The sequence below is a fragment of the Amycolatopsis roodepoortensis genome (assembly GCF_024628825.1).
GTDB lineage: Bacteria > Actinomycetota > Actinomycetes > Mycobacteriales > Pseudonocardiaceae > Amycolatopsis > Amycolatopsis roodepoortensis.
In genome coordinates this window covers 7124621-7178678 of sequence record NZ_CP102415.1, presented here as the reverse complement: position 1 = coordinate 7178678, position 54058 = coordinate 7124621, and the positions used below count along the sequence as shown (strand labels likewise).

The following is a 54058-nucleotide window of genomic DNA, read 5'->3' as shown; positions in this document are numbered from 1 at the left end:
CGTTGGTGGCCGGCGTCGGCCACGGGGCAACAGCTCTACTGGCCGGTAGATTAGGGCCATTTCAGCGTCGCGGCCCCCCGAGGTGACCTCATTCACCTGGATGCACGTTTTAATGGGACCATCGTCCAGGTAATTCACCCGTAAGTGAGTGTTACCGGCCGACTAACCCGAACGGCCGTATTCCGGGGTACTCGCGCCGAGGGCGAGGCGATAGCCTGCCCGACCATGCGTTCCATGCCCGGCCCCGTCGCCGTGATCACGGACTCCACCGCCTGCCTTCCCGCCCCGGTCGCCGAACGCTGGGGAATCGGCGTCGTTCAGGTGCAACTGCAGGTCGGAGAGCAGTTCGACGAAGAGAACCGCTACGACCGCGAGGAGATCATCGGCCATCTGCGCGCCGGAACCCCGGTGAAGACGGCGCCGCCCGAGGTCGCCGCGTTCTTCTGGGCGTTCCAGGACGCCGCGAGCAAGGGCGCCTCCGCGATCGTCAGCATCCACATCTCGGGCCGCATGTCGGAGACGGTGAACGCCGCCCGCGAGGCCGCCCAGCAGGTGAACGTCCCGGTGCACGTCCTCGACAGCGGGACCACCGGCATGAGCCTCGGTTTCGCGGCGACCTCGGCGGCCAAGGTCGCCGCCGCCGGCGGGCAGGCCGCCCGGGTGATCGACGCGGCCGAACGCCGGTTCCGCGGCAGCCGGGAGATCCTCTACGTCGACACGCTGGAGTTCCTGCGCCGCGGCGGCCGCATCGGCGCCGCGCAGGCCTTCCTCGGCTCGGCGTTCTCGATCAAACCCCTGCTGACGGTGAAGAACGGCGAGGTCGCCCCGCTGACCCGGGTCCCGGGCCAGCGGCGGGCGCTCAACAAACTCGTCGACCTCGCGGTGGAGTGCGCGGGCGATCAGGACGTGGAGGTCGCCATCACCCGGTTCGGCCCGGACGAACGCGATCTCGAGATCGGCGGACGGCTGCGGGCGCGGCTGCCGCATATGGTCGACAGCACCCTGGCGGACGCCAGCATGATCCTCGGCGCCCACCTCGGCCCCGGCGCCATCGGCATCACGGTTTCGCCGGTGTGACCCGCTTCGACGGGATCAGCGCCAGCACGATCGGGAGCACCGCGCCCAGCGCCGTCGTCACGACGATCAGCACCTGGTCCACCGGCTCGAAATGCGAGACGTGCCCCAGGTGGTAGAGGAAGTGCGGGAGCCCGAAACAGAAGGTGGCGAGCGCGGCGAGCCTGGCCACGGCGGTCGTCCCGATCACGGCGGCGCCGATCAGGATCGCGGAAAGCGCCAGGTTGAGGCCGCCGAAGTCCTGGATCAGGTGTTCGTTGAAGGGGCCGTCCATCGCCACCCAGCCGGTGCGGAACCCCGGGAAGTCCCGGTAGAAGCCCTCCGGGCTGATCAGCGGCCACAGCCCGACGGGCAGTTCGATGAGACCGAAGACGACGAGCAGTACGCGGGTGAATGTCCGTTGCATACCTCCTGGACTGGACAGCGCCGCGAAACGTGACACGCGGGCCGAAGTGACCGGCCGGTAGGGTCGCGGCGTGACCACCCCAGCCACCAGGGCCGAAGCGCTGCACCTCACCGGTGAACGCACCGTGCCGGGCATCGCCGAGGAGAATTACTGGTTCCGGCGCCACGAGGCCGCGTATCAAAAGCTCCTGTCCCTGTGCGAAGGCAAGACCGTCCTGGAGGCCGGGTGCGGCGAGGGCTACGGCGCCGGGCTCATCGCCACGGTCGCCGCGCGGGTGCTCGCGCTCGACTACGACGTCCCCACCACCGAGCACGTCGCCCGCCGCTACCCCGGCGTCGGCGTGGCCAGGGCGAACCTGGTGTTCCTGCCGCTGCGCGACGCCTCGGTCGACGTCGTCGCCAACTTCCAGGTGATCGAGCACCTTTGGGACCAGGCCGCCTTCCTCGCCGAATGCCGCCGCGTGCTCTCCCCCGGCGGACGGCTGATCGTCACCACGCCCAACCGGCTGACCTTCACCCCGGACAGCGACACCCCGCTCAACCCGTTCCACACCAGGGAACTCGCACCGTCCGAATTGGACGGACTGCTGCGTGACGCCGGTTTCGAGGTCGAGACGCTGCACGGCCTCCACCACGGCGAGGGTGTCGCGAAGCTGGACGCCAAGTACGGCGGCTCGATCATCGACGCGCAGCTCGACGTCGTCATGGGGCAGCTGCCCGGGCAGGCGACCTGGCCTGCCGAACTGCTCGCCGACGTCGAAGCCATCCAGGCCACGGACTTCGCGATCCACGGCGAAGACCTCGACGCCAGCCTCGACCTCGTGGCCGTGGCGGTGCGCGCATGAGCGAGTACGAAGGCACGTTCTGCCTCGTCGTGCACAGCCACCTGCCGTGGCTGCCGCACCACGGGTCCTGGCCGGTCGGCGAAGAATGGCTTTACCAGGCGTGGGCGCACTCCTACCTGCCGATGGTCGACCTCCTGCGCCGCTTCGCCGACGAGGGCCGCGACGACGTCCTCACCCTCGGGATGACGCCGATCCTCGCCGCCCAGCTCGACGACCCGTACTGCATCGACGCCTTCCACGACTGGCTCGGGCATTGGCAGCTGCGCTCCTGGCACGCGTCCACGCTGTGGCGCGGCGACCCGCTGCTGCGCGAGCTCGCGGCCAGTGAGTACCGGACGGCGCTCGAGGCATCGGAAGAACTCGAAACCCACTGGCGGCACGGTTTCTCGCCGATCCTTCGGTCCTTTGTGGACAACGGGACGATCGAACTGCTCGGCGGCCCCCTGGCGCATCCGTTCCAGCCGCTGCTCGATCCGGCGGTCCGCGACTTCATGCTGCGCGGCGGGCTGGCCGACACCGCGCTGCGGATCGGACGGCGTCCCGAGGGCATTTGGGCACCTGAATGCGGTTACGCGCCCGGAATGGAAGCCGGATACGCCGCCGCGGGCGTCCGGCGGTTCATGGTCGACGGGCCGTCCCTGCACGGCGACACCTCGGCGGCGCGGACCGTCGGTGATTCCGACGTCGTCTGCTTCGGCCGCGACCTCGAAGTCACGTACCGCGTCTGGTCGCCGAAGGCCGGCTACCCCGGCCACGCCGCGTACCGCGACTTCCACACCTGGGCGCACGAAGTCGGCCTCAAACCGTCCAGGGTGACCGGCAAGACCGTCGAGCCGCCGGACAAGGCGCCGTACGACCCGGCGATGGCGACGGCCACCCTCGGCGGCCACGTCCAGGACTTCGTCGACACCGTCGTCGCCCGGCTGCGCTCGCTCAAGGCCGAGCACGGCCGCGAATCGCTCGTCGTCGCCGCGTACGACACCGAACTCTTCGGACACTGGTGGCACGAGGGCCCGGCCTGGCTCGAAGGTGTCCTGCGCGCGCTGCCCAAGGCGGGCGTCCGCGTCACCACGCTCAAGGGCGCGCTCGAAGCGGGCCACCTCGGCGGGAAGGTCGATCTCCCGGCGTCGTCGTGGGGCTCGGGCAAGGACTGGCGGGTCTGGGACGGCGAGCAGGTCGCCGACATGGTGCGGGACAACGCCGCGCTGCAGCACCGGATGCTGGACCTGGTCACCGGGATGGACACGACGACCCGCGACGCCGTCCGCGACCAGGCCGTCGCCGAGGCGATGCTGGCGCTGTCGAGCGACTGGGCGTTCATGGTCACCAAGGATTCCGCCGCCGACTACGCGCGGCGGCGGGCGAAGGTGCACACCGAACGGTTCGACACGCTCGCCGGGCTGCTCCGCGACGGTGCGCTCGACCGCGCGCGGGAGACCGCGGCCGCGTTCCGGCGCGACGACGGACCGTTCGGCCACGTCGACGCGCGTGATCTGCTGAGGAAATGACGAAAGGGAGAGCATGGGGATCCACGACATTCCGCTGAAGACGCTCGCGGGCGAGGACACGACGCTCGGCGCGCTCGAGGGCAAGACGCTGCTGGTGGTGAACGTGGCGTCGAAATGCGGGCTGACGCCGCAGTACACCGGGCTGGAGAAGCTGCAGGAACGCTACGCGGACAAGGGTTTCTCCGTCGTCGGGTTCCCGTGCAACCAGTTCGCCGGCCAGGAGCCGGGCACCGCCGAGGAGATCCAGACCTTCTGCTCGACGACGTACGGCGTTTCGTTCCCGCTGTTCGAAAAGCTGGACGTGAACGGCGAAACCCGGCACCCGCTCTACACCGAGCTGACCAAGGCGGCCGACGCGGAAGGCGCCGCCGGGGACGTGCAGTGGAATTTCGAGAAGTTCCTCGTCGCCCCGTCCGGTGAAGTGGTGGGACGATTCCGCCCGCGCACCGAACCCGAGGACGAAGTGATCACCAAGGCGATCGACGCCACGATCGGCTGACCCGCGCTTTCCACCGAACAGGCCGGCTCTCCGGAGCCGGCCTGTTTCCTTTTCCGGCGATCCGGTGACCAAAGTCCTCGAACACCCCCGGCACTCGCGCGATGGCCGGTTGCTCGATCACAAACCCTTGCCACACAAGGGAAATAATGACATTCGTCGGTGAAGCGCCGTACCCGATTGCACTATGGCGCCGCCCTGCGAACAGGGGAACACTCTTTCGTCGGGAGTCCCGCACTTCGTCAACGCCGACAACCAGAAAAGTGTGGCCGAAATGATCGAGAACAATATGATCCCGGACGATTTCCTCTCCCTCGCGAGCGTGCAGGCGGCCGAAGAGGACTCGTTGCTGAACCGGCAGAACGTGGTGGGTGTCGCGCTCGGTACCAAATGGTCCGGGGGCAGGGACACCGGTGAGAAGGCGATCACCGTCCTCGTCGACACGAAGATGCCGCACGAGATGCTGCGTGACGACGACCTCGTCCCCGCGACGCTGGCGGGTGTGCCCACCGACGTCCAGGAGGTCGGCGTGCTGCAGGCGGGCCGCAGTATCGCGCCACCGAAGGCGAACGGCTCCTCCACCGTGCTCGACGACGTCCCGGCGCCGGCCCTGAGCCGCCCCGACGAACTCGCCCGTGAGCAGGTCGGTCCGTTCACCCTCGCCAAGAAGTTCCGCCCGGCGTTCGGCGGGCTCAGCGTCGGGCACTTCAAGATCACCGCCGGCACCTACGGCACCGCGGTCTACGACGCGACGGCGCTGCCCGGCAAACCGCCGCGGTACTACATCCTGAGCAACAACCACGTGCTGGCGAACTCCAACGCGGCCGCCATCGGCGACCCGATCCTGCAGCCCGGCCCGTTCGACGGCGGCGTCGTCCCCACCGACGTCATCGCCAGGCTGAGCCGGTTCGTGCCGATCAAGTTCATCCAGCCGGGGCAGCCGGTGCCGTTGAACTTCGTCGACGCCGCGATCGCCGAAGGCCAGTTCCACGACCTCGACCGGCGGATCTTCTGGGTCGGCGAACTCAAGGGCACCAACGTGGCGCCCGCGGTCGGCACGCTCGTGCAGAAGACCGGCCGGACCACGAACTGGACGACCGGGCGGATCACGAACATCAACGCCACCGTCGACGTGAACTACGGCGGCGGCCGGGTGGCCCGGTTCGCGCAGCAGCTGCTGACCACCGACATGTCGGCCGGTGGCGACTCGGGCAGCCTCGTGGCGGACCTGAGCGAGAACGCCGTCGGCCTGCTGTTCGCCGGCTCGCCGGTGGTCACCGTGATCAACCGGATCTCGCTGGTCGAAGCGTCGCTCGGGATCCGGGTGCACCCGTAGTGGCCGACGAAGTCTCCGACATCGACGCCGCGCTGGTGGCGGCGTCCCGGTGGCTCGACGACGTCCCGGGAGTGGTCGGCGTCGGGCAGGGCGAGGCCGAGGGGGCACCCACGGTCGACGTGTGGATGAACCCCGGTCACGACCCCGGGCAGCTGCCTTCTCAGCTGCTCGGGGTGCCCGTCCGGGTCCGGGATTCGGGTGGGCCGGTGGAGGCTCAGCCGGACTGACCCGCTTCGATGACCGCGCGATTGCGGGCCGCGACGGTCGCCGCGTCCGCCTTCACCACCCGCCGGTCGTAGGTGAGCAGGCCGTTGACCTCGTTCTCGACGTCGGTGGTCTGGGTGTAGATCGCGCCGGAAAGGCCGGTTCCGGCGATGATCCGTTCGAGGTGTTCGCTGACCTCGGCATAGCGCTTCGTCAGCTGTGCCGAGGTCAGCGTCATCTCGTAGGCCTGCGGCTCTCCCGGCCAGCGGTGCTCGTCGAGGACCAGGCCGAGGCCGCCGTACTCACCGTCGACTATCACCCTGCCGTCCTTCACCGCGGGTTTCCCCGGCCCGACGTAGGTGTGGTCGTCGTAGACGTCGCCCGCGCCGGTGTCCGGCCGCGAGAAGCAGCAGTTCACCCCGCTGTTCGCGACGACGAGCCTGGTCGGGTCGAGATCCTTCACCAGCTTCGCGATCCGCGCGGTGTCGAATTCGCCCCAGCCCTCGTTGAACGGCACCCAGCCGACGATCGAGGTCACCCCGCGCAGCTGCTCGATCATCTCGGTCAGTTCGGCTTCGAACCGTGCCTGGGCCTCCGGGACCGGGTCCGGCGCGGTGCCGGGCGGACCGTCGAAGGAGACGGTGAGCGACGGCATGTCCTGCCAGACGAGCAGGCCCAGCCGATCCGCCCAGTGATACCAGCGCTCCGGCTCGACCTTGACGTGTTTGCGGACGAAGTTGAAGCCGAGTTCCTTGGTCTTCTCCAGGTCGAACCGCAACGCCTCGTCGGTGGGGGCGGTGTGGATCCCGTCCGGCCAATAGCCCTGGTCGAGCGGGCCGTGGAGGAAGGTGATCCGGCCGTTGAGCGCGATCCGCGGCCTGCCCTGGACGTCGGTGACCGTCCCGATCGTGCGGAGCCCGGTGTAGGACTCGACGACGTCGAGCGGGTTGCCGCTTTCATCGAGTAGGCGGACCTGAAGGTCGTAGAGATACGGATCGTCGGGTGTCCAGAGGCGCGGCGAAGGGACCTCCGCGCGCAACTGCTGTCCTGCCTCTCCCTCGACGCGTGCCACTTCCGGGCCGTCGGGCTCGCTCACGATCAGCTCCACCCGGGCGCCGCCTGTGACCTTCGGCACAACCGTCACCCCTTCGAGATCCGGCGTCGTCTGGAGATCCCGGACGTGCGCGGACGGCACGGGCTCCAGCCAGACGGTCTGCCAGATACCCGACGCGGCGGTGTAGAAGATCCCTTCCGAGTCGTTCCGCTGCTTGCCGACGGGGTGGGTCGATGCGTCGGTGCGGTCCGTCGCGCGGACGGTCAGTTCCTGCGATCCCGACGGGCGCAGCACGCCGGTGATGTCCGCGCTGAAGGCCGTGTATCCGCCTTCGTGGACGGCCACTTTCTGGTTGTTGACCCAGACCTCGGCGGACTGGTCGACGGCGCCGAAGTGGAGCAGCACGCGCTGACCGTCCCAACCGGACGGGACCTCGAAAACCCTGCGATACCAGAGGGTTTCGTCCCGCCGTCCGATACCGGAGAGCGCCGACTCCGGCGGGAACGGCACCAGGATCCGCTCGCCGTACCCGTTCCGGCCGGGCGCGCCGCTGCCCGCGTACTCCCAGACGCCGTTGAGGTTCAGCCAGCGTTCGCGGACCAGCCGCGGACGCGGGTACTCCGGCAGCGCGCCGCCGGGCCCGACGTGCGCGGACCACGGCGTCGAGAGCACCGGTTCGACGGACTTGAAGGCCGGTCCGGCCGCGTTCACCGAAGACGTCATCGACCCGATGGTGGCAAAGATCGTCGCTCCTGTCGCGCTCGATCGGGTTCACCGGGAGGGGTGATCGCCCCGTCCCGGTGACGACCGACTCACGAGTAACCTCCACCCATGCGCGTGCTGATGTTGTCGTGGGAGTACCCACCCGTGGTCGTCGGCGGACTCGCACGGCACGTCCACGCCCTGGCCAGGCATCTCGCCCGGCAGGGGCACGACGTGGTCGTCCTGTGCCGTCACACGGCGGGCACCGACGCCGAGACCCACCCGAGGACCGATCGCGTGGTCGAAGGCGTCCGGATCATCCGGGTCGCCGAGGATCCGATGCACGTGACCTTCGAACGGGACCTCGTCGCGTGGACGCTGGCCATGGGGCACGCGATGGTCCGCGCCGCCACCGACCTGCTGCGCACCTGGCAGCCGGACGTGGTGCACGCCCACGACTGGCTGGTCACCCATCCCGCGATCGCGATCGCGGAGGCCGCGCGGGTGCCGCTGGTCGGCACGATCCACGCCACCGAGGCCGGGCGGCACTCCGGCTGGCTCTCGCATCCGCTGAACCAGCAGGTTCACTCCGTCGAATGGTGGCTCGCGAACCGCTCGGACGCGCTGATCACCTGTTCGCAGGCCATGCGCCGCGAGGTGGCGCACCTGTTCGAGGTCGACGGCGACGCGGTCACCGTGATCCACAACGGCATCGAGGAACGCACCTGGCAGGTGCCCGCGGAGGAGGTCGCGCACGCGCGCGAGGTCTACAGCCCCTCCGGCGCGCCACTGCTGCTCTACTTCGGACGGCTGGAGTGGGAGAAGGGCGTGCAGGACCTGCTCGCCGCGCTCCCCCGGATCCGCCGCGCCAAACCGGGGACGCGGCTGGTCGTCGCCGGCAAGGGACGGCATCTGGAGGAACTGGTCGACCAGGCACGCAAGCTGCGCGTGCGCCGCGCGGTGGACTTCGTCGGGCACCTGTCCGACCGCGAACTGCGCGCCGTGCTGGCCGCGGCCGACGCCGTCGTGCTGCCCAGCCGGTACGAGCCGTTCGGCATCGTCGCGCTGGAGGCGGCCGCCGCGAAGGCACCGCTGGTCGCTTCGACCGCGGGCGGGCTCGGCGAGGTCGTCGTCGACGGCGAGACCGGCCTGGCGTTCAGCCCTGGCGACGTCGAAGCCCTCGGGGACGCCGTCGAGGCGGTGCTGGACGACGAGGTCGCCGCCGCCCGGCGGGCGCTGACCGCTCAGTCGCGCCTGGCGGCGGACTTCGACTGGGGGCGGATCGCCGAGGCGACCGTCGCGGTCTACCGGCGGGCTCGCGTCGCGGAGCCGGTGGAACTGGGGCGGCCGAAGATCGCGACCGGGAACGCCTTCGAGCCCTGATCCCGCCTGGTGTTTCGTGGTGCGAAAGCCACTTTCGCAACGTTGAAGGTTGCGAAAGTGGCTTTCGCAACGTCGGCGGGGTGAGCGGCCGGCCGTGTCGAGGCATGTCGCGAAAGCCACTTTCGGGACGTCTGATGTCCCGAAAGTGGCTTTCGCGACATGCGCGCCGCCGCGGGAAGGCGGGGGCGGAGGGGAATCCGGGACGTCGGGGGACCCGGATCCCCTCCACGAGCGTCGCGGGTCGCGAGGGGCGCGACCCCCGGGGCTGCTCTAGGTGACGCCGGTCAGAAGTGGCACGGCCGGACACAGTCCGGCTGCGCCGAGACCCCGGCCGAAGCGGACACCGCCGGGGCGGCGAGGGCGACGGCGAGGACGGCGAAGGTCGCGGCCAAGAGGGTTCTCAACTGCTTCTTCATGGTGGCTCCTCGGGAAACGGGCGGAATCCCCACCCGGCGCAGAGCATCCGCGCGACCCGCCGCCGAAACAACGGGGGTATCACTACGTACCCCTACCTAATCGCGGTCCGTGACCGTTTCGTCCGGTCCCGTGAGTGTGATCGGAGCCGTAACTCGCGTGATCAGAGCCGTAACTCGCGTGCTTGGAGCCGGATCATCGTGTTACGCCTCCAAGCACGCGAGTTACGCCTTCGATCACGCATGTTCGGCATGAAAAAGCCGCGAAGGCCCCGTCCACGGTGGTGTGGTGAGGACGGGGCCTCCGCGACGGGCGCACGCCCGACAGGCGCTACCGGAGGGGCGCGCGCGTGAAGCGGGTCCGGTGGCGGGGAGCCGCCGCCACCGGACCCGTTGGGCCACACCGTCCCAAACCGGTGTGGAACCCGGCCGCCCCGCGTCAGGTAGAGGCGGCCGGAGCCTGGATCAGTGAGAGGTCAGGTATCGCGCGTACGCGCCGGTGGTGAGGAAGCTCGGCAGCTTCTCGCCCAGCGCGGTCTCGGTGAAGATCTCGTAGGCGTCGCCGAGCCGGTTGCCCTCGCCCAGTTCGGCCCGCACCGAGGCCAGCTCTTCGTCCAAATAGGACACGGCAAGCTCGCGGGTGAGCGCGGTGCCGTCTTCGAGCTTCGTGCCGTTGCGGATCCACTGCCACACCTGGCAGCGGGCGATCTCGGCGGTGGCGGCGTCCTCCATCAGGTTGTGGATCGCCGCCGCGCCGGTGCCGCGCAGCCACGCGTCGATGTAGCGCAGCGCGACGTTGATGTTGGCGCGGACACCCGCTTCGGTGACCTCGCCGCCCGCGCTGGCGACGTCGAGCAGATCCTCGGCGGTGACGACGACGTCCTCACGGAGCTTGCCGAGCTGGTTGGGCCAGCCGCCGAGCACCTCGTCGAACACCTCGCGGCAGACCGGGACGAGGCCGGGGTGCGCGACCCACGAGCCGTCGAAACCGTCGTTCGCCTCGCGTTCCTTGTCCTGGCGGACCTTCTCCAGCGCGGTCGCGTTGATCTCCGGGTCCTTGCTCGGGATGAACGCGGCCATGCCGCCGATGGCGTGCGCCCCGCGCTTGTGGCAGGTCCGCACCAGCAGTTCGGTGTAGGCGCGCATGAACGGGACGGTCATCGTCACCTGCGCGCGGTCCGGGAGCACGAAGTCCGCGCCGTGCGACGAGAAGTTCTTGATGACGCTGAAGATGTAGTCCCAGCGGCCGGCGTTCAGCCCGGCGACGTGCTCGCGCAGTTCGTAGAGGATCTCCTCCATCTCGAACGCGGCGGTGATCGTCTCGATCAGCACGGTGGCCCGGATGGTGCCGCGCGGGATGCCGAGTTCCCGTTGCGCCAGCAGGAAGACGTCGTTCCACAGCCGCGCTTCGAGGTGGTTCTCGAGCTTCGGCAGGTAGAAGTACGGGCCGCTGCCGCGGGCCAGCAGCTGGCGCGCGTTGTGGAAGAAGTAGAGGCCGAAGTCGACCAGGCTCGCCGAGACCGGGCGGCCGTCGATGCGGATGTGCTTCTCCACCAGGTGCCAGCCGCGGGGGCGGGCGACGATCGTCGCGGGCTCGTCGCCGATCGTGTAGCGCTTGCCGGCCTCGGTGGTGAAGTCGATGTTGCGGCGGATCGCGTCGTACAGGTTGAGCTGGCCGTCGATGACGTTGTGCCAGGTCGGCGAGGTCGCGTCCTCGAAGTCGGCGAGCCAGACCTTCGCGCCGGAGTTCAGCGCGTTGACCGTCATCTTGCGGTCGGTCGGGCCGGTGATCTCGACGCGGCGGTCTTCGAGACCGGGCGCGGCCGGGGCGACCGACCAGCTGCTGTCGTCGCGGATCGAGCGCGTTTCGGGCAGGAAGCCCAGCGGCTCCTCCCCGGACTGCAGCTTCTCGCGGCGCAGACGGCGCGCGTCGAGCAGCTCGCGGCGGCGGCCGGCGAACGCGTTGTCCAGTTTGGCCACGAAGTCCAGCGCGGCCGGGGTGAGGATCTCGTCGAACCGGTCACCGGCAGGTCCGCAGACGTCGATCCGGTAGTTCAGCTTCTCAACCATGGTGTGCCTCCGCTGGGCTTCGCGAGAGATAGAAGGGAAGGGAGGTGGCGGTCTCCCGGGGGTCGAAAGACCGCCACCCGTCACCTAATTGCGAGGGATCAGAACTGCTCGGCCTCGGTGGAACCGGCGAGCGCGGTGGTCGAGCTCTCCGGGTTCAGCGCGGTCGCGACGTTGTCGAACCAGCCGGTGCCGACCTCGCGCTGGTGCTTCGTGGCGGTGTAACCGCGGTCCTCCGAAGCGAACTCGCGCTCCTGCAGGTCGACGTAGGCGGTCATGCCCTCGCGGGCGTAACCGTGCGCCAGGTCGAACATCGAGTAGTTCAGGGCGTGGAAGCCTGCCAGGGTGATGAACTGGAACTTGTAGCCCATGTGGCCGAGCTCGCGCTGGAACTTCGCGATCGTCGCGTCGTCCAGGTGCTTCTTCCAGTTGAACGACGGCGAGCAGTTGTAGGCCAGCATCTGGTCCGGGTACTTGGCCTTGATCGCCTCGGCGAACTGGCGGGCGACCTCGAGGTCCGGCTTGGAGGTCTCCATCCACAGCAGGTCGGCGTACTCGGCGTAGGCCAGACCGCGGTCGATGCAGGGCTCGATGCCGTTGGTGACGTTGTAGAAGCCCTCGGCGGTGCGCTCGCCGGTGACGTACTTGCGGTCACGCTCGTCGACGTCGCTGGTGATCAGCGTGGCGGCCTGCGCGTCGGTGCGGGCGACGATCAGCGACGGCACGTTCAGCACGTCCGCGGCGAGACGGGCGGCGTTCAGCGTGCGCTCGTGCTGCTTGGTCGGGATCAGCACCTTGCCGCCGAGGTGACCACACTTCTTCTCGGACGCGAGCTGGTCCTCCCAGTGCACACCCGCGGCACCGGCGGCGATCATGCCCTTCATCAGCTCGAAGGCGTTGAGCGGGCCACCGAAACCGGCCTCGGCGTCGGCGACGATCGGGGCGTACCAGTCGATGTCGGTGTTGCCCTCCGCCCAGTTGATCTGGTCGGCGCGGCCCAGCGCGTTGTTGATGCGGCGGACGACGGCCGGCACCGAGTTGGCCGGGTAGAGGCTCTGGTCCGGGTAGGTCTGGCCGGAGAGGTTGGCGTCGGCGGCGACCTGCCAGCCCGACAGGTAGATGGCCTTGAGGCCGGCGCGCACCTGCTGCACGGCCTGGTTACCGGTCAGTGCGCCCAGCGAGTGGACGTAGTCCTCGGTGTGCAGGAGGTCCCACAGCTTCTCGGCGCCGCGGCGAGCGAGCGTGTGCTCCTCGACCACGCTGCCGCGCAGCTTGACCACGTCAGCCGCGGAGTACGAACGCTTCACGCCCGCCCAGCGGGGGTCGGTCTCCCACTGCTTGGCCAGTTCGGCGGCCGCCTGCTCCAGCTGCTGCGCGTGCTGAGTCATCGGATTCTCCCGGTGTTGCGAAGTTTGCGAGTGATCGCCTTTCCTGCCAAGACCCTGACATGACAGGGGAAATCCGATCCAGGCCTCCAATTTGCCAATTTCTGCGAAGCTTCCGTAGCATCTTGCAAAGGTTGCGAATCGCCGATTCGCAACCAGAGGCAAAATCCACGGGCTTGACCGTTCACTGAATCGTTCAGGCCCGGAAACCTTGCGGACAGAGAGGCCTCAGTGGACAAAACCTTCGCCGGAGCGAAGCTGCGGCATCTGCGCGAAAGCCGGTCGATGAGCCAGGCGGATCTCGCTCGTGTGCTGGAGATCTCACCCAGTTACCTCAATCAGATCGAGCACAACTCGCGTCCGCTGACCGTTCCGGTGCTCCTTCGCATCACGCAGGCGTTCGGAGTGGACACCGAGTTCTTCGCGAACAACGACACCGCCCGGCTGGTGGCCGATGTGAAGGAGGCGCTGCTCGACGAGGTCCTCGGCGTGGACGTCACGAACAGCGAGCTCAACGACCTCGCCACGAACCTGCCGACGATCGCCCAGGCCCTGGTCAAACTGCATCGCAGCTACCGCAACGCAGTCGAGAACACCGCCGCGCTGACCACGGAAAACGGGCTGGGCATGCACGGCAGCGCGGCAGGCTCGCTGCCGCACGAAGAGGTCCGCGACTTCTTCTACGAGCGGGAGAACTACGTCGCCGAGCTGGACGAACGCGCCGAACGGATGGCGCACGACATCCCGCTGCAACGCGGTCAGGTGCTCGCGGCGCTGAAGGAGACGCTGATCCAGCGCTACGGCGTCGACGTCACGAGCGAGGGCATCGACGAGACCAACGGCGAACAGCACCGCTACGAACCGGGGCCGCGAGTGCTGCGGCTGGCGCCGAGCCTGCGCGTCGGGCAGCAGGCGTTCCGGATGGCCTCACAGATCGCGCTGCTGGAATACGACGACCTGATCACCGAACTCGCCGACTCGTGGGCGTTCTCCGGACCCGCCGCGCGTTCGCTTGCCCGGGTCGGGCTCGCGAACTACTTCGCGGGCGCGCTGATCCTCCCCTATGGACCGTTCCTGGCGAGCGCCGAACGCTTCCGCTACGACATCGAGCGGCTCTGCGACCACTTCGGCGTCGGGTTCGAGACGGTCTGCCACCGGCTCTCGACGTTGCAGCGTCCGAAGAACCGCGGCGTGCCGTTCTCGTTCGTGCGGGTCGACCGGGCGGGGAACATGTCGAAACGCCAGTCCGCCGCGGGTTTCCACTTCTCCCGCGTCGGCGGCGCCTGTCCTCTGTGGAACATCTACGAGGCGTTCGCCCAGCCCGGCAAGATCCTCACCCAGATCGCGACCCTGCCCGACGGCAAGAGCTACTTCTGGGTCGCGCGGACGGTGTCCCGCAACATCGGCGGCTACGGCAGCCCCGGAAAGACGTTCACCGTCGGCCTCGGCTGCGAACTGCGGCACGCGAAACGGCTCATCTATTCGACCGGGCTCGATCTCGACGACCGCGCCGCGGCCACCCCGATCGGCATGGGTTGCAAAGTCTGCGAACGCCCGGCCTGTTCGCAGCGCGCGTTCCCGACGATCGGCAAGCAGCTGACCGTCGACGAGAACACCAGCACGTTCGTCCCGTACCCGGCGGTGCCCAAGGCGCCTTGAGCCGCCCTTATCTCCCTGGCAGGGTGACCGGCGACGGCCGCGGCCTGTGACGGCGGCCACCGCACTGGGGAGAAACGCATGATCTTGGTGACCGGGGCAGGCGGCAACGTCGGCTCGGAACTGACCGAAATCCTGGCGCGCGGCGGGCATCCCGTCCGGGCGCTGGTCCGCACGCCGCGGCCGCTGCCGGACGGCGTCGAGGGAGTGACAGGAGATCTCAACGAGCCGACGAGCCTGAAGCCCGCGCTGGAGGGTGTCCGGGCGGTCTTCCTGCTCGGCGGCTACGAGGACATGCCGGGCGCGCTCGCGGTGATGCGCGACGCGGGCGTCGAGCAGGTCACGCTGCTGTCGTCCCGTTCGGTCGTCGGCGGGCACGCGGACAACGCCGTCGCGGGGATGCACATGGCGGCCGAGGCGGCGGTGCGCGCATCGAAGCTGGCGTGGACCTTCCTGCGGCCGAGCGGGTTCATGTCGAATTCGCTGCAGTGGATCCCGCAGCTTCGCGCCGGGGACGTCGTCCGCGAGCCGTTCGCGAACGTCCCGGTGGCGACGATCGACCCGTACGACATCGCCGCCGTCGCCGCGGAGTCGCTGACCACACCGGGACACGAAGGGCTCGCGTACGCCATCACCGGCCCGGGTTCGCTCCGGCCCGCCGACCGGCTGCGTGTCCTGAGTGAACTGCTCGGGCGGGAGCTACGGCTGGAACCGCTTTCGGACGCCGAGGCCCGCGTGACGATGAGCGCGGAGATGCCGGAGAAGTACGTCGACGCCTTCTTCCGCTTCTTCGCCGAGGGCGAGTTCGACGACTCGGCGGTCACGGGCGCCGTCCAGGACCTCACCGGCCGGGCGCCGCGGCCGTTCGCGACCTGGGCGCGGACGCATCTGGCCGCGTTCCGCTAGCCGGCGACCGGGTCGCCGATCCGCCCGAGGAACAGCGGCGACCCGGTGGCCGTGTCGGTGATGACGAAGAGGAACGGGCGGTCGGCGGTCACGGTGCGCGGCAGCTCGGCCGACACGGCGCGGGCGTCGACCCCCGTGGCCGCCGCGGCCTCGGTGCCCTCCTCGTCGACCTGGACGAAGGTCTTGTGCTGCACCGAAGCGATCTCTAGCCGGGCTTCGTCGGTGATGCCGCTGAAGTCGGCGGCGGGCCCGAACGCCACCGGCATGCCCGCTTCCTTGAGTGGCGCCGACAGGTCCAGCGCGGACCTGACGGTGAACCTGGGCATGGCCAGTTCCACGGTGGCGGGCCGGATCTCGCCGAGCAGGCCGGCGATTCCCTTGCCGCGCAAGGCGTCGATCGCGGCCGGGACGATCACGGTGAAGGCCAGCCGCCCGCCGCGGTAAGGCAACGTGACCGCCTGATACCCCGGCCCTTCGGCGTAACCCAGTTGGATCTCCGGGGCCGTGCGCATCATCGGGACGGTCACCGCCGACCCGTCGGCCCGGGTGAACGGCGCGTCCACGGTGAGGTCGCGGGGGAACTCCCGCGCCCAGGGCACTTTCAGGTACAGCGCGTTGGCGAGGACCAGCCGGGTGTCCTCGGTGATCGACTTCTCCGGGAACAGGTCTTCGATCCTCCCCTGGGTCTGGTCCGCCACCGTCCGGTTGATCCGCTCGCGGGCGCCGCCGGGGTCGGTGACGAAGTCCTCGTCGCTCGTCGCCGCACCGAACCGATCACGCAACGCGTCCCGGTACCCGGGCTTGATCCGGAGGCCCCGCTGGATCCAGGCGGTGTTCGACACCTTCAGGTCTTCGTGGCCGGCGACCGGCGGGACGAGAGGTCCGTCTCCGGGAAGACGCAGCACCTTCCGGATCTGCGCGGCGGTGTCGCCCATCGCGCCCGCGCCGACCATCTGCAGCGCCGTGGAGACACTCGCCGGTGACAGCACCAGGTTCTTCTCGCTCGCCAACGCCGGCGCGGTGAGCAGGTCGAGCCCGAAGGCGTCGGCGGCGGTGACCGCCGCGGCCGTGCCGGAGTCCACCTGCTGGGTGACGGGCAGCGGCGCCGGTGGTTCTTCGCGGGCAGGTTCCGCTCCGCAGGCCGTGAGCAGCACGACGAGGCCGAGCACGAAGCACCGAGTCATGACCGGGAGACGGTCTCCGTGCCCGGTTCGGTTGCACCGTGCCCGGCGGAAAGCGGACGTCTCTCCGTCGTGGCCGGGGCCGGTCAGTACATTCAGCATTCGTGCAAGGGATCGAAACGGTGAGCGCCCGAACGGTCGAAGAGGCCGCCAAGCGATTGGCCGGGGTGGTGACCCGCACGCCGCTCGAACCGAACGAGCGGCTCTCGGCGCGGGTCGACGCCCGGGTCTGGCTCAAACGCGAAGACCTGCAGACCGTGCGCTCGTACAAGATCCGCGGCGCGTACAACTTCATCGTCCAGCTCGACGCGGAGCACCGGGAGCGCGGCGTCGTCTGCGCGAGCGCGGGCAACCACGCGCAGGGTGTCGCGTACGCGTGCCGACGGCTCGGCGCGAACGGCCGCGTCTACGTTCCCGGCACGACTCCCCGGCAGAAGCGCGAGCGGATCGCGACGCTGGGCGGCTCGCATATCGAAGTCATCGTCGTCGGTGAGACCTACGAAGACGCCTTCAGCGCCGCGAAGCACGACGCGGAGACGACCGGCGCGACGCTGGTCCCCGCGTTCGACGCGCCGGAGACGGTCGCCGGTCAGGGCACGGTCGCGATGGAGGTCGTCGCGCAGCTCGGGTTCATCCCGGACGTGATGGTGGTGCCGGTCGGCGGGGGCGGACTGCTCGCGGGGATCGCCGCGTGGGCCGCGGAACGGGCGCCGGAGATGCGGATCGTCGGCGTCGAACCGGCGGGCGCGACCTGTATGGCGGCCGCGCTGGCGGCCGGTGAGCCGGTGCGGCTCGAAAACGTCGACACCTTCGTCGACGGCGCGGCGGTCGCGCAGGCCGGATCGGTGACCTATCCGCTGGTCCGCGACGGCGGTGTCGAGCTCACCGACGTCGCCGAGGGCGCGATCTGCACGGAAATGCTCGCGATGTACCAGTCCGACGGCGTGATCGCCGAACCCGCGGGCGCGCTCGCGACCGCCGCGCTGGGCACGGCGGTGAAGATCGACCCCGGGCAGATCGTGGTGTGCGTCGTCTCCGGCGGCAACAACGACGTCAGCCGCTACGGCGAAGTGCTCGAACGGTCCCTGATCCACGAAGGACTGAAGCACTACTTCCTGGTGGGTTTCCCGCAGGAGCCCGGCGCGCTGCGGCGGTTCCTCGACGAGGTCCTCGGGCCGGACGACGACATCACGCGGTTCGAGTACGTGAAGCGCAACAGCCGGGAGACCGGTCCGGCGCTGATCGGCGTCGAACTCGCGCGGCCCGGTGACCTGGAAGGCCTGCTGCACCGGCTGGAGGCGAGCCCGCTGCAGGTGGAGCGGGTGGAACCGGGAAGCCCGCTGTTCCACTTCCTGGTCTGAACCGCCGCGGTGGGCCACTGAGGGACTTGTCGGTGGCCTGTGGTCCACTGGTCGCCATGGTGAGCAAGGTCGACGGAGTCCGGAGTCTCGATGCGTTGCGCGAGCTGGTCCACAGCGGCGCGGAGCCCGAGTACCAGCTCTTCTACGGCCACACCCCGCTCAAGAGCGGCCGGATCAACGCGGCCTGCCTGAGCCAGTGGTGGCACGCGCCGTTCGTCGCGGGCGGCGAGCGGTACCCGACCGCCGAGCACTACATGATGGCGAGCAAGGCGGAGCTGTTCGGCGATCACGAGGCCGCGGCCAACATCCGTCAGGCGACGGACCCCAAGACCGCCAAGATCCTCGGCCGCGAGGTCACCGGATTCGACGCCGAGGTCTGGGAGCGGCACCGCTTCGACATCGTCATCGACGGCAACCTCGAGAAGTTCCGCCAGCACGCCGAGGAGCGCGGGTTCCTGCTGAGCACGGGCGACAAGGTGATCGTCGAGGCGTCCAGGATGGACCTGGTCTGGGGCAGCGGCCTCGCCCGCGAGGACAAGAACGCCACCCGCCCCGACTACTGGCGCGGCCAGAACCTCCTGGGCTTCGCGCTCATGGAGGTCCGGGAGCAGCTGCGCGGCTAGCTTTCGCGTAACTCGCGTGATCAGGAACGTAACTCGCGTGATCAGAGGCGTAACTCATGAGTTACGCCTCTGATCACGCGAGTTACGCCTTCGATCACGCGAGTTACGAGTCGACGCCCAGGGTCTTCTGCAGTGCCTTGTTCGCCTTGCGCGCCATATCCGCGACGGCCTCGCGGCGGGCGGCGTCGGCGGCGTAGTCGTCCTGCCGGTTCCGGACGACGCGCGCCGGCGAACCGACGGCGATCGAGTAGTCCGGGATCTCGCCCCGCACCACGGCGTGCGCGCCGAGGACGCAGCCGCGGCCGACCCGGGTGCCCTTGAGCACGGAGACCTTGGTGCCGATCCAGGTGTCCGGCCCGATCCGTACCGGCGACTTCACGATGCCCTGGTCCTTGATCGGGACGGTGATGTCGGTGGTGACGTGGTCGAAGTCGCAGATGTACACCCAGTCCGCGACGAGCGTGGCCGCGCCGAGCTCGATGTCGAGGTAGCCGTTGAGGACGTTCTGCCGCCCGAACACCGCCTTGTCGCCGATGCGCAGCGAACCCTCGTGGCAGCGGATCGCGTTGCCGTCGCCGATGTGCACCCAGCGGCCGATCTCCAGCCGCCCGTAGCCGGGCCGGCAGTGGATCTCCACGTCCTTGCCGAGGAACACCATCCCGCGCAGGATGATGTGCGGGTTCGCGATCCGGAACTTCAGCAGCCGCCAGTAGCGGACCAGGTACCAAGGCGTGTACGCGCGGTTTCGCAGCACCCAGCGCAGCGAGTCCCTGGTCAGGAACTTCGCCTGACGCGGATCACGACGGGCCTGGCCCCAAGCGCGGAGCCGCGACAGCGCGGGCGCACCCCACATGGACGTCATACCGGTGACCGTAACCTGTGTTCAGGCCGCCGACCGCAAAGGGGATCACGCGCATGGGCACCAAGCTGATCATCGACACCGACCCGGGGGTCGACGACGCCTTCGCGCTGGCGCTGGCCGCGCAGTCCGAGGACGTCGAACTCCTCGGCGTGACCACGGTGTTCGGCAACGTCCCGCTGAGCCACACCACCTCCAACGCCCGCCGCCTGCTGGAGCTCTTCGGCCGCGACGACGTGCCGGTCGCCGCCGGCGCCGCGCGGCCGCTGGTGTACGACAACGCCAAACCCGCCGGGTTCGTCCACGGCCAGGACGGCCTGTCCGGCCACGCCGGGACGCTGCCGGAGGCGAAGCGCCCGCTCGACGAACGCGGCGCCGTCCGCCTGCTGGTGGATCTGCTGGAGGCCGCCGACGAGCCGGTGACCATCGCCCCGATCGGCCCACTGACGAATATCGCGCTGCTGCTGGCGGCCCATCCGGACGTCCGCGAGAAGATCGGGCGGATCGTCATCATGGGCGGAGGCGTGACCAAGGGGAACTCCACCACGGCGGCCGAGTTCAACATCTGGAGCGACCCCGAGGCCGCGCGCCGGGTGCTGGTCGACGAGGACATCCCGACGGTGTTGGTGCCGCTGGACATCACGCACCAGTGTTCGGTCGACACGGACTGGCTCGGCAAACTCGCCGCCTCCGGCCCGCTCGGCGCGGCGCTCGAAGCCTTGACCCCGACGTATGTGAAGCACTACACCCCGATCCTCGGCATGCCGGGGATGGTCATGCACGACGCGGTCGCGGTGGCCGAAGCGATCCGGCCGGGCATCCTCGACGTCGAGGCGTACCCCGTGGACGTCGAGTGCGGCTTCGGCCCCGCCCGCGGCGCGACGCTGGTAGACCGGCGAAGGCTGCGAAGCACCGACCCGCAGGCCGTGCCCGGCCGCACCATCGACGTCGCGCTGACCACCGACGTCGACGCCTTCCGCGACTTCGTCCTCGGCCGGATCACCGGGGGCCGGTGATGGAGCAGGAAACCTCGCGCCGCCGCAGACTTCCGGTGATCGGCGCGGCCGTGGTCGTCGCGGCCGCGGCCCTGGTCGCCGCCATCACCTTCGCGCCGAAGGACGAGCCGAAGACCGAAGCCGCCGCCGTCCAGTCCTCGGCTCCGCCCGAGCCGCCGCCGTCGTCGTCGTCCGCCCCGGCGGAGATGCCGAAGGAACAGCCGAAGGTCCCGCAGCAGATGGGGCAGGAGTTCGACGCCTGGGTGTCGAAGACCAGCGGCTGGCTCGACATCCCGCTGCGCGCGATGACCGGCTACGCGAAGACCACCGTCACACTGAGCAAGGAAACGCCGGGCTGCCGCCTTTCCTGGGTGACGCTGGCCGCGCTCGGCAAGATCGCCTCCGACCACGGCCGCGCCGCCGGTTCGGGCCTGAACGCCGACGGCGTGCTGACCAAACCGCTCGGCGCGGTCGAGGTCCGCGACTTCTACAACAAGGTCGTCTCGTCCGCGAACGCCAGCGGCCCGCTGCAGCTGACGCCGCCGGTATGGAACCAGTTCCAGGCCTCGGCCACCGGTGGGAAGCCGGATCCGCAGAACATCGACGACGCCACCCTCACCGCCGGCCGGGCCCTGTGCGCGGGCGGCCGTGACCTCGGCCAGGGCCAGACGTGGTGGAACGCGGTGAGCACCCTGCAGCCCGCGCCGCTGCTGATGCACCGCACGCTCGCGACGGTGAACGTCTACGGCACGGTCGGCCAGAGCCCGCAGCCGCCGAACGCGGCGGCCCTGAGCGCGGTCAACTTCGCCATCGACAAGATCGGGCTGCCCTACGTCTGGGGCGGCAACGGCACCGGCGGCGGCGACCCCGGTTTCGACTGCTCCGGCCTGACGACGGCCGCGTACGCGAGCGCCGGGGTGAAGCTCATGCGCACCGCCCACACGCAGTACCACAGCGTGAACAAGGTGACCGATCCCCAGCTGGGCGACTTGATCTTCTACGGCGAGCCGAACACGAAGATCCACCACGTCGGGCTGTACATCGGGAACCAGCAGATGATCGACGCCCCGCAGACCGGGCAGGCGGTGCAGGTGCACACCTACCGGAAGCAGGGCGACGATTACGCCGGAGCGGGCCGCCCGACGGCTTAGCCCGAGGGGCCGTGTTCAGCCGCGGTAGTACTCGGCGAGCGCCGCGAACGCGGCCTTGGGTTCCCACGGCATGCCCGGATAGGTTTCGCCGTCGCCGTTTTCCAGGACTTTGACGATGCCGAGGCTGGCCAAGTCCAGGTCACGGCGAGGGTCGTCGGGACGGTGCGGGTAGTTGGAGAGCGCGAAAAGGTAGACGAAGGCGGCGTCGACACCTTCGGCGTCGAAGATCTCCAGCAGCTCGCGCAGGTACTCGGCCTGCCCGGCCTCGTCGCGGTCGTACTCCCCGTTCAGCCGGACCGGGCGGCCGATCTCGTCGTGTTCGACGATCTCCATACTGCGCGGGGCCAGCTCGCCCGCGCCGCGCCAGGTGGCCGTGCCGAAGCCGGTGATCGCGAGCGGCTTTCCTTGCGCCACAAGGGCGCGCACCCCTTCCTGGAACCGGTCGGCCACCTCCGCGGACCGGATGAGTTCGACCGCCATGATGTCGAAGAGGGTCCAGTCGACCCGCTCGAACGGGATGCAGGCGTAGGTGATCTTCCCGAGGAAGCGCTCACGGACCGTTGCCACGGCCTCCTCGAGGAAGTCGTTGAGCCGCGCGCTCGCCTCGGCGACTCGCTCACCCAGGCTCTGCGGCCTGCCGAAGAGTCGTTCGAGCCGCTCGGCGATGTCGTCACCGGGCAGGAATCCGTGGTCCATGAGGCTCAGCTCGACGCCGGTGACGAACACGACTTCGGCTCCCGTCCGCCGGACCCGCTCCGCCCGCCGCGCGCCGTCGGCGAACAACGCCAGCATCTCCTCGGGCGTCAGCTCCAGCGGGTAGGGCGAGAACCACACCTCCAGCCCGAGCTCGGCGGCGAGGTGGGCGGCCTGTTCCAGCCGTTCCGGGTCGCCGCCGACGAGATGCACGGCGTTGCAGTGCAGGTCGTCGCGGATGATGGCCAGCTCCCGTTTCACCAGGTCGAGATCGAAGTTCTCGCGGGAGTTCTCGCCGCCCCTGACGAAGCCGGTGTCGTAGGCGATGCCTTTGGCACGCATGGGTTCGGTCCTCTCGTGTCGGAATGTGGTGCCCGAGACTAGGCAGAAACTTGCGTGCACGCAAATTTGCGTCCGCGCAAGTTTGGTGGGACACTCGTCCGGTGACCGGATTGCGCGACCAGAAGAAGCAGGCGACCAGAAAGACCTTGCGCGAGGCGGCACTGCGGCTGGCCCTGGAGCGTGGCCCCGAAAACGTGCGCGTCGACGACATCGCCGAGGCCGCCGGAGTCTCGCCCCGGACCTACAACAACTACTTCTCCAGCCGCGAGCAGGCCATCGTCGCCGCCGTCACCGCCGAACGGGAAGCACGCATCGCGGCGGCGGTGGCGGCCCGGCCCGCTGAAGCGGGCCTCGCCGACGCCGTGATCGAAGCGATCGTCGAGCTCTACACCGACCCGGGCGAGCACCATCGCGACGCGCTGCTGCTGATCACCACCCGTCCGGCGTTGCGTGCCGCCTTCACCGACACCACCAGCGCGATCGAACTCCCCCTCGCCGACGCGATCACCGAACGCCTCGTCGACATCCCGCCACACGTCGCCCATGTGCTCGCGGCGAGCGTGACCGCCGCGGTGCGCATCGCACTCGAGCGATGGCTACAGCCGCTCACGACCGGCGGGCTCGTCGTACCTTCCGGCTCCCTGCCCGACCTGCTCCGCACCGCGCTCGCCCCCCTCGTTCCCGCACTCGACGCCGCCGAAGCCCGTGGCGGCATAAGGTGATCGCGTGTACTCCCCGATTCCGGTCCTGAACGAGCTGAAGGACCTCCACGACTCGACCGGCGACTACCTGGCCGACGGTTTCGAGCTGTCCGACTACGACGACAAAAGCCGCTTCCCCCAGGAGCTGGACGACCCCGAGTTCCTCTCGCGCTTGATCCCGTTCGCCCAGGCGAACGGGAGCGGCTCGACATACGCGATCTGGCGGGCCGACGACGCGACAGAGCCGATCGTGGTCTTCGGCGACGAGGGCGGCGAGCACGTCATCGCCCGCGACTTCACGGATTTCCTGCGGCTGCTGGGTTTCGACGCCGAGATCATGGTCGACCACGATTCGGCCTACTACTACCGCGCGGAAGACGACGACCACAGCGGCTCGCACGAGCTGTTCGTCGAGTGGCTCCGAGGGCGGGGCCTGACGCCGTCCGAGGATCCGGACGCCGTCGTGGCCGCCGCCCAGGAAGCCCACGGCGATCGGTTCCGGGCGTGGATCACGCCGTTCTACGAGCGGATCGGCTGGGCCTGAAAAGACGGCGCGTTGTCGCGCGCCCAGTCCGCGAACGTGAGCGCGGGCCGTCCGAGGAGCTCTTCCACCGTGGTGGTCGTGGGGCCCGGACGCTCGCTGTAGTCGGCCAGGGAACCGAGCAGGCGGGCGGGGACCTCCTCGGGCAGTCCCTGCGCGAGCATCCCCTGCCGGACCCGCTCGGGCGGGAGCTCCTGAAAGGACAGTGCCCGGCCGATGGCCGCGCCGATGAGCCGCACCTTCTCGTGCTGGTCCACCGATCCCGGACCGGTCAGTGTGTACACCGACCCCGCCGGGAGCTCGCCGAGAAGGCCTCGCACGGCCACCGCGGCGATGTCGGTTTCGTGGATCGGGGAGGTGGCGGCGCGTCCGTACGCGCCGCGCACCACGTCACCCGCCTGGATCTGAGGCACTCAGGCCAGCGCGTTGGCGGCGAAATCCGCGAGGCGCAGGACCGTCCACTCCAGACCGGAGCTCGTGACGAGCTCTTCGGCTTTCTTGAACTGGTCGGCGAACCGCGCCTCCCCGGCCGGGTACTCGACTGTGGTGGCCGACAACAGCACCACCCGCCGCACCCCTCGTCCGGCCGCCAGCTTCAGCAGTTCTTCGAGGCCGGGGCCGGTCGCCCGCGGGCTGATCTGGATCGCTTCGACACCTTCCAGCGCCGGTTCGATCCAGGCAGGACTGAACAGGTCCCCGTCGCCGCGGGTGACCGCGGTGACGTCGACACCTCGGCGCACCAGGACACTCTTCACCTGACATCCCACGACGCCGTTCGCTCCGGTGAGCAGGATCATGATCGTTCCTTCGTTCGGCGGGGCGGGTGGTCACACGTTGACGGGCTGCGCGGTCTCGACGATCCGGCGGCGGCGCACGGGGAGCATCGACGTCGGGTGCGAGACGCTCCAGGCCGCGGCCTTGCAGATGATCTCCTTGAGCCGGGCGGCCGTCTTGCCGGTGAGCGCCGAGTCCTTCGGCCGGTCGTCCGGGGTCACCCACTGCACGACGGCGTCGCGGCGGCCGAGGCTGACGCACTGGCCGGTGTAGCCGATCTTGTTCTCGGGGAGTGTGCCGCCGGTCAGACCGGCGACGATGGCGTCGGCCGCGCGGTAGGCCGTGGGAACCCCCGAGGCACAGGACATCCGCAGTGGCGTCCCGTTCGCGCCCGTCGCGAACGCGGCGTCGCCGACGGCGTAGACATCCGGATGCGAGACCGACCGCATCGTGTCGTCGACGACGATCTGCCCCGTCGCGGAGACGTCCAGAGTCGTGGCGGCGGCGATGGGATGGACGGCGAAACCGGCCGTCCAGACGGTCACCTGGGCGGGAATCCCGCGACCGTCGGCGGTCGTCGCTCCGTCCGGACCGACACTCGTGATGTCGGTGTCTTCGTACAAGGTGATGCCTCGCCGCTCGAAGGCCCCGCGAAGGTGGCGCCGGGCCTTCTCGCTCATCCAATCGCCGAGACCGCCGCGGGCCGCGAGCGCGACGTCGAGATCCGGCCTGGCTTCCGCGATTTCCGTGACGGCTTCGATGCCGGTGAGCCCACCGCCGACGACGAGCACGGTCCCGCCCGCGGTGAGGCTGGCGAGACGTTCCCGCAGCCGCAGCGCGGAACCCTTGCCGTCGATGTGGTGGGCGTGTTCGGTGACACCGGGAACGCCGCTGTCGGCGGCGGCGCTGCCGAGGGCGTAGACGAGCGTGTCGTAGGCGATCTCACCCTCGTCGAGGGCGACGGTCTTGCGCTCGGCGTCCACCGCGGTGACCCACGCCGTCCGCACCCCCACCCCCGTGCCCGCGAAAACGTCGGTCAGCAGACGGGGTTTCAGGTCCTGGCCGGTCGCGAGCTGGTGCATGCGAACCCGCTCGACGAACTCGGGGTCGGCGTTGACGAGGGTGATCTCGGTGTCGGCGGGGTGCAGCCGCTTGGCGAGCCGCCCGGCGGCGTTGGCTCCGGCGTATCCGGCTCCGAGAACGACGATTCGGTGTTTCATGGTCTCACTCCTGTCCGGTCGGTGTTCGCTTCCTGAACCGGGCAGCGACACGAAACCTGACAGCGGCGGACTGTGATCCGGGTCACCAGGGGACGGTGAGCGGTTCCCCGTGCTCGGAGATGCCCCACTGACCCGCCGCGCGGTCGAGTTTCGCGGGGTTCACCTGGGCGTGGACCGCGGCGATGCCGTCGGCGGTGACCTCCAGGGAGACGACGCCGGCGAGCCTGTCCTCCACCGTCAGCACCAGCGCGGGCATGCCGTTGGCGACGGTGGAGAACAGCTCGGGCTTGCCGCCGATCAACGACCACTTGGCCGCGCTCGGCTTGAAGAGGCCGCGCAGGAACCTCGCCACCCGGACCGCGCCGGTGACGGGCCGCGGCAGCGAGAAGAGCACGCCGCCGCCGTCACCCACGCTGATCGCGTCGTCGGCCAGCATCCGCACCAGCGCGTCGGTCCGGCCACTGAGCGCCGCGGCGAGGAACTCCTCGACGATCTTGCGGGCCGCGGCCGTGTCGACCTCCACGCGGCGCCGGTCGGCCGCCAGATGCCGCCTGGCGCGCCGGTGGATCTGCTGGCAGTTCACCTCGGTGACGTCGAGGACCTCGGCGATCTCGGCGTGGGAGTACCCGAACGCCTCGCGCAGCACGTACACGACGCGTTCCCTGGCCGAGAGCCGTTCCATCAGGGTGAGCATCGCGATGGAGACCGATTCACGCTGCTCGGCGGTGTCGGACGGGCCGAGCATCCGGTCCCCCGCGAAGACCGGCTCGGGGAGCCATTGGCCCACATAGGTTTCCCGCCGGGCCCGCGCCGAGGTGAGCCGGTTGAGGCAGATGTTGGTGAGCACCTTCGTCAGCCACGCCTCGGGCGTCTCGACGTATTCGCGATCGGCGGACTGCCAGCGCAGGAACGTGTCCTGGACCGCGTCCTCGGCGTCGGTCGCCGACCCCAGCAGGCGATACGCGATCGCCTCCAGCCGGCCACGGGCCGCCTCGAACACCTCGACGTCGCGCGCACCGGTCGGCATTGCCCCAGATTAGCCATCGCGCCGGTGTCAGGCGGCGGGAATCCAGCTGCCGTGCAGTCCCAGCGGGACACGGACGGGCAGGTGGATCCTCGCCAGGGGCTCCCCGGTGAAGTCCTGCGAAGCCAGGATCACCAGATCCGCCGCACCCCGGTCGCGGTCGTGGACGTAGACGAGGTTGTAGCCGTCGTCCTCCACGGCCGCGCGGGAGGACGGGACGAACACGGTCTCCCCGGCGTTCGCGTCACGACCGAACTCGTGGGCCTCGGTGATCCCGGTCAGGAGATCGTGTTTGAGCAGAGCACTGCTGAAGCCCTCGTCCGGCCGGTCCGGTTCGGTGACGCTCGGCGTGGCGTACAGCTCGGCCACCGCCGAATAGCCGTAGCGGTAAGGCTTTCCGCCGAACCGGCCGTTCAGGCGCGGGAAGTCCTGCGGGCGGTCGTGCAGCAGCGTGCGCGTGGCCCGGCCTGCCGCGAGGTCCGCGGTCCAGCGTTCGAGCACCGGCTTCGAGGCGCCGACGTCGCCGAAGTCCACCGGGCGGGGGTGCACGACCACGTCGACCACCACGTTTCCGTCGTCCTCGAAGGCGTTCAGGGTGTGGCCGACCATGACCGGCGCGGTCTCGAACCACCGCACCGTCCCGCCCGCTCTCGGCAGCAGGCCCAGCCGTGACGGCAGGTCCCGGTTCCAGTGGAACGGCACCCCGGTCGCGAGGCGCTCGGGCGCGAAGACCATCGGGGACTCGTAGAACACCACGTAATGCTCAGTGAGCGCGAAGTCGTGCATATACGGCAGGGTCGGCGCCTCGATGTCGGTGACGCTCCGGTTGCGCCCGTCGGGACCGATCACGATGTGCTGCACGAAGTCCGCGCCGTAGCGGAAGGCGAGCGAGTGCAGCTCGCCGGTGGCGTGGTCGTACTTGCTGTGCGCGTTGGCCGCGAAACCCTGTTCCGTGACACCGAGGGAAGCCGGTCCGACGGTTTCGAGTTCGTCGGTCAGTTCGTACGGGGCAAGGCCTCCTTCGATGAGCGCGTACAGGCGACCTCCGTGGCCCGCGACCTGGACGTTCGGTGCGAAGTCCAGGCGCTCGTCGGTGACCTGCCCGCGTCGCGGTTCCCCGAGCCGGTCGGCCACGGAGGCCGACCGGACCCAGCGGTTGCGGTACCACTCGGCGCGGCCGTCGCGCAGGCGCACGCCGTGGACCATGCCCTCCCCGAGGGTCCAGATATGCGCCGACGCGTCTTCCAGACCCAGCGGGTTCGGGCCGATGCGCAGGTAGCGGCCGTCGAGGTCGTCCGGGATCTTCCCGCTGACGGGCAGGTCGAAGGCGGTGATCTCTTCGGTGACCGGGGCGAAGTTGCCCAGGACGTAGCGATTCATCGTCGTTCCTTTGGCGGTGAGGTGTCTTGAACGCTTGTATAATACATTTGTATAAGACACTTGTCACAGCGCACCGCTAGGATCACGGCATGGGACAACGAGAGGACCTCCTCGACGGGGCCAAGCGCTGCCTGGTCGAACGCGGCTACGCGCACACCACCGCGCGGGACATCACCGCCGCATCCGGCGCGAACCTCGGCTCCATCGGGTACCACTTCGGCTCCAAAGAGGCCCTCATGAACGAGGCCATGATCGAGCTTTCCACCGAAGCGGTGGAGCGGCTGCGGGAGCCGGAGGGCGCTTCACCCCTCGCCACCTGGCAGAACCTTGTCGGCTCGTTCGCCGAGCAGCGCGACCTGTGGACCGCGGTCCTGGAGAGCGCGACGCAGGCCATCCGTTTCCCGGACCTCCGCGAACGGCTCGCCGATGCCCAGGACGAAGCCCGGAAGGTTCTCGGCGAGCGGCTGTCTCCCACCGATGCCGACGCGGCGGGAGCCGTCCAGCTCGCCCTCATCGTGGGCGTGATGATGCAGCACCTCGTCGACCCGGAGCGGGCCCCCGGCGCGGAAAAGATCGTCCGCGGCCTGGAGGCCCTCGCCGGCGGCAAGGCCTGACTCAGGCCTTCCGTTCCTCGACTCCGAACAAGTTCAGCAGCCGCTCGGGGATGTCGTCCCCGAAGATGCTTTCGAGCAGGAAGTCCTCCTCCATGGGCGTTTCACAGCGGACGAACATGGCCTGCTCGTACTCGGCGAGAGCCGTCTCGACGTCGCCGGGACGCGCCGCGAGGGCTTTGGCGAGTTCGGCGCCGTCGAGCATCGCCAGGTTGGCGCCTTCCCCGTTCGCCAGCGCGAGATGCGCGGCGTCGCCGAGCAACGTCACTCCGGGAACGCGTTCCCACCGCAGCCCGGACGGCAAGGCGAAGGCGGGGCGATGGATCGGCGCGACGTCGCTTTCGGTGATCAGCGCGGTGAGCTCGGGCGACCAGCCGTCGAACTCCGCCGCGATCCGCGCCTTGGCGGCTTCGGCGTCGGTGAAGTCGATGGCGTCGAACCACTCCAACGGCTTGCTCAGCTCCACATAGGCGTGCAGCGTGTCACCGCTTTCCCGGTGGGCGTTGATACTCGCGCCCTCCGTGGCCCCGGTCCCGAACATCGATCCGCCCCCGACCGTCTTCGCCACGGCGACATGCCGGGTTTCGGAGTCGTACAGGTAGGTCTCGATGTAGGAGCTGCCGGAGTATTCGGGTACGGCGCCGGTGAGCAGCGGCCGGATCCGCGACCAGGCCCCGTCCGCGCCGACCAGGAGACCCGTGACGACGGTGGTGCCGTCGTCGAAGGCGACCTCGTGGCGGCCGTCGCCGAGCGTCCGGGCGCCGACGGCCTTGCGCCCCCACCGGACGGTGCCCGCCGGGAGCGAATCGAGCAGCATCCGCCGCAGGTCCCCGCGTTGCGCCTCGGGGCGCCCGCCCGTGCCGTCGTCGCCCCGTTCGAACAGGACGGTCCCGTCCGACTCCAGGACCCGCAGCGCCTGGCGACCTTCCAGGACGATGCCGCGGAACTCGTCCATGAGCCCGGCGGCTTCGAGGGCGAGCTGCCCGTTGTAGTCGTGGATGTCGAGCATCCCGCCCTGCAGGCGCGAAGTCGGAGACGCCTCCGCTTCGAAGACCTCGGCCGGGATGCCGTGGACGTGCAGGACCCTCGCCAGGGTGAGCCCGCCGAGACCGGCGCCGATGATCGTGACAGGTGTGTACATGATGACCCCTCGGATCGCTTCTGGAATGACATTCCAGAGCGTGCTCCCGGCCGCTGGCAGGCGGCGCACACGACGCTGGCACCGGTCTGGCAGGCGCTGTCAGCCGAAGAATTCGACGGTGTCCGCAGACCAGCCGGGGTCGCCGGTCCTCGCGAAGGCGACCCACGCGCCGTGCATCCTTGCCGCGAGACCTTCCGGGGCGGGATCGGGCCCGAGCAGGCCCGCCTCCCCGTGCAGCCACGGCTCACCGGCGACGTCGAAGACGAACGGCAGCTCGACGGTGTGGGCGGCGCCGAGCTGGCCGTTCAACGCCGTCGAGCGATGACCGAACGAGTACCGGTGGGTGCGGCCGCCCGAGATCCGCGCGTGCGCCGTCGCCAGCCGCTCGGTACCGGCGCCGAACAGCGTGTGCCCGAGATCCGGCCGGCCGTAAAGGTTTCCTTCCTCGGTGTTGGTGCCGATGAGCAGGGCGACGTCGCCGTGGAGAGGACCGTCGGCGGGCTGGACCGGCGCGACGAGACTGAACGGGCTCAGCCCGGCCAGCGGATCCTCGGCGGTTCCGGTCCGCAGATCGAGACCGGCCAGTGCGGGCAGGATCTCCACGAACCGTTCGTCCGGGATCTCTCCGAACGCTCGCGCGGTGGGCTCGGTTCCCAGCGCCGAAGCGGCCGCCGCGGTGACCCGGGCGGCCTGCTCCGGGGTGAAGGCGCCGGTTCCGCTGCCGCTCTGGACGATCGCCCGGCGGAACGTTCCCTTGGCCTCCGGCGTCGCGAGCAGCGCGCCGGTGAGCGTGGCCCCCGCGGATTGCCCGAAGACGGTGACGTTGCCCGGATCGCCCCCGAACACCGCGATCGTGTCCCGCACCCAGCCGAGCGCGGCGAGCACGTCGAGCAGCCCGCGGTTGGGCGGGGCGCCGTCCAGGTCGAGGAATCCGGGGACGCCGAGGCGATAGTTCACCTTCACCAGGACAACGCCGTCGCGTGAGAACGCTCTTCCGTCGTACAGCGCCGCGCGGGCCGAACCGGTGACGAAGCCGCCGCCGTGCACGAACACCATGACCGGGCGGCGGCCGCCGTCCGCTGCGGGCGTCCGGACGTCGACGGTGAGGTACTCGTCGCCGCGCACCCAGCCGGGTCCGAAATACGGGGTCATGTCGAGCCCGCCGAAGTCGCGCACCGGCTGGGGAGCCGTCGGCCCGGGCCGCGTGCCGTCGCGGACGCCGGGCCAGCCCGGATGCGGCGACGGCGGGAGGAAGCGGCCAGGTCCGGTCGGCGCCGCCGCGTACGGGACGGCCTGGTAGAGCTCACCGAAGGAGTCGCGGCGGCCGCGCACGACACCGGACGGGGTTTGTGCTCGTACGTACACGAAAACTCCTCAGGAGAGGGCGGAGAACCCGGCCCACCGCGCGATCGCGAACTTCGATCCCCGGCGCTCGACCCGCAGAGCGCCCTGAGCACCGAAATGCGCGGGGAAGACGAGAGCGTTGTCGTCGGCGGCCTGGCCGAGCAGTTTGTGCCGGGTGGCACGGGATCCCGCCGGGTCTTCGCAATAGGGCGAATTGGTGTCCGGCTCCACGATCTGCAGCGCGGTGTGCACGAGGTCGCCCACGAACAACGCCCGCTCCCCACCCGATTCCAGGGTCAGCACGGACGAGCCGGGGGTGTGGCCGGGCGCGAGGTCCAGCCGCAGATTCCGGTCGATGCGGTGCGTGCCGTCCCACAGGCGGGCCAGCCCAGCCTCGTGCACCGGCGCGACACTGTCCTCGAAGACGTTCTGATTTCCCCGCCCCAGCACGGAATCGTGCGCTTCGGCCGGATTCCAGAAGTCGAAGTCGGGCCGCGGCATCAGATACTCGGCGTTCGGGAAGGTCGGCACCCAGGTGCGGCCGTCGAGCCGCGTGTTCCAGCCGACGTGGTCGATGTGCAGATGGGTGTTGACCACGACGTCGACGTCCTCGGGCCGCACCCCGGCGGCCGCGAGGTTGTCGAGGTAGGCGGTGTCGAGGCGGTTCCACACCGCCGCGTAGGGCCGGTCCTTGTGGTTGCCGACCCCGGTGTCGACGAGGACCGTGCGTCCTTCGCTGCGGATCAGCCAGGACTGCAGCGCCGTGCGGCACTCGTTCGTCTCGGGGTTCCAGAAGTCGGGCGCCAGCCAGTCGCGGTGTTCGTCCCACGCGCCGCCGGGGCTGTCCGGCATGAATTCGGCAGGCGTCATGCCGAGCGAACCGTAGAACTCCTTGACCCGGGTGACGGTGACGTCTCCGATGGTGATCTCATCCATGTCACCGAGCCTGGAGGCCGGTGAGCGCCCGGGCCACGCCCCGCTTTTCCTCCCACTGGGAGGGTGTGGCCGGCAGTGGCCGCACCACGGATACTCGGGTCCATGGACGGACCTGGCCCGCTCGGCGACTTTCTGCGGGCGCGACGAGCCCGGCTGCGCCCGGAAGACGTCGGTTTGCGTGACTTCGGAGTACGCCGCCGGGTGGCCGGGCTGCGGCGGGAGGAACTGGCCCAGCTCGCGGGCGTCAGCGTCTCCTACTACGCGCGGCTGGAGCAGGGCATGTCGCGCGGCGCCTCGGCCGAAGTGCTCGACGCCATCGCCCGCGCGCTCCGGCTCGACGGCCACGAACGCGAACACCTCGAACGGCTCGCCACCGCCGCCCGCCGCGTCCCGCGGGCACGCCGTCCACGGCCCGAGAAGCTCCACGACGAGACACGGGATCTCCTGGGCACCGTCGACGCTCCGGCCCTGGTGCTCGGCCGCCGCTCGGACGTCCTGGCGTGGAACGCCCTCGGCCACGCCCTGCTGGGCGGGCATCTGGACTTCCACGCGCCGGACGACCCGGCGCGACGGCCGAACATGAGCCGGCTGCTGTTCCTGGACCCGCACTGCCGGGATCTGTACGCCGACTGGAAGCGGAAGATCCGCGCGGTGGTCGGCAACCTGCGGATCGCCGTCGGCAAGTATCCCGAAGACCCGCTGCTCGCGGAGCTGATCGGCGAGCTGACGATGAAGAGCCCCGAGTTCGTCTCGCTCTGGAGCGACCATCGCGTGCGGCCCTGTGACGCCGAAAGCTACGAACTGCGGCATCCGGTCGTCGGTTCGGTCACGGTGACCCAGCAGACCCTGTCGATCGCCCGTTCACCGGATCAGCTGCTGATCGTGTGCACGACCCCCACCGGCTCGTCCGACGCGCAAGCCCTCACCCTGCTGCGGCAGGCGGGCTCAGCCCTTGTCGTGCACGGTGATCGCGTAGCCGTCCGGGTCCGCGAAGGCGAACGTGCGGCCGAAGGGCCCGTCGAACGGCTCCGTGAGGATGGTGACGCCGGCGCCGGCCAGCCGGTCGTGCAGCCCCTGCGCGTCGTCGGCGTGCAGCCACATCGCCACCCCTGATCCCGGCCGCGGGGAGATGGCGTCGAGATCCGTGCCCGGCACGGGTTCCCGCACCGCGAACGGGATCGTCTTCGTGCCGAACACCACCGCGTGCGGCGGTGCGACGGGCAGTCTGCTCAGCCCGAGGTGGGTTTCGTAGAACGCGGCGGCGCGGTCGAGGTCGCGTACCTGCAGCGAGAAGAAATCGGGTCCGGTCACGGTCATGTCGTCCTCCATGTCAGTGTGTTGACATAAGCAACGTATGTCATGATGCTGACATGAGTCAAGGCGAGCAGGTCGGGCCGCTGGACCAGGCGGTGGGATACATGCTGAAACGAGCGGCGACGGCGCTCCGGACGGCGATGGACACCGCGTTGCGCCCCCTCGATCTGACCGTGCCGCAGTACTCCTGTCTCGAAGTGCTGTCGCAACGGCCGGGGCTGTCCAACGCGGAACTGGCCAGGGCCGTGTTCGTCACCCGGCAGTCGATGAACCTGGTCCTGCGCGGACTGCAGGACCGAGGGCTCATCACCCGCCCGGCGACGGCGCCTCAGGGCCGGGCCCTGCCCAGCACGCTCACCCCCGAGGGACGCGAACGGCTCCGCGCCGCAAGCGGCGCCGTGCGAGCGGTCCAGGACCGGATGCTCACGCCGTTTTCGGCGGACGAGCGAGACCGGCTGCTGCACGACCTCGCCGCCTGCGCCGACGCGCTCACCCCCGAAGAGTGACTCAGGACCGCTTGCTCACCAACGTCTCCGGCTTGAACGCGTACACGTCGGCGCCCTGGACCAGCACGTGCCATTCACCGCAGACCTTGTCGGTCCGGCTCTCCTGCCCGGCAGGCCACCACTGGGCGGCGAGGGTGGCCGCCTGGGTCGCGGCCGCCCCCGGCACGCAGACGCTGGGCAGCGTCCCGCCGGTGAATTTCAGGAGCCGCTCCGAACCCGTGGTCCGGATGACCTCCGTGATCGACGTCGCCCCGTCCGGCACCCACTCCGGCAGACGGGCGTCCGCGTCCCGCTTTCCCTCCGCGCCGGTCGCGTAGCCGACCGTCTTGACGTGTCCGTTCGCCTTTTCGGTCAGCCCTTCCTTGAGACCGCATCCGGACAGGGCGACCGTGGCCGTCGCGGCGGCGAGGACCGCCGCGGTGATCTTCGTGTTCATACGATCGAGTCAACCTCGCGGAAACCTCGGCGGGATCGGACTTTCGGCCCGCCCTGGCCGCCATCCGGCCGATCTCCACGACGGATAACCGCCAGCGTCCGGCGGCGCCGCGCGTCACAGTGGTCGTCGTGACGACGACACCAGACGCCCTGTCCGTGCTCAAGGGCATGTACGCGGCGGAAGCCGAGTACCTCGCCGCGGGCGGCGCCACCTTCGCGCCGCTCGCCCCGTTCTTCTCCCCAGGCGTGGTGCTGCACCAGGCGGATTCCCTGCCCTACGGCGGAATCTGGCGCGGCCACGACGGCATTGAGCGGTTCTTCACCGCGATGAGCGACACCTGGGACGTCTTCGACATGGTGGAGCAGAGCTTCCTGAGCGAGACCAGCCCCCTGGTCGTGCTGACCCACGTGCACGCCCGCGCCAGGGCCACCGGCGACGAGCTCGATTTCCCGATCCTGCAGACGATCACCGTCGAGGACGGGCGCATCACCGAGGTGCGGCCGTTCTACTGGGACACCGCGGCGATCGCGGCTGCCTGTACGAACTAACATTCCGATGATGACCGCCTACCAAGATCCCGAGCTGTTCGAGGAAGCCGCTTCCCTGCCGGAACGGCAACAGAAGATCCTGCTGACCATCCGCGAATGGGTGATGGAGTACGGATACTCGCCGAGCACGCGCGAGATCGGCGAAGCGGTCGGGCTGCGTTCGACGTCCTCGGTGTCGAAGCACCTCGCGGCCTTGGAGGAGAAGGGTTTCCTCCGCCGCAGCAGCTCGATCTCCCGCCCCATCGACGTCCGCGCCTTCCTGCACGGCACCTCGTCGAAGGCGTCCACAGAGGACTCCGTGCCGGTCCCCGTCGTCGGTGACATCGCCGCGGGAACGCCCATCTCGGCCGTCGAGCACGTCGACGACGTGATGACCCTTCCGCGTGAACTCACCGGGCGCGGCAACGTCTTCGGGCTGCGGGTGCGCGGTGATTCGATGATCGACGCGGCGATCTGCGACGGCGACATCGTCGTGGTGAAGCAGCAGCAGGAGGCGCACTCCGGCCAGATCGTCGCCGCGATGATCGACGAGGAGGCCACGGTCAAGGTGTACCGCCGCCGCGACGGCCACGTGTACCTCGAACCGCGCAACCCCGCCTACGACGTCATCGACGGCGACCGCGCGAGCGTGCTCGGCGTCGTGGTGTCGGTCCTGCGCAGCGTCTGACATTTTCTGTCGGTGGTCCGGGGTAGCTTCGGCGCCCATGTACGAAATCGACTTCGTCGAGTTCCCGTCGAGTTCGGCGGCGGGCTCGGGCAGGTTCTTCGAAAAGGCCTTCGGGTGGACGGCGGCGGCGTACGGCCCGGCGTACACCGACGTCCAGGGCGGCGGCGTGGTCTCGTTCGGCTTCCAGCAGGACACCGCGCAGCGGACGGCCGCGCCGCTGGTGACGATCCGCACCGACGACCTCGAACGGGCGAAGGCTTCCGTCGAGGCCGCCGGCGGGGTCGTCACGGCCGAGCCGTTCTCGTTCCCCGGCGGGCGCCGGTTCCACTTCCGCGAGCCCGGCGGCGCCGAACTCGCGGTGTGGACCCCGGATTCCTGACCTCAAGCGGCGAAGCCGAGCACCAACGAGGCGGCGACGGGTGCCATGTACATCAGCGGGAACGCGACGTGCGACGGCCAGTGCGCGCGGAGCACGGTGATCACGGCGCCGGTGAAGTAGAGCACCAGGCCGATCCCGGCCGCGACGCCGAGCGCGGGCACCCACAGGCCGGCGATCAGGCCGAGCGCGCCCGCCGCCTTGGCGACGCCGAGCGGCGTCCACCAACCGCGGGGGACGCCGTAGTCGGCCAGCGGCTGCACCACCCACTTGGCACGGAAGAAGATCGAGGCGGCCGAGAACGCGGCCATGAACGCTCCGACGACGGTGACGATGACATAGGCGGTGGTCATTTCGGTTTCTCCTCGGGTTCTCGGTGGTTCAGCGGGTTGACCCCGGCCGCACGCCGGATGTGACAACCTGGCGGCGGAGGTGGACATGACCCACGTCACATCCCGCGACGGCACCCCGATCGCCGGTGAACGGGCGGGCTCCGGGCCCGCCGTCGTCCTGGTCGGCGGCGGGCGCCCTCTCTCCTGGCGCACGTTTTAGAGCGACTGCTCTCTTATTGTTTTGGAGCAAGCGCTCTGTTACCGTCGCCCCATGCCCCGCCCCCGCGTGCACGACCTCGACCGGCTGCTCGACGCGGCCGAGCGCCTGGTCGTCGAGGCCGGCGCCCAGGGCGTCACCGTCCGGTCGCTCGCGACCGCCGCCGGGGTGTCCAACGGCACGATCTATCACGCCTTCGGCTCGCTCGGCGCCTTGCTGGCCCGCGTCTGGCTGCGCGCGGCGGGCGAGTTCCTCGACCTCCAGACCGAGCTGGCCGATCAAGCGGAAGACCCCGCCGCGGCGGTCGTCGCCGCCGCGAGCGCGCCGGCCCTGTTCGCCGACCGAAGGCCCGAGGCCGCCCGCCTGCTCATCACGGTCAAGAAGGAGCACCTGCTCGGCCCGCAGGTCCCCGACGATCTCGCCGGAGATCTCCTGGCGCTCGACAAACGCCTGATCGCGCTCCTGGTCCGGCTCGCCGGACGGCTCTGGGACCGGCAGGACGCGCAGGCCGTCGAGGTGCTCACCACCTGCGTCGTCGATCTGCCGACGGCCCTGTTCCGCCGCGCGTTCACCGCGGGCGAGCCGATCTCCGAAGACTCCCGCACCCGGCTCGCCGCCGCGGTGCGCGCCATACTCCTGCTCCCGCCCCCACGAAAGGACTGACATGCCCACGCTGCGCCACGACGCCCCGGTGTTCCTGCTGGACCTCGGAGACGACGAGAACCGCTTTTCGCCTTCCTGGCTGGAAACCGTCCATTCCCAGCTGGACACCGTCGTCGCCTATCCGGATCCGGCCGTGCTGGTCACCGTCGGCTCCGGGAAGTTCTACTCGAACGGCCTCGACCTCGATTGGCTCACCAGCAACCCCGCCCAGGCCGCGCAGTACGTCGCCGACGTCCACGAACTGCTGGCCCGCGTGCTCACCCTCGGCGTGCACACGGTCGCCGCGATCAACGGGCACGCGTTCGGCGCCGGGGCCATGCTGGCGATGGCGCACGACTTCCGGGTGATGCGCGCCGACCGCGGGTACTTCTGTTTCCCCGAAGCGGATATCAACATCCCGTTCACGCCGGGGATGGCGGCGCTGATCCAGGGCAAGCTCACCCCCGCCGCCGCGATCGCGTCGATGACCACGGGCCGCCGGTTCGGCGGGACGGACGCGCGGGACCTGGGGCTCGTCGACGCGGTCGCCGAGAAGCCCGCGTTGCTGGAGTACGCGGCCGATCTCGTCCGCCCGCTGGCGGGCAAGGATCGCGGCACGCTGTCCGCGATCAAGACGACGATGTTCACCCCGGCCGTCACCGCGCTTCGCGCCAAGTAGCCGTCGTGCCCACCGACGACGCGGAGTTCGATCGCCTGGTCGAGCCACTGCGCCGCGAACTGCACGCCCACTGCTATCGGCTGCTCGGCTCGGTCCACGACGCCGACGACGCGCTGCAGGACGCGCTCCTGCGGGCCTGGCGGGGGATGGACCGGTTCGAGGGCCGCGGCTCGATGCGCACCTGGCTCTACACCATCGTCACCCGCACCTGCCTGGACGTCGTGGCCGCTCGCGGCAAGCGGGCCTTGCCGATGGACCTGGGCCCGTCGAGCGAGCAGGTCGTGCTCGAAGACGCCCCGGTGACCGAGGTGGCGTGGCTCGGCCCGTACCCGGACGCGCCGGACGCCCGGTACGAGCGGCGCGAAGCCATCGAGCTGGCCTTCGTCGCCGCATTGCAGCACCTGCCGGGCAACCAGCGGGCCGCGCTGGTGCTCTTCGACGTCCTCGGTTTCTCCGCCGCCGAAATAGCATCCACAATGGACACTTCGGTCGCGGCGGTGAACAGCGCGCTGCAACGCGCGCGGGCGATCGTGGCCGAGAAGGTCCCGCCGCCCGAGAGGCTCCAAGACACCAAGGCACGCGAGATCGCCGCGGGCTTCGCCTCCGCGCTGGAGCGTGGCGACACCGACGCGCTCGTGGCGTTGCTGACCAAGGACGTCACCTGGTCCATGCCACCGCTCACGCACTGGTACAGCGGCATCGACGCGGTGACCGGCTTCGCCGTCGCGGTCCCGCTGGGCCGGTGCCCGAGCTGGCGCACCGAGGTCCTCACCGCCAACGGGCAGCCCGCCGTCGCCTGCTACCTGGGCGAATCGGCCGACGCCGTCCATCGCGCCTGGTCCATCAACGTGCTCACCCCGCGCGGAGACCGGATCGGCGAGATCACCTCGTTCCTCGACGCGGACCTGTTCGCGCGGTTCGGCCTTCCCCCGGCGAAGGCCTGAGCATGCGCAAGAGGGTGTTGATCGCGCTGGCGGTGACCGTCACCATCGTCGGCGTGGTCTTCGGTGGCGCGTTCGCCTTCCAGCGCAAGCTGATCTACCTCCCCGAGGCAGGTCCGCTCACCGGTGCCGCCGCCGTACTGCCCGGCGGCCGGGACGTCACGCTCACCACCTCGGACGGGCTGAACCTGTCGAGCTGGTACTTCCCGGTCGCCGGCGCGAAAGCGGCCGTGCTGGTCGCGCCGGGCAACGCCGGGAACCGGTCGTACCGCGTGCCGATGGCCCGCGCGCTGACCGCGCGCGGGCTCTCGGTGCTGCTCCTGGACTATCGCGGGTATGGCGGCAACCCCGGTGAGCCGTCCGAGGACGGGCTCGCGCTGGACGCCCGCGCCGCACAGGACTTCCTGGTCCGCGAGGCCGGGACGCCGCTGATCTACTTCGGCGAGAGCCTCGGCTCCGCGGTCGTCACCGAACTGGCCGCCGAGCGGCCGCCGGCAGCGCTCGTGTTGCGTTCGCCGTTCGTCGACCTCGCGTCGGTCGGGCAGCGGCACTATCCGTTCCTGCCGGTCCGCTGGCTGCTGCGGGACGAGTTCCCGACGAGGGACAACGTCGCCCGGGTGAAGGCACCGGTGACCGTCGTGTACGGCGCCGCGGACTCGATCGTCCCGGCCGAGCAGAGCCGCGCCGTGGCGCGGGCCGCCGGTGCCGAGGCGATCGAGGTCCCCGGCGCCGATCACAACGATCCGGCGTTGTCCGACGGACCGGAACTGATCGGCGCCCTCACGGGCGCGGTTCGCTGACGGGCTCAGGCCCGGTTCGCGCTCCGGCCCAGTGACAGCGCGTGGCCGGGGTTGAGCTTCCGGCGGAGGCGATCGGCCTTGGGCCAGCGGACGTCCGTCGCCCAGCCCGCCTTCTCGAACAGCCAGATCAGCCGCGCCGACATGTCGAGCTGGCCACGGCGGACACCGTGCCGGGCACCGGTGGGATCGGCGTGGTGGGAGTTGTGCCAGGACTCCCCCATCGAGGCGATGGCGAGCGGCCAGAAGTTCGCGGATTTGTCGCGGGCGGCGAACGGGCGGTCGCCGATCATGTGACAGAGCGAGTTCACCGACCAGGTGACGTGGTGCAACAGCGCCACCCGGACCAGGCTGGCCCAGAAGAACGCGGTGACCGCGCCCCACCACGACATCGTGATCACACCGCCGAGGACGGCGGGCGCGAGCAGCGTGACGACGGTGAGCAGCGGGAACAGGCGATCGATCCGGGCGATGTCACGGTCGTCGAGCAGATCGGGGGCGAACCGCTGGGCGTTGGTCTTCCTGCGGTCGAACAGCCAGCCCATATGGGCGTGCCAGAAGCCGCGGGCCAGCGCCGCCGGGGTGGTGCCGAACCGCCACGGGGAGTGCGGGTCGCCCTCGCGGTCGGCGAAGGCGTGATGGCGCCGATGGTCCGCGACCCAGCCGATGACCGGGCCCTGCATGGCCATGCTGCCGGCGACCGCGAGGGCGATCCGCAGGCCGCGGTTGGCCTTGAAGGCGCCGTGGGTGAAGTAGCGGTGGAAACCGATGGTCACGCCGAGGCCGGTGAGGAAGTAGAACCCGGCGGCCAGGCCCAGGTCCACCCAGCCGAGGCCCCAGCCCCACGCGAAGGGGACGGAGGCGGCGAGCGCCAGCAGCGGCACCACCGCGAACAGCTTGACGAGAAAGTTTTCGGTGTTGGTCTGCTCCCCGGACAACAGGGGCTGTGGCGCCTGCCGCTCTGCGCTGTCCGGGTTGTTTAGAACTGAAGTCATATCGTCACTTCTTTGTCGATGGCCAAGCTGTGCCTCTTGCCAGCCTGGTATCGGCTGTGTCAGCCGATGTCACGGCGCGACGCACGAAAGGCGACGCCCGCGACGAATTCTGCGCGAGCGTGCTTGGACAACACGACACCCAAAACGTTGGTCTATCCGGTCAACGAACGGCGCCGGCCGAAGGTTCCGGTGTGGGGTAAGAAGGTTCGCGAAAAAGATCCATGTATCGCTCCCCTTGGGGGGTCGCGGGGTCGTGGCGCTCGACCTGGGTGTCGAGCGGGTGGCTGAACAGCGCACTGTCGGTGCTGTGAGTTTTGACTGTGAAACCTTTCGGAGGGACCGCTGGGTTCGCGGTCTTCGGCGAGGCCGGGGGCGAATTCCACCCGCCTCGTGCCGGAACGGCGTCGCGCCGCGAAGGCGCCGCCATCCCCCACGATACACGCCCCGGGGCCGAAACCCCAGGGCGTCCGCATCGATCAGCCGGGCGCCGTCACGTTGAGCGCCGCCACGACCGTCCGCTCTTCATGGGCGAAATGCGCTTCGAGCGCCCCCGCGAGCGCGTCGAACTCGTCGCGCAAGCGAGCGGGGTCGCTCTCGCCGTGGACGTACCCCTCGACGAGCTCCCGGATCCGCTGCTGCAGGCCCGCGACGACGACATGGTCCTCCCCGAGTCGGGTCAGCACCGGCCCGAGCGCCGGGAACCGTTGCGCCAGCATGGGGAACGCGCCCATGTCCTCGCCGGTGTGATGCTTGGTCAACGCCTCGCAGAACGAAATACAGTGTGCCCGCAGGGATTTCTCCATCAGAAGCGTGTCCGCACGCCCGGCCACGATGTCGTCCACCCCGGCGCGCAGCGTCTTGAGCTCCTCCCGCAGCCAGTCGTGGACCTCCACCAGGAAGTCCCCCAGTCCCCGCACCCGGTCGTCGATCCGGTGCAGGATCACGACTGGCAGCACGCGTGTCGTTTTCGCCTGGTACTCGGCGAAACCCGGCTCCGCGGCGACGATCTTCGCGAACAACGCGTCACGCTCCGCCGCGGGCGGAACGGCCGCGACGGCCTCGTAGGTCTCGCTCCCGGTCTCGATCGTGACCCGGTGGTCACGCCGGATGTTGTGATACCAGCCCGGATGCGCCGGCGCCCCCATGTTCGAAGCGACGACGACGGTCTTGCCGTCGATTTCCAGGTAGCCCAACGGATTCGTCCGTCGCGCACCGGTATTGGCGCCGGTGGTGGTGAGCAGGATCAGCCGCCACCCTTCGAACATGCCGCCGAGCTTTCCCTTGCTCCGCCTGAATTCCTCTATCACCTGGTCGTTGAAGCCGGTCAATGCGATCCTTTCCCGTCGATGTGTCGACAGAAGGGCGCGGAACCGCCACCGGAAGAGCGCACACGAGCCTGGACGCACCCGGTTTTCGGGCGCACCACATGGAGGCGTCGTCCCACGACGAGGGGATGACTGAATACGAGAGACGGTGTGTGCCGATCTCTGGTGGCCGAGTAGCCGCTACCTCCATGCGTAGGCCCATACGGGGCTCGAGGACGACGTTAGCACGAGCCGGGTCCTGTGCGCACCACGCTTTCGCGTTACCGAAGGCACGTTAAGGCGCTTCGCTGCTTTAAGGCTCCTTCGTGGTTGCCATTTTTCGGCAATTCTCTGCACTGGACCGTTCGGCCTAGCGCAGGTGTTCGATCCAGAGTAGCTTTGAGGTCGTGGCCAGGAACGATGCATCCCAGGGGACGTCCACCGAGTGGTGGCGCGTCGACACCGCGACGCTGCATGCCCGCAAACAAGAACTGGAAATCCTGAAGCGCCGGGCGGATGCCGAACAGTATGAGATTCTGGCGGAAATCAATTCCCGTGGGGTGCGTGGGTGTAGTGGGCATTCGACGTTGGCGGCGTTGATTTTCGAGGACTTCCTGGTGACGGACAAGGAAGCCAGCGCCCGCGCCGACCGCGTCCTGGCCCTGCATCCCGGCCCGTCCATCGGCGGAGACCCCGAACCGCCCCTGGCGCCGTTGACCGCCCAGGCCGCTGCGGAGGGGGCGATCGGCGGTGGTCAGATCGACGCGATCATCCGCACCCTCGCCCGCATCCCCTCCACCGTGCCCGAGGAGGACGTGCGGGCCGGGGAGGCGATCCTGGTCGAGCTGGCGCGCCGGGCGGGACCGCGGCAGATCGCCCGCGCCGGACGCCGCCTCCTGGACGAACTCGACCCCGACGGCAAAGAGCCCCGTAACGAGGACCCGAAGGACACCCGCCCGGAGCTGCGGTTCGTCAAACACCGCGACGGCACCCTCGGTTTGAAGGGCACTCTCGACCTGGAAACCTACGCCCGGTTGAAATCCGACCTGGACCCCATGGCCAAACCCCACAAAGCCATCGACGGAGTCCGCGACTCCCGCACCCAAGACGAACGCTACGGAGACGCCTTCACCGACTACGTCCGACTGAAAACCACCAGCCGCAACCTCCCAGGCCAAGCCGGCGAAGCCACCCACATTCTCGTCACCATGTCCTACGACGACCTGATCAACGACCTCGGCGAAGCCCACCTCGACCTCGTGGGCCCGATCAGCGCCACCGACGCCCGCATCCTCGCCTGCGACGCCCGCGTCCGGCCCGGTGTCCTCGGCACCGCCGGAGAACCCCTCGACATCGGACGCTCCAAACGCACCGTCTCCCTTGCCCAGAAATACGCCTTGACGATCCGCGATGGCGGCTGCGCCTTCCCCGGCTGCGACATGCCCGTACCCCGCTGCACCGCCCACCACATCGTCTTCTGGCGCCACCACGGCGAAACCAAAATCGACAACCTCGTCCTGCTCTGCACCAAACACCACCGGCTCATCCACCACAGCGAATGGAAAGTCCAAATCGCCCAAGACGGACTCCCCGAATTCACCCCACCCACCTACCTCGACCCCACCAGCACACCAAGACGCAACACCATGCACCTCAGAACATAGGCCGAACCGGAAGCCGAAATACTTGCCAGGGAGCGCGACTGTCCACATGAGACAGAAGTCGCGGTACCCGATCCGGCACTTCGCAAGTGTCGTGAGCGAAGCGTGCCCAATGACGCCAATCGGGCGTCCAACGACAAGAGTGGCCAGGGAATGCACGAGCGGCCCGTAGACCAGTCCAGAACCACGCCGCGGAGACTGCTTCACTTGAGGCAAGTGAAGAAAACCCGTTCGGCGGGAGCTCAGTCATGCCTTTCCACCCTAAAGAGCCCCACCTCAGGCCGAACGCCTCTGCGGCGTTGCGCGAACCTCTTCGCAACGCGACCAGTTCGCCCCGCCGCCCGCTCACCCGTCGCCGTGCCGCGCCGCCCCCTCACCCCTCACCCCGCCGCCGCGCCACGCCACCCACTCACCCCTCGCCCCACCGCGCCGCCCGCTCACCGTTCGCTCCGCCTTCGCGCCGCCCGCTCACCCCTCACCCCACCGCGCCACCCACTCACCGTTCGCTCCGCCCACTCACCCCTCACCCCACCGCCCACTCACCCCTCACCCCGCCACGCCACCCACTCACCGTTCGCTCCGCCCACTCACCCCTCACCCCACCGCCCACTCACCCCTCACCCCGCCACGCCACCCACTCACCGCCGTCGCAACACGACCGGCCACCCCGCCCCCGCCACCCTGCGGCCCGCCCACCCCCACCACCCATCAGAAACCACCGCACGAAAGGCCCCTTCCCCACATCCGACGCGAGGAAAGTCCCCTTCACCTCACCTGCCCGACCCAACCCACGGCGCGAGGCGTAATCCCTAATCCAGCGCCAACTCCCCGACCACCTGGTCCCCGCTCGTCTCCCCGGTCAAGCGGAACCCGAGCCTCAGGTAGAAGCGCTCGGGCCCGTCGTCGCCTGGGTGCCAGCACGCGGTGAGCCGGTCGCCGCCCCGGCGGCGGATCTCGGCGGCGACGGCCTCGACCGCGAACCGGCCGTAGCCTCGGCCCTGCTCGCCTGCCGCGATGTTGAGCCGCCACAGGCCCGAGCGGATGTCCGTACCCGTGCCGTCGCCGGCGAAGTCGATGTCCAGGAAGGCCATGAGGAAACCGACCAGCCGGTCACCGTCGAAGATGAGGCGGGGCCAAGCGACGCCGGGGTGCACGTAGGCCTCGGCGAGGGACTTCACGACCGGCGCGACCAAATGGGCTTGCGCCGGGTGGACCTTCAGCTCGATCGCGGCCTCGAAGTTGGCGGCGGTGACCTCGGCCAGCCGGAGTGTCTTCGTCATGCTGGAACCGTAATTCGGAGGATCAAGCGATTTACGCTTCGTCCAGCACCGCCCGGATCACGTGCCTCGCGTTCCCCGCCATCGCCTCGTTGGTCCCGCGGTAGTACGGCAGCGCGATCAGTGCCTGCGAAAGCGTCCGCGCGCGGCCGCGGCTCCAGGTCGCCTCGTCCACGCCGAGCGCCTCGCGGAAGACTTGCCTCGCGTCGGCGGGCAGGAGGTTCCACGCCGGGAACAGGTCGCAGGCCGGGTCGCCCGCGCCCAGGCAACCGAAGTCGATCACCGCGGAAAGCCGGTCGCCGTCCACCAGCAGGTTGCCCGGCATCAGATCGGCGTGCAGCCACACCGGTGCTTCCTCCCACGCCGGAATCCTTAATGCCTCCTCCCAAAGGGCGAGGGCGGCGTCGCAGTCGACGTTCTCCTCGGGGATCGCGCGCAGGCTTTCGATCGCCGACCGCGTCTCCGCGTCCAGCGTCGTGAGCGGTCCGCCGCGGTGCGCTTTCGGCGCTTGCGTCATGGGGATTCGCCGCATCGCCAGCACGAACTCGGCCAGGTCTTCGGCCAGCGGTACGGGCAGGCGGAGCGCGTCCGGCCGCGGGTTCTCGCCCGGCAGCCAGCGATACACCGACCATGGCCACGGGTAGCCGTCGGCCGGTGCCCCCGCGCCGAGCACCTCGGGGATCGGCGTCGGCAGCCGTGACGCGATACGCGGCAGCCACTTCTGCTCCAGCGCCACGTCTTTCGCGCCGCCTTCGGTCAGGGGCAACCGGACGACCATGTCGTCGCCCAACCTGAACATGGCGTTGACCGTGCCGCCCGACGGCCACCGTTCGACCGTCCGCCCCGCCCACCGGGGGAACCGCGCCGCGATCAGCTTCCGCACCAGCATTTCGTCGACCACGACGGACATCCAACCACCGCGCGGGCATCATCTAGCCATGCCGATCCTCACCGGCCCCGAGCCACTCACCCCCGAGCGCACCATCCGCCCGGCCCGGCCGGGCGAGGAGGACGCCGTACTCGACCTCCTCGCCGAAGCCGCCGCTTGGCTCACCGGGCGCGGGATCCACCAATGGCCGCAACGCTTTCCCCGGGAGCCGGTGCGCGATCAGATCCAGGCGGGTGAGGCGTTGCTGGTCGTCGGGCACGGCGAGCCGATCGCGACCTGTGTGGTGACCGAGGCGGATCCCGGGCTCTGGGGTGAAACGCGAGAACCGGCCTACTACCTGGGCCGCCTCGCGGTGGCGCGGGAGGCGGCCGGGGCCGGGCTCGGGAACAGGATCATCGACTGGGTCAGCGAGAAGGCCACGACTCACCACAAGGCCTTCGTCCGGGTGGCGACCACGAGGGACAACGCCGCCTTGCGCGGGTTCTACGAGCGCATGGGTTTCGAGCACGTGGCCGATCCGCCCGAGGCGAAATGGCCCACCAGCCTCTACGAAAGGCCAACCGGCTCACGGCAGTCCGAGGATTTCCGGCCGTGAGACGTACTGCCGCCAGTGCCGCCCCGGATCCGGGACGAGGCGGCGGCTTTCGAGATCCAGCAGCCCGGAAAGGCTCTCGACCTCGGCCACGACGGCGCCGTCCGGTGCCACGAATTCCTGGACGACCCGTGACACCTTGCCCGGCTCCCAGGCGAACCTGGTCAAGACGTCGATCCGCGCGCGGGCACGTAGTTCCCGGCGGAACCGGACCGTCGTTTCGAGGTTGACCGGGCCGAGGTTCCCGGCCTTGAGCGCCAACGGGTCCACTCCGGCCGCCCACACGCACTCCCAGCGCGCGTGATCGGCGTACGCGAGGTAGGCGGGGCCGCGGACGTGACCGTTGATGTCGAGATCGTCCGTGCGGATGTCGATGGTGACGCGGAAAGGTTCGGGCACCTCCCGATCTTCGCCCCGGCGGACCGTTCAGTCTGGAACATTTCGGCCAGTCCACGACCGCACGAGCGCGCCGGGCGAAGTGCCCGACAGCCGGCGGCACTCGCGCCCGAGATGGGACTGATCCGCGTAGCCCACATCGGCGGCGACGTCGGCGAGCGACGCCTGGCCCCGGCCCACGGCCCCGACACGCTCGAGGAACCGGCGGAACCGCAGCACCCGCTGCAACTCCTTGGGACCGACGCCGACGTCATGCCGCATATGCCGCCGAAGGCCACGCTCGCTCACGCCCAGCTCCGCGGCCACCCGGTCGGTCCGTGCACCGGGCGCACGCAGCGCGCGAGCGGCCGCGAGGGACAGCCCGTCCACCTCGACGTCCCGGAGCCTTTCGGCGATCAGCGTTTCCAGCACCGAGCGCGCCTCGCCGGGCGTCCCGCACCCGGCCAGCTCGGACTCCGCGCGGCGTGCGCCGGCGGCCCACAGGTCGCGCAACGGCGTCGCGCCCGCGCTCAGCTCCGTCATCGGCAGGCCCAGCACCGCACCACCGACGCCGCACTTCAGGCGCAGCCCGGCGGTCCACTCCGCCGGCGGCAGCTCGTGCCGCAGCACCCCTCGCACCGTGGTGACCGCGGCGAGCACTGTGCCGTCCCAGACGAGGTCCACACAGCCGTCCGGGAACACCCTCAGCGGCCGACGGCAGCCCACCAGCCCCGTCCAGGCGCTCTCGACGACGCCGGCCACGGCCGCGCCCGGCGTGCTTTCGCGGTACACCGAACGGCCCGAACGGCGACGCAGCGGAACACCCACGTCCGGCAGTATGCCCCCGCCCACCGACAAGATGCGCTCCACCTGATCTTGCTGAAGACTTGCCGCCGTGCTGCGACCGGTGCTCGACCCGTCCCCCGCCGAGTGGATCTTTCCCAGGCTCGGCGGGACGTTCGGCGCGGCCGGTCGCACGGTTCCGCGTGGTTACGCCGCCTACGCGCGTCTCTGCCACCCCGCCGAGCGCGACCGCGGCGGCTGGGCGAGCTGGAGCGAAGCCGCGGCCGAGACGGGACGGCGCGCCCATGGCGCCATGCAGTGGCACGCGCTGGTCGGCTCCCCGGATCCGGTGAATCTCACCGGCTCGCTCTGGCGGGGCTCGCCGCCGGGACGCGGCACGCTGCCGTCGCACAGCCTCACCGCGCTGCTGGCCGTCCTCGGCGAGCACACGTCCGCTTCGGAAGCCTGGTTCGGCCTCTGGGACGGCTACGGCTGGGCCGACGAGGCGACGTTGTCCCGCGAGCACCTCGACGCGCCACGCCTGCGCCACCCCGGCCGGGACTACCTGCTCTTCCAAGGCCCGCTGACGTCCGCCACGGAACTCGGCTGGCGGCCCCGGCCGAACTGGTTCGAGGCGCAGTCGCCCAACCTGTTCTGGCCGGACGACCGCGCGTGGTGCGTCGCCACCGAAGTCGACTTCGATTCGACCCTGGTCGCGGGCGAGCAGGCCCTCATCGACGCCCTGGTCAAGGCACCGGGGCTGGAGGTCTGGCCGATCGAATCCGACACCTCGCTGGCTGCCGACGGGGACCGGATCAACCAGCTCCCGTGACGGGTCAGCGCTCTTCGATCGCGTCCACCTTCGTCGGGTAGAACGCCACGTGGTCCTTGATCTCGGCGACCGCGTCGTGCGGCGCCTCGTAGGTCCAGACCGCGTTCTCGGCGACGCCGTCACCGGTGCGGATGCTGTAGTACGACGCGTCGCCCTTGAACGGGCAGTACGTCGAGTGGTCCGTCCGCTCCAGCAGGCCGAAGTCGACGTCGGCGCGCGGGATGTACTGCGCGGGCGGGTAGTTCGCCTCCCGCAGCGTGAGCGCGTTCGCGCTGTCCGCGACGACCTTCCCACCCACCGTGACGACCACCCGCGCCTTGTTCGGCTCCACCGTGATCGGGTGCTCGGCGCTGGGCTTCAGTACCTTCTTGTCAGACATGGATCAGCTCCCTCGAGGGTTTCCGATACCGGGCACAGCGACGCCGGCCGCGCGGATATTCCCTCAGGCGGGTAGCTGCGCGCGGCAGAGGAACGCCACTCCGGAACGACCGATCCTGGTCAGCACCAGAGTCGCTTCCTCGCCACCGCGGGGCTTCAGTTTGCGCCGCAACGCGTCCGGGTCGATGTCGAGCCCGCGGACGAGGATTTCCAATCGGCCGATGTCGTGCTTCTTCAGCAGGACGCGAAGGTTCTTCTCGCTGTACGGTCCGTGCTCGAACACCCGGAACGCCCGGATCCCGGGCGGCGGGGTGTCCCCGGTCAGGTACGCGATGCGCTCGTCGAGCTGCCACAAACCGTGCCGCGCCGCGTAGTGCCGCACGAGCCCGGCCCGGACGACGGCGCCGTCGGGGTCGACGATCCATTCGCCCGGCTCACGCGCGGGGATCTCGTCGGGATCGGCGTCGGTGACCGTCCATTGTGTACCGTCCGAACGCAACACCGTCGCCCGGCGCGACACCGTCGAGCCCACTCCGCGCCACAGGCACGCCTCGCGGACCTGACCGTCCAAAGAGACCAGTTCGACCTCGTCCGCCCAGGGCGCGATGGAGAAATCGAGGCCCGGCGCGCATTTGACCGAAAGCTCGCGTCCGGGATAGGCGTCGACCAGGCCGTCCAGCGGTGGCAGGAAGTCGGCGGGTTTCCACGCCCGGCGCCCGGCGGAGTCACGGCGGGCGGGGTCGGCGACGACGACCGCGGCCCGGCTGACCGGCCGCAACGCGTCGGCCCTGAGCAACGCCGGCGAAACCCCGGCCTCGGCGGCGTTGTGCCGTGCCATCGCCAGCCGGACGTCGTCCAGATCCGAGCCCAGCGCCTTGGCGGCGACGCGGGCGATCTCGATCAGGTCGGCACCGATGGAACACGTCACGTCGTGGACGTCACGACCGGCCAGCCGGGAGGCCCGGTGCCGGGCGACCAGCGTGGCGCTGGCCTGCTGGAGGGCGTCGCCGGTGAACAGCCACGAGCCCGCGGCGTCCAGTTTGTACGACGACTTCCGCCGCAGCACCACCGTTTCCAGCACCGCGGCCGCGTGGTCCGGGGCGATCCGGCGCACGGCGGCGACGTCGGCGATGCGGGTCTTGTCGGTCAGCGGCAGGGAAGAGCATTCGGCGAGCGCCGCGCTTCCCGCGCCGGAGCGCAGGAAGGCGACGTCGTCGAGGGTGAACTGGTACGGCAACCTACGATCGCTTGGTACCGGTGATCATCACGTTGTAGAACAGCTCGCGCGGCAGCACCTTGGCGAGCAGCTTCTTGTCCAAAGCGGACAGCCGCAGCCACAGCCGGTACGCGAACAGACGCCAGCGCAGGGTCAGTTTCTCCTGCGGCACGGCGGCTTCGAAGGTCCGGATCGGCCAGCCCGCGAGCGCGGCGGCGAACTCCTCGGTGACCGCGCGGACATCCTGCGCGCCCGCGCCGCGGGCCATCGACTCGAGTTCGGACGGGTCGAAGGTGTGGATGTCGACCACGGCCTCAAGCGCGGCCGCGCGGGAGGACTCGTCGAGTTCCTCCTGCGGGCGGCGCCAGCCGTTCAGCACCGGGAGCTTGGTCAGGTTGGTGGTGAGGTACCACGTGATCTGGCCGAGTTTGCGGGCGTAGAAGTCGCCGACCTTCGTCGGCTCGCCCGCGAAGACGAACCGGCCGCCCGGCTTCAGCACCCGCAGCACCTCGGCGAACGCCGCGCGGACGTCCGGGATGTGGTGCAGCACGGCGTGCCCGACGACGAGGTCGAAGCTGTTGTCCTCGTACGGGATCCGCTCCGCGTCGGCGACCCGCCCGTCGACGTCGAGGCCGAGGTTCTCGGCGTTGCGCAGCGCGACCTGCACCATGCCCGGCGAGAGGTCGGTGACCGAACCCTTCTTGATCACCCCGCCCTGCATCAGGTTCAGCAGGAAGAAACCGGTGCCGCTGCCCAGTTCCATCGCGGTCGGGTACGGCTGGCCGTCCTCACCGGCGACGGCGTTGAACACGTCCGTCGCGTAGGAGATGCAGCGCTCGTCGTAGGAAATGGACCACTTCTGGTCGTAGGTCCCGGCTTCCCAGTCGTGGTAGAGCACGTTGGCGAGCTTGGGGTCGTCGAAGGCGGCCTTGACCTCGTCGGCGGTGGCGTGCGGATTCGGCGCCGGATCGTTCACCTGCGTCATCGGGCTTACTTCCCCTCGAAGGTGGCCTTGCCAGGGCCGTTTTCGATGAACGACTTCATGCCGTTGCGCTGGTCCTCGGTCGCCCAGAGCGCGGCGAAGAGGTGGGATTCGAGCTTGAGACCGCTCGCGAGGTCGGTGTCGAGACCGCCGTCGATGGCGGCCTTCGCGGCGCGCAGCGCCACGGCCGGGCCGTTCGCGAACTGCGAGGCCCACTTGTGCGCGGCGGCGTAGACGTCGTCCGGCGCCACGACCTCGTCGAGGATGCCGAGCGCGAGGGCCTCTTCGGCCTTCACGAAACGGCCGGTGAACACGAGGTCCTTGGTCTTGCTCGGGCCGATGAGCCGCGCCAGGCGCTGCGTGCCGCCGGCGCCGGGGATGACGCCGAGCTGGATCTCCGGCTGGCCGACCTTGACGTTGTCACCGGCGATCCGGCGGTCGGCGGTCAGCGCGAGTTCGAGGCCGCCGCCCAGCGCGTAGCCGGTGATGGCCGCGACGACCGGCTTCGGGATGTTCGCGATGGTGGCCAGCGACGCCGTCAGCGCCGCGCCGAACTTCGCGATCTCCGGGTAGGTGCGCTCGGCCATCTCCTTGATGTCCGCGCCACCCGCGAAGGTCTTCTCGCCGCCGTAGAGGATCACGGCGCGCACGTCGTCACGCTCGGAGGCCTCACGGGCCGCTTCGGCCAGCTCGGCCTGCACCTGGTTGTTCAGCGCGTTGACCGGCGGGCGGTCCAGCCGGATCGTGCCGACCCCGCCTTCGACCTCGAGACTTACGAACTCTCCCACGCCGTCCTCCTTAACCGTCCAAGACAGAGTGCAGGCTACCGGTCAGTACGACCCGTCAGCGGCGACGGGCGAAGAAGCGATCACCGGATCGTTCGAGCAGGAGGTCCTGGTCGAACGTCTTGGACAGGTTGTCGCTGGTCACGACGTCGTCCACGAGACCGGAGGCGACCGCGCGGCCGTCGCGCAGCAACAGCGCGTGGGTGAACCCCGGCGGGATTTCTTCCACGTGATGGGTGACGAGCACCATGGCCGGAGCCTCCGGGTCGAGGGCCAGCTCGGAAAGGCGGGCGACGAGGTCCTCGCGGCCGCCGAGGTCGAGCCCGGCGGCGGGCTCGTCGAGCAGCAGCATCTCCGGGTCGGTCATCAGCGACCGCGCGATCAGCGTCCGCTTGCGCTCGCCCTCCGACAGCGTCCCGAAGGTGCGGTCGGCCAGGTGCGCGATGCCGAGGGCACCGAGGAGCTCCATGGCGCGGTCGGTGTCGAGGCTGTCGTATTCCTCACGCCAGCGGCCGACGACGGCGTAACCGGCGCTCACCACGACGTCGACGACGCGCTCCTCGCCCGGCACACGCTGGGCGATCGCGGCCGAGGTGAACCCGATCCGCGGGCGCAGCTCGAAGATGTTGACCTTGCCGATCCGGTCGCCGAGCAGGTCGACCGTTCCGGTGGTCGGGTGGAGCTCGGCCGCGGCCAGCCGGAGCAGGGTGGTCTTGCCCGCACCGTTCGGGCCGAGCACCACCCAGCGCTCGTCCAGTTCCACGGTCCAATCGAGGTCGGCGAGGAGGTCGTTGCCTGTTCGGCGGACCCCGACACCGGTCATCCTCACCACGAGGTCGTCAAGTTCGCTGGGCTGGATCGGCTCGCTCACGCGCCCATTGTGTCCGCACTCGCGCGCGTGTGTGCACCGGGCCGCCGGTCGGGGGAAAGCGGCTGGTCCAGGAAGTGGGACGAAGCGACCCGCGCGCGGTGGCTGTGGCACCATCGGCGACGTGATCAGGTCCGTGTCCGCCGCCTTCCCCGTCATCGGGGGCTCTTTCTGGCGCCGCCGGGCCATCGACCTGCTCCTCGTCGCCTCGTGCGGGTGTACCACCGCGCGACACGGCTGAGTTCCTCTTCCGACGGCACTCCCCGTGTCGCGCCGCGCCCTGCCTTCCGCGCCCGCGAACCTTCACGAGGAGCCTTTCCGTGACCACGTCCATCACGCCCCGCCAGGATTTCGAGATCCACCCGCAGCTGGCCGACCCGCTGCTCCCCGATCTGCTGCACCCCGACCGTCTGCTCTGGACGCCCCGCGAACTGGCCGAGCTGACCTCCACGGTCACCACCGAGCTGACCTCGGGCCTGCGCGGCCTGCTGCGCTTCGACCCGGACCACCGCTGGTGGGCGCGGCTCGCGCTGACCGACGGCGTCGAGCTGTGGCTGCTGTCGTGGCTGCCCGGCCAGCAGACCAAACCGCACGACCACGGCGGCGCGTCCGGCTCGTTCACCGTGCTGCAGGGCGAGATCGGCGAGGAGTACCGGTATCCCGGCGGCCCGGTGCGGCGCCGCACCCACGTCGCGGGCGAGGGCATCGGCTTCGGCGCGGGGCGCGCGCACCAGGTGACCGGCATCGGCACCGAGCCCGCCGCCAGCGTCCACGCCTACTCGCCGCCGCTGGTCGCGACCCGCGAATACGCCACGCTCGCCGACGTTCCCGCCGAGATCCCCTCGCTGGCCCCGATACTGGGCCGATGAGCGCGATCGACAGCCTGCTGGCCACCGCCCGGGCCGGACTGGACCGGGCGGAGCCCGAGCGGGCACTGCGGCTGCAACGGGACGGCGCCCTGATCGTGGACATCCGCCCGCACGTCAACCGGGCCGAAGAGGGCGAGATCCCCGGCTCGGTGGTCGTCGAGCGGATCCATCTCGAATGGCGGCTCGCGCCGGACAGCGAATGGCGGCTGCCGGAGGTGAAACCGGACTCGACGGTGATCGTCGTGTGCAACGAGGGGTACTCCTCGAGCCTCGCCGCCGCCGACCTGCAGCGGCTCGGCCTGCCGGGTGCCACCGACCTCGAAGGCGGGTTCCGGGCCTGGCGTTCGGCGGGGCTCCCGGTCCGGGAAGGCGGCACCCCCGCCGTTCCCTGATCCGCTACCGCCGGACCGCGAGCCTGGCGACCGATTCCGGGGAGAGCGGGAGCGCGGCGTGGATCCCGGTGCCCCGCGTCGGCCTGGGGTTGAC

Annotated in this window: 60 protein-coding genes and 1 pseudogene (1 of these 61 only partly in view); 30 read left to right on the top strand and 31 right to left on the bottom strand. The window is 69.9% G+C overall.

Features of this window, described 5'->3' with window-relative positions:
- Nucleotides 1-225: 225 nt before the first annotated feature.
- Complete coding sequence (locus NQK81_RS34445) at nt 226-1077, top strand: DegV family protein (RefSeq protein ID WP_257484787.1); 852 nt, start codon at nt 226-228, stop codon at nt 1075-1077.
- Here NQK81_RS34445 and NQK81_RS34440 read toward each other — a convergent pair.
- Entirely contained in the window at nt 1058-1480 is a 423-nt protein-coding gene (locus NQK81_RS34440; RefSeq protein WP_257484786.1) for a hypothetical protein, read from the bottom strand. The genes NQK81_RS34445 and NQK81_RS34440 overlap by 20 nt on opposite strands.
- 70 nt (nt 1481-1550) lie before the next feature.
- Here NQK81_RS34440 and NQK81_RS34435 point away from each other — a divergent pair, with 70 nt between their 5' ends.
- The 5 genes from NQK81_RS34435 to NQK81_RS34415 all read left to right on the top strand — a co-directional run bounded on the left by NQK81_RS34435 (nt 1551) and on the right by NQK81_RS34415 (nt 5891).
- Nucleotides 1551-2324 carry a class I SAM-dependent methyltransferase gene (locus tag NQK81_RS34435; RefSeq protein WP_257484785.1) on the top strand — a complete coding sequence of 258 codons (774 nt, stop codon included), beginning with the start codon at nt 1551-1553 and terminating at the stop codon, nt 2322-2324.
- Nucleotides 2321-3832: a 1,4-alpha-glucan branching protein domain-containing protein gene (locus NQK81_RS34430; protein ID WP_257484784.1), complete on the top strand. Its 1512-nt coding sequence runs from the start codon at nt 2321-2323 to the stop codon at nt 3830-3832. The genes NQK81_RS34435 and NQK81_RS34430 overlap by 4 nt, the downstream gene beginning before the upstream one ends.
- A gap of 13 nt (nt 3833-3845) precedes the next feature.
- Entirely contained in the window at nt 3846-4331 is a 486-nt protein-coding gene (locus NQK81_RS34425) for a glutathione peroxidase (protein ID WP_125673501.1), read from the top strand.
- 271 nt (nt 4332-4602) lie between these two features.
- Nucleotides 4603-5664 carry a chymotrypsin family serine protease gene (locus NQK81_RS34420; protein ID WP_257484783.1) on the top strand — a complete coding sequence of 354 codons (1062 nt, stop codon included), beginning with the start codon at nt 4603-4605 and terminating at the stop codon, nt 5662-5664.
- Nucleotides 5664-5891, top strand: a complete 228-nt coding sequence (locus tag NQK81_RS34415) for a hypothetical protein (protein WP_257484782.1) — start codon at nt 5664-5666, stop codon at nt 5889-5891. The genes NQK81_RS34420 and NQK81_RS34415 overlap by 1 nt, the downstream gene beginning before the upstream one ends.
- Here the strand turns inward: NQK81_RS34415 and NQK81_RS34410 are convergent.
- The gene (locus NQK81_RS34410) at nt 5879-7645 is read right to left on the bottom strand and encodes a glycoside hydrolase family 2 protein (protein ID WP_257484781.1); all 1767 of its coding nucleotides are present in this window, start codon (nt 7643-7645) and stop codon (nt 5879-5881) included. The two genes, NQK81_RS34415 and NQK81_RS34410, sit on opposite strands and share 13 nt — an antisense overlap.
- Before the next feature lie 108 nt (nt 7646-7753).
- On the opposite strand from NQK81_RS34410, the gene NQK81_RS34405 reads away from it, so the two are divergent.
- Entirely contained in the window at nt 7754-9007 is a 1254-nt protein-coding gene (locus NQK81_RS34405; RefSeq protein WP_257484780.1) for a glycosyltransferase family 4 protein, read from the top strand.
- Between the two features lie 284 nt (nt 9008-9291).
- Here the strand turns inward: NQK81_RS34405 and NQK81_RS34400 are convergent, their stop codons facing one another.
- The 3 genes from NQK81_RS34400 to aceA form a co-directional block, all read right to left on the bottom strand.
- Entirely contained in the window at nt 9292-9423 is a 132-nt protein-coding gene (locus NQK81_RS34400) for a hypothetical protein (RefSeq protein ID WP_255431986.1), read from the bottom strand.
- Nucleotides 9424-9885: 462 nt separating this feature from the next.
- Complete coding sequence (gene aceB / locus NQK81_RS34395; RefSeq protein WP_257484779.1) at nt 9886-11490, bottom strand: malate synthase A; 1605 nt, start codon at nt 11488-11490, stop codon at nt 9886-9888.
- A gap of 98 nt (nt 11491-11588) precedes the next feature.
- Complete coding sequence (gene aceA / locus NQK81_RS34390; RefSeq protein ID WP_126734532.1) at nt 11589-12875, bottom strand: isocitrate lyase; 1287 nt, start codon at nt 12873-12875, stop codon at nt 11589-11591.
- 228 nt (nt 12876-13103) lie between these two features.
- On the opposite strand from aceA, the gene NQK81_RS34385 reads away from it, so the two are divergent.
- Together NQK81_RS34385 and NQK81_RS34380 are read left to right on the top strand one after the other, a co-directional pair.
- A complete protein-coding gene (locus NQK81_RS34385; protein WP_125673507.1) occupies nt 13104-14531 on the top strand; it encodes a short-chain fatty acyl-CoA regulator family protein in 1428 nt (475 codons plus the stop codon).
- 78 nt (nt 14532-14609) lie between these two features.
- Nucleotides 14610-15434 carry an NAD(P)H-binding protein gene (locus tag NQK81_RS34380; protein WP_257484778.1) on the top strand — a complete coding sequence of 275 codons (825 nt, stop codon included), beginning with the start codon at nt 14610-14612 and terminating at the stop codon, nt 15432-15434.
- On the opposite strand, the gene NQK81_RS34375 is transcribed toward NQK81_RS34380, so the two are convergent.
- Nucleotides 15431-16618 (bottom strand): serpin family protein, encoded by a 1188-nt coding sequence (locus NQK81_RS34375; RefSeq protein ID WP_257484777.1) that lies wholly within the window; start codon nt 16616-16618, stop codon nt 15431-15433. The genes NQK81_RS34380 and NQK81_RS34375 overlap by 4 nt on opposite strands.
- 101 nt (nt 16619-16719) lie before the next feature.
- On the opposite strand from NQK81_RS34375, the gene ilvA reads away from it, so the two are divergent.
- Both ilvA and ybiA read left to right on the top strand, forming a co-directional pair.
- Nucleotides 16720-17976: a threonine ammonia-lyase IlvA gene (gene ilvA, locus NQK81_RS34370; protein ID WP_192743037.1), complete on the top strand. Its 1257-nt coding sequence runs from the start codon at nt 16720-16722 to the stop codon at nt 17974-17976.
- 56 nt (nt 17977-18032) lie between these two features.
- The gene (gene ybiA, locus NQK81_RS34365; RefSeq protein ID WP_257484776.1) at nt 18033-18599 is read left to right on the top strand and encodes a riboflavin biosynthesis intermediates N-glycosidase; all 567 of its coding nucleotides are present in this window, start codon (nt 18033-18035) and stop codon (nt 18597-18599) included.
- 103 nt (nt 18600-18702) lie between these two features.
- Here ybiA and NQK81_RS34360 read toward each other — a convergent pair whose 3' ends face one another.
- Nucleotides 18703-19461 (bottom strand): acyltransferase, encoded by a 759-nt coding sequence (locus NQK81_RS34360; protein ID WP_126734537.1) that lies wholly within the window; start codon nt 19459-19461, stop codon nt 18703-18705.
- Nucleotides 19462-19514: 53 nt separating this feature from the next.
- Here NQK81_RS34360 and NQK81_RS34355 point away from each other — a divergent pair, with 53 nt between their 5' ends.
- Together NQK81_RS34355 and NQK81_RS34350 are read left to right on the top strand one after the other, a co-directional pair.
- Entirely contained in the window at nt 19515-20474 is a 960-nt protein-coding gene (locus NQK81_RS34355; RefSeq protein WP_257484775.1) for a nucleoside hydrolase, read from the top strand.
- Nucleotides 20474-21604, top strand: a complete 1131-nt coding sequence (locus tag NQK81_RS34350) for a C40 family peptidase (protein WP_257484774.1) — start codon at nt 20474-20476, stop codon at nt 21602-21604. Before NQK81_RS34355 ends, NQK81_RS34350 begins: the two co-directional genes overlap by 1 nt.
- Nucleotides 21605-21619: 15 nt before the next feature.
- On the opposite strand, the gene NQK81_RS34345 is transcribed toward NQK81_RS34350, so the two are convergent.
- Nucleotides 21620-22639 (bottom strand): hypothetical protein, encoded by a 1020-nt coding sequence (locus NQK81_RS34345; protein WP_257484773.1) that lies wholly within the window; start codon nt 22637-22639, stop codon nt 21620-21622.
- 101 nt (nt 22640-22740) lie between these two features.
- On the opposite strand from NQK81_RS34345, the gene NQK81_RS34340 reads away from it, so the two are divergent.
- Nucleotides 22741-23361, top strand: a complete 621-nt coding sequence (locus NQK81_RS34340; protein ID WP_257484772.1) for a TetR/AcrR family transcriptional regulator — start codon at nt 22741-22743, stop codon at nt 23359-23361.
- A gap of 4 nt (nt 23362-23365) precedes the next feature.
- On the top strand, nt 23366-23884 hold the full coding sequence (locus NQK81_RS34335; protein WP_257484771.1) for an SMI1/KNR4 family protein: 519 nt from the start codon (nt 23366-23368) through the stop codon (nt 23882-23884).
- Here the strand turns inward: NQK81_RS34335 and NQK81_RS34330 are convergent.
- The 5 genes from NQK81_RS34330 to NQK81_RS34310 form a co-directional block, all read right to left on the bottom strand.
- Nucleotides 23860-24294: a Rossmann-fold NAD(P)-binding domain-containing protein gene (locus NQK81_RS34330; protein WP_257484770.1), complete on the bottom strand. Its 435-nt coding sequence runs from the start codon at nt 24292-24294 to the stop codon at nt 23860-23862. The two genes, NQK81_RS34335 and NQK81_RS34330, sit on opposite strands and share 25 nt — an antisense overlap.
- Nucleotides 24295-24678: an SDR family oxidoreductase gene (locus NQK81_RS34325; RefSeq protein ID WP_257484769.1), complete on the bottom strand. Its 384-nt coding sequence runs from the start codon at nt 24676-24678 to the stop codon at nt 24295-24297.
- A gap of 30 nt (nt 24679-24708) precedes the next feature.
- Complete coding sequence (locus NQK81_RS34320; protein WP_257484768.1) at nt 24709-25875, bottom strand: NAD(P)/FAD-dependent oxidoreductase; 1167 nt, start codon at nt 25873-25875, stop codon at nt 24709-24711.
- 82 nt (nt 25876-25957) lie between these two features.
- Nucleotides 25958-26902: an RNA polymerase sigma-70 factor gene (locus NQK81_RS34315; RefSeq protein ID WP_257484767.1), complete on the bottom strand. Its 945-nt coding sequence runs from the start codon at nt 26900-26902 to the stop codon at nt 25958-25960.
- Between the two features lie 27 nt (nt 26903-26929).
- On the bottom strand, nt 26930-28279 hold the full coding sequence (locus NQK81_RS34310; RefSeq protein ID WP_257484766.1) for a carotenoid oxygenase family protein: 1350 nt from the start codon (nt 28277-28279) through the stop codon (nt 26930-26932).
- Between the two features lie 89 nt (nt 28280-28368).
- Here NQK81_RS34310 and NQK81_RS34305 point away from each other — a divergent pair, with 89 nt between their 5' ends.
- Nucleotides 28369-28893, top strand: a complete 525-nt coding sequence (locus NQK81_RS34305) for a TetR/AcrR family transcriptional regulator (RefSeq protein ID WP_257484765.1) — start codon at nt 28369-28371, stop codon at nt 28891-28893.
- A gap of 1 nt (nt 28894) precedes the next feature.
- Here the strand turns inward: NQK81_RS34305 and NQK81_RS34300 are convergent, their stop codons facing one another.
- The 3 genes from NQK81_RS34300 to NQK81_RS34290 all read right to left on the bottom strand — a co-directional run bounded on the left by NQK81_RS34300 (nt 28895) and on the right by NQK81_RS34290 (nt 32311).
- The gene (locus NQK81_RS34300; protein WP_257484764.1) at nt 28895-30031 is read right to left on the bottom strand and encodes an FAD-dependent oxidoreductase; all 1137 of its coding nucleotides are present in this window, start codon (nt 30029-30031) and stop codon (nt 28895-28897) included.
- Nucleotides 30032-30130: 99 nt separating this feature from the next.
- The gene (locus tag NQK81_RS34295) at nt 30131-31396 is read right to left on the bottom strand and encodes a carboxylesterase/lipase family protein (protein ID WP_257484763.1); all 1266 of its coding nucleotides are present in this window, start codon (nt 31394-31396) and stop codon (nt 30131-30133) included.
- A 9-nt stretch (nt 31397-31405) separates the two neighbouring features.
- A complete protein-coding gene (locus NQK81_RS34290) occupies nt 31406-32311 on the bottom strand; it encodes an MBL fold metallo-hydrolase (RefSeq protein WP_257484762.1) in 906 nt (301 codons plus the stop codon).
- Nucleotides 32312-32413: 102 nt separating this feature from the next.
- Between NQK81_RS34290 and NQK81_RS34285 the strand changes: the two are divergent.
- Nucleotides 32414-33184: pseudogene (locus NQK81_RS34285) on the top strand (helix-turn-helix domain-containing protein); the annotation flags it as partial.
- A gap of 72 nt (nt 33185-33256) precedes the next feature.
- Here the strand turns inward: NQK81_RS34285 and NQK81_RS34280 are convergent.
- On the bottom strand, nt 33257-33628 hold the full coding sequence (locus tag NQK81_RS34280; RefSeq protein WP_257484761.1) for a VOC family protein: 372 nt from the start codon (nt 33626-33628) through the stop codon (nt 33257-33259).
- Between the two features lie 53 nt (nt 33629-33681).
- Between NQK81_RS34280 and NQK81_RS34275 the strand changes: the two genes are divergently transcribed.
- Complete coding sequence (locus tag NQK81_RS34275) at nt 33682-34131, top strand: MarR family winged helix-turn-helix transcriptional regulator (RefSeq protein WP_257484760.1); 450 nt, start codon at nt 33682-33684, stop codon at nt 34129-34131.
- Between the two features lies 1 nt (nt 34132).
- On the opposite strand, the gene NQK81_RS34270 is transcribed toward NQK81_RS34275, so the two are convergent.
- On the bottom strand, nt 34133-34567 hold the full coding sequence (locus NQK81_RS34270) for a hypothetical protein (RefSeq protein ID WP_257484759.1): 435 nt from the start codon (nt 34565-34567) through the stop codon (nt 34133-34135).
- A gap of 128 nt (nt 34568-34695) precedes the next feature.
- Here NQK81_RS34270 and NQK81_RS34265 point away from each other — a divergent pair, with 128 nt between their 5' ends.
- From NQK81_RS34265 to NQK81_RS34255, 3 genes are read left to right on the top strand one after another with little or no spacing between them, the layout of a single operon-like run.
- Nucleotides 34696-35115: a nuclear transport factor 2 family protein gene (locus NQK81_RS34265; RefSeq protein WP_257484758.1), complete on the top strand. Its 420-nt coding sequence runs from the start codon at nt 34696-34698 to the stop codon at nt 35113-35115.
- A 10-nt stretch (nt 35116-35125) separates the two neighbouring features.
- Nucleotides 35126-35782 (top strand): transcriptional repressor LexA, encoded by a 657-nt coding sequence (lexA, locus tag NQK81_RS34260; RefSeq protein ID WP_257484757.1) that lies wholly within the window; start codon nt 35126-35128, stop codon nt 35780-35782.
- A 37-nt stretch (nt 35783-35819) separates the two neighbouring features.
- Nucleotides 35820-36161 carry a VOC family protein gene (locus NQK81_RS34255; RefSeq protein WP_257484756.1) on the top strand — a complete coding sequence of 114 codons (342 nt, stop codon included), beginning with the start codon at nt 35820-35822 and terminating at the stop codon, nt 36159-36161.
- 2 nt (nt 36162-36163) lie between these two features.
- Here NQK81_RS34255 and NQK81_RS34250 read toward each other — a convergent pair whose 3' ends face one another.
- Nucleotides 36164-36511, bottom strand: coding sequence for a DoxX family protein (locus tag NQK81_RS34250; RefSeq protein ID WP_038509265.1), 348 nt, complete (start codon nt 36509-36511; stop codon nt 36164-36166).
- Between the two features lie 250 nt (nt 36512-36761).
- Between NQK81_RS34250 and NQK81_RS34245 the strand changes: the two genes are divergently transcribed.
- Genes NQK81_RS34245 through NQK81_RS34230 form a run of 4 tightly spaced genes read left to right on the top strand, consistent with a single transcriptional unit; the run spans nt 36762 to nt 39769 of the window.
- Entirely contained in the window at nt 36762-37370 is a 609-nt protein-coding gene (locus NQK81_RS34245; protein ID WP_257484755.1) for a TetR/AcrR family transcriptional regulator, read from the top strand.
- A gap of 1 nt (nt 37371) precedes the next feature.
- A complete protein-coding gene (locus NQK81_RS34240; RefSeq protein ID WP_034315833.1) occupies nt 37372-38028 on the top strand; it encodes an enoyl-CoA hydratase/isomerase family protein in 657 nt (218 codons plus the stop codon).
- 5 nt (nt 38029-38033) lie between these two features.
- Nucleotides 38034-38972, top strand: a complete 939-nt coding sequence (locus tag NQK81_RS34235; RefSeq protein ID WP_257484754.1) for a sigma-70 family RNA polymerase sigma factor — start codon at nt 38034-38036, stop codon at nt 38970-38972.
- A gap of 2 nt (nt 38973-38974) precedes the next feature.
- Nucleotides 38975-39769, top strand: coding sequence for an alpha/beta hydrolase (locus tag NQK81_RS34230; protein WP_257484753.1), 795 nt, complete (start codon nt 38975-38977; stop codon nt 39767-39769).
- A 5-nt stretch (nt 39770-39774) separates the two neighbouring features.
- On the opposite strand, the gene NQK81_RS34225 is transcribed toward NQK81_RS34230, so the two are convergent.
- Together NQK81_RS34225 and NQK81_RS34220 are read right to left on the bottom strand one after the other, a co-directional pair.
- On the bottom strand, nt 39775-40761 hold the full coding sequence (locus NQK81_RS34225) for an acyl-CoA desaturase (protein WP_257484752.1): 987 nt from the start codon (nt 40759-40761) through the stop codon (nt 39775-39777).
- 476 nt (nt 40762-41237) lie between these two features.
- A complete protein-coding gene (locus NQK81_RS34220; RefSeq protein WP_257484751.1) occupies nt 41238-42089 on the bottom strand; it encodes a nitroreductase/quinone reductase family protein in 852 nt (283 codons plus the stop codon).
- Nucleotides 42090-42472: 383 nt separating this feature from the next.
- Here NQK81_RS34220 and NQK81_RS34215 point away from each other — a divergent pair, with 383 nt between their 5' ends.
- Nucleotides 42473-43729: an HNH endonuclease signature motif containing protein gene (locus NQK81_RS34215; RefSeq protein WP_257484750.1), complete on the top strand. Its 1257-nt coding sequence runs from the start codon at nt 42473-42475 to the stop codon at nt 43727-43729.
- An 806-nt stretch (nt 43730-44535) separates the two neighbouring features.
- Here the strand turns inward: NQK81_RS34215 and NQK81_RS34210 are convergent.
- Together NQK81_RS34210 and NQK81_RS34205 are read right to left on the bottom strand one after the other, a co-directional pair.
- Entirely contained in the window at nt 44536-45006 is a 471-nt protein-coding gene (locus NQK81_RS34210; RefSeq protein ID WP_257484749.1) for a GNAT family N-acetyltransferase, read from the bottom strand.
- 31 nt (nt 45007-45037) lie between these two features.
- Complete coding sequence (locus NQK81_RS34205; protein WP_257484748.1) at nt 45038-45913, bottom strand: aminoglycoside phosphotransferase family protein; 876 nt, start codon at nt 45911-45913, stop codon at nt 45038-45040.
- 28 nt (nt 45914-45941) lie between these two features.
- On the opposite strand from NQK81_RS34205, the gene NQK81_RS34200 reads away from it, so the two are divergent.
- A complete protein-coding gene (locus NQK81_RS34200; protein ID WP_257484747.1) occupies nt 45942-46487 on the top strand; it encodes a GNAT family N-acetyltransferase in 546 nt (181 codons plus the stop codon).
- Here the strand turns inward: NQK81_RS34200 and NQK81_RS34195 are convergent.
- Both NQK81_RS34195 and NQK81_RS34190 read right to left on the bottom strand, forming a co-directional pair.
- A complete protein-coding gene (locus NQK81_RS34195; RefSeq protein WP_257484746.1) occupies nt 46458-46883 on the bottom strand; it encodes an acyl-CoA thioesterase in 426 nt (141 codons plus the stop codon). The genes NQK81_RS34200 and NQK81_RS34195 overlap by 30 nt on opposite strands.
- A gap of 27 nt (nt 46884-46910) precedes the next feature.
- Complete coding sequence (locus tag NQK81_RS34190) at nt 46911-47687, bottom strand: helix-turn-helix domain-containing protein (RefSeq protein ID WP_257484745.1); 777 nt, start codon at nt 47685-47687, stop codon at nt 46911-46913.
- A 67-nt stretch (nt 47688-47754) separates the two neighbouring features.
- Between NQK81_RS34190 and NQK81_RS34185 the strand changes: the two genes are divergently transcribed.
- Nucleotides 47755-48474 (top strand): hypothetical protein, encoded by a 720-nt coding sequence (locus NQK81_RS34185; protein ID WP_257484744.1) that lies wholly within the window; start codon nt 47755-47757, stop codon nt 48472-48474.
- A gap of 4 nt (nt 48475-48478) precedes the next feature.
- On the opposite strand, the gene NQK81_RS34180 is transcribed toward NQK81_RS34185, so the two are convergent.
- The 5 genes from NQK81_RS34180 to NQK81_RS34160 form a co-directional block, all read right to left on the bottom strand.
- Nucleotides 48479-48853: a DUF427 domain-containing protein gene (locus NQK81_RS34180; protein WP_257484743.1), complete on the bottom strand. Its 375-nt coding sequence runs from the start codon at nt 48851-48853 to the stop codon at nt 48479-48481.
- 63 nt (nt 48854-48916) lie between these two features.
- The gene (locus tag NQK81_RS34175) at nt 48917-50089 is read right to left on the bottom strand and encodes a class I SAM-dependent methyltransferase (protein ID WP_257484742.1); all 1173 of its coding nucleotides are present in this window, start codon (nt 50087-50089) and stop codon (nt 48917-48919) included.
- A gap of 1 nt (nt 50090) precedes the next feature.
- Nucleotides 50091-51053 carry a class I SAM-dependent methyltransferase gene (locus NQK81_RS34170; RefSeq protein ID WP_126732853.1) on the bottom strand — a complete coding sequence of 321 codons (963 nt, stop codon included), beginning with the start codon at nt 51051-51053 and terminating at the stop codon, nt 50091-50093.
- A 5-nt stretch (nt 51054-51058) separates the two neighbouring features.
- Nucleotides 51059-51838, bottom strand: a complete 780-nt coding sequence (locus NQK81_RS34165) for an enoyl-CoA hydratase/isomerase family protein (RefSeq protein WP_005167845.1) — start codon at nt 51836-51838, stop codon at nt 51059-51061.
- Between the two features lie 55 nt (nt 51839-51893).
- Nucleotides 51894-52706, bottom strand: a complete 813-nt coding sequence (locus tag NQK81_RS34160) for an ABC transporter ATP-binding protein (RefSeq protein WP_126732852.1) — start codon at nt 52704-52706, stop codon at nt 51894-51896.
- 317 nt (nt 52707-53023) lie between these two features.
- Between NQK81_RS34160 and NQK81_RS34155 the strand changes: the two genes are divergently transcribed.
- Complete coding sequence (locus NQK81_RS34155; protein WP_126732851.1) at nt 53024-53572, top strand: cysteine dioxygenase; 549 nt, start codon at nt 53024-53026, stop codon at nt 53570-53572.
- Nucleotides 53569-53964, top strand: a complete 396-nt coding sequence (locus tag NQK81_RS34150) for a rhodanese-like domain-containing protein (protein WP_257484741.1) — start codon at nt 53569-53571, stop codon at nt 53962-53964. The genes NQK81_RS34155 and NQK81_RS34150 overlap by 4 nt, the downstream gene beginning before the upstream one ends.
- A 4-nt stretch (nt 53965-53968) precedes the next feature.
- Here NQK81_RS34150 and NQK81_RS34145 read toward each other — a convergent pair whose 3' ends face one another.
- On the bottom strand, nt 53969-54058 hold the final stretch of the coding sequence (locus tag NQK81_RS34145) for a hypothetical protein (RefSeq protein WP_257484740.1). 735 nt of this gene lie beyond the right edge of the window; the window shows 90 of its 825 coding nt (coding positions 736-825); the start codon falls outside the window, past its right edge; it ends in the stop codon at nt 53969-53971.

Bases quoted from the DNA above. Each gene is read 5' to 3' on its own strand.
- NQK81_RS34440 (WP_257484786.1), bottom strand. From the start codon at position 1,480: ATGCAACGGACATTCACCCGCGTACTGCTCGTCGTCTTCGGTCTCATC.
- NQK81_RS34225 (WP_257484752.1), bottom strand. From the start codon at position 40,761: ATGACTTCAGTTCTAAACAACCCGGACAGCGCAGAGCGGCAGGCGCCA.
- NQK81_RS34425 (WP_125673501.1), top strand. From the start codon at position 3,846: ATGGGGATCCACGACATTCCGCTGAAGACGCTCGCGGGCGAGGACACG.
- NQK81_RS34405 (WP_257484780.1), top strand. From the start codon at position 7,754: ATGCGCGTGCTGATGTTGTCGTGGGAGTACCCACCCGTGGTCGTCGGC.
- NQK81_RS34245 (WP_257484755.1), top strand. From the start codon at position 36,762: ATGCCCCGCCCCCGCGTGCACGACCTCGACCGGCTGCTCGACGCGGCC.
- NQK81_RS34170 (WP_126732853.1), bottom strand. From the start codon at position 51,053: ATGACGCAGGTGAACGATCCGGCGCCGAATCCGCACGCCACCGCCGAC.
- NQK81_RS34420 (WP_257484783.1), top strand. From the start codon at position 4,603: ATGATCGAGAACAATATGATCCCGGACGATTTCCTCTCCCTCGCGAGC.
- NQK81_RS34200 (WP_257484747.1), top strand. From the start codon at position 45,942: ATGCCGATCCTCACCGGCCCCGAGCCACTCACCCCCGAGCGCACCATC.
- NQK81_RS34280 (WP_257484761.1), bottom strand. From the start codon at position 33,628: ATGACCGTGACCGGACCCGATTTCTTCTCGCTGCAGGTACGCGACCTC.
- NQK81_RS34205 (WP_257484748.1), bottom strand. From the start codon at position 45,913: ATGTCCGTCGTGGTCGACGAAATGCTGGTGCGGAAGCTGATCGCGGCG.
- aceB (WP_257484779.1), bottom strand. From the start codon at position 11,490: ATGGTTGAGAAGCTGAACTACCGGATCGACGTCTGCGGACCTGCCGGT.
- NQK81_RS34305 (WP_257484765.1), top strand. From the start codon at position 28,369: ATGGGACAACGAGAGGACCTCCTCGACGGGGCCAAGCGCTGCCTGGTC.
- NQK81_RS34325 (WP_257484769.1), bottom strand. From the start codon at position 24,678: ATGATCCTGCTCACCGGAGCGAACGGCGTCGTGGGATGTCAGGTGAAG.
- NQK81_RS34300 (WP_257484764.1), bottom strand. From the start codon at position 30,031: ATGTACACACCTGTCACGATCATCGGCGCCGGTCTCGGCGGGCTCACC.
- NQK81_RS34315 (WP_257484767.1), bottom strand. From the start codon at position 26,902: ATGCCGACCGGTGCGCGCGACGTCGAGGTGTTCGAGGCGGCCCGTGGC.
- NQK81_RS34180 (WP_257484743.1), bottom strand. From the start codon at position 48,853: ATGTCTGACAAGAAGGTACTGAAGCCCAGCGCCGAGCACCCGATCACG.
- NQK81_RS34240 (WP_034315833.1), top strand. From the start codon at position 37,372: ATGCCCACGCTGCGCCACGACGCCCCGGTGTTCCTGCTGGACCTCGGA.
- ybiA (WP_257484776.1), top strand. From the start codon at position 18,033: ATGGTGAGCAAGGTCGACGGAGTCCGGAGTCTCGATGCGTTGCGCGAG.
- NQK81_RS34350 (WP_257484774.1), top strand. From the start codon at position 20,474: ATGGAGCAGGAAACCTCGCGCCGCCGCAGACTTCCGGTGATCGGCGCG.
- NQK81_RS34320 (WP_257484768.1), bottom strand. From the start codon at position 25,875: ATGAAACACCGAATCGTCGTTCTCGGAGCCGGATACGCCGGAGCCAAC.
- NQK81_RS34255 (WP_257484756.1), top strand. From the start codon at position 35,820: ATGTACGAAATCGACTTCGTCGAGTTCCCGTCGAGTTCGGCGGCGGGC.
- NQK81_RS34360 (WP_126734537.1), bottom strand. From the start codon at position 19,461: ATGACGTCCATGTGGGGTGCGCCCGCGCTGTCGCGGCTCCGCGCTTGG.
- NQK81_RS34310 (WP_257484766.1), bottom strand. From the start codon at position 28,279: ATGAATCGCTACGTCCTGGGCAACTTCGCCCCGGTCACCGAAGAGATC.
- NQK81_RS34210 (WP_257484749.1), bottom strand. From the start codon at position 45,006: ATGACGAAGACACTCCGGCTGGCCGAGGTCACCGCCGCCAACTTCGAG.
- NQK81_RS34290 (WP_257484762.1), bottom strand. From the start codon at position 32,311: ATGGATGAGATCACCATCGGAGACGTCACCGTCACCCGGGTCAAGGAG.
- NQK81_RS34270 (WP_257484759.1), bottom strand. From the start codon at position 34,567: ATGAACACGAAGATCACCGCGGCGGTCCTCGCCGCCGCGACGGCCACG.
- NQK81_RS34375 (WP_257484777.1), bottom strand. From the start codon at position 16,618: ATGACTCGGTGCTTCGTGCTCGGCCTCGTCGTGCTGCTCACGGCCTGC.
- NQK81_RS34150 (WP_257484741.1), top strand. From the start codon at position 53,569: ATGAGCGCGATCGACAGCCTGCTGGCCACCGCCCGGGCCGGACTGGAC.
- NQK81_RS34430 (WP_257484784.1), top strand. From the start codon at position 2,321: ATGAGCGAGTACGAAGGCACGTTCTGCCTCGTCGTGCACAGCCACCTG.
- lexA (WP_257484757.1), top strand. From the start codon at position 35,126: ATGACCGCCTACCAAGATCCCGAGCTGTTCGAGGAAGCCGCTTCCCTG.
- NQK81_RS34250 (WP_038509265.1), bottom strand. From the start codon at position 36,511: ATGACCACCGCCTATGTCATCGTCACCGTCGTCGGAGCGTTCATGGCC.
- NQK81_RS34275 (WP_257484760.1), top strand. From the start codon at position 33,682: ATGAGTCAAGGCGAGCAGGTCGGGCCGCTGGACCAGGCGGTGGGATAC.
- NQK81_RS34355 (WP_257484775.1), top strand. From the start codon at position 19,515: ATGGGCACCAAGCTGATCATCGACACCGACCCGGGGGTCGACGACGCC.
- aceA (WP_126734532.1), bottom strand. From the start codon at position 12,875: ATGACTCAGCACGCGCAGCAGCTGGAGCAGGCGGCCGCCGAACTGGCC.
- NQK81_RS34345 (WP_257484773.1), bottom strand. From the start codon at position 22,639: ATGCGTGCCAAAGGCATCGCCTACGACACCGGCTTCGTCAGGGGCGGC.
- NQK81_RS34230 (WP_257484753.1), top strand. From the start codon at position 38,975: ATGCGCAAGAGGGTGTTGATCGCGCTGGCGGTGACCGTCACCATCGTC.
- NQK81_RS34410 (WP_257484781.1), bottom strand. From the start codon at position 7,645: ATGACGTCTTCGGTGAACGCGGCCGGACCGGCCTTCAAGTCCGTCGAA.
- NQK81_RS34400 (WP_255431986.1), bottom strand. From the start codon at position 9,423: ATGAAGAAGCAGTTGAGAACCCTCTTGGCCGCGACCTTCGCCGTCCTC.
- NQK81_RS34380 (WP_257484778.1), top strand. From the start codon at position 14,610: ATGATCTTGGTGACCGGGGCAGGCGGCAACGTCGGCTCGGAACTGACC.
- NQK81_RS34445 (WP_257484787.1), top strand. From the start codon at position 226: ATGCGTTCCATGCCCGGCCCCGTCGCCGTGATCACGGACTCCACCGCC.